At 67.0% G+C, this 56,315-nt stretch carries 58 protein-coding genes, 1 tRNA gene and 1 pseudogene; 22 read left to right on the forward strand and 38 right to left on the reverse strand.

All coding sequences use genetic code 11. The annotated features are described in order from the left end of the window. Positions 1 to 1,113, forward strand: a 1,113-nt coding sequence (locus N416_RS0108960; protein ID WP_024441769.1) for a cellulase family glycosylhydrolase, incomplete at its 5' end; no start/stop codon positions are given. An 8-nt stretch (positions 1,114 to 1,121) separates the two neighbouring features. On the opposite strand, the pseudogene N416_RS0108965 reads toward N416_RS0108960, so the two are convergent. Then, positions 1,122 to 2,069: pseudogene (locus tag N416_RS0108965) on the reverse strand (fumarylacetoacetate hydrolase family protein); the annotation flags it as partial. A 3-nt stretch (positions 2,070 to 2,072) separates the two neighbouring features. After that, complete coding sequence (locus N416_RS0108970) at positions 2,073 to 4,355, reverse strand: ATP-dependent DNA ligase (RefSeq protein ID WP_036457591.1); 2,283 nt, start codon at positions 4,353 to 4,355, stop codon at positions 2,073 to 2,075. Positions 4,356 to 4,417: 62 nt separating this feature from the next. Here N416_RS0108970 and N416_RS0108975 point away from each other — a divergent pair, with 62 nt between their 5' ends. The 5 genes from N416_RS0108975 to N416_RS0108995 all read left to right on the forward strand — a co-directional run bounded on the left by N416_RS0108975 (position 4,418) and on the right by N416_RS0108995 (position 9,694). After that, complete coding sequence (locus N416_RS0108975) at positions 4,418 to 5,299, forward strand: Ku protein (protein WP_024441772.1); 882 nt, start codon at positions 4,418 to 4,420, stop codon at positions 5,297 to 5,299. A gap of 101 nt (positions 5,300 to 5,400) precedes the next feature. Beyond that, the gene (locus tag N416_RS0108980; protein ID WP_024441773.1) at positions 5,401 to 6,192 is read left to right on the forward strand and encodes an SDR family oxidoreductase; all 792 of its coding nucleotides are present in this window, start codon (positions 5,401 to 5,403) and stop codon (positions 6,190 to 6,192) included. Between the two features lie 67 nt (positions 6,193 to 6,259). Further along, the gene (locus N416_RS0108985; RefSeq protein ID WP_024441774.1) at positions 6,260 to 7,336 is read left to right on the forward strand and encodes a diacylglycerol kinase; all 1,077 of its coding nucleotides are present in this window, start codon (positions 6,260 to 6,262) and stop codon (positions 7,334 to 7,336) included. An 88-nt stretch (positions 7,337 to 7,424) separates the two neighbouring features. After that, the gene (locus tag N416_RS0108990; protein ID WP_024441775.1) at positions 7,425 to 8,648 is read left to right on the forward strand and encodes an Nramp family divalent metal transporter; all 1,224 of its coding nucleotides are present in this window, start codon (positions 7,425 to 7,427) and stop codon (positions 8,646 to 8,648) included. Positions 8,649 to 8,761: 113 nt separating this feature from the next. Further along, positions 8,762 to 9,694, forward strand: coding sequence for a class I SAM-dependent methyltransferase (locus N416_RS0108995; protein ID WP_024441776.1), 933 nt, complete (start codon positions 8,762 to 8,764; stop codon positions 9,692 to 9,694). A gap of 14 nt (positions 9,695 to 9,708) precedes the next feature. Here N416_RS0108995 and N416_RS0109000 read toward each other — a convergent pair whose 3' ends face one another. The 3 genes from N416_RS0109000 to N416_RS0109010 form a co-directional block, all read right to left on the reverse strand. Continuing rightward, positions 9,709 to 10,626 (reverse strand): acyl-ACP desaturase, encoded by a 918-nt coding sequence (locus N416_RS0109000; RefSeq protein WP_024441777.1) that lies wholly within the window; start codon positions 10,624 to 10,626, stop codon positions 9,709 to 9,711. A 201-nt stretch (positions 10,627 to 10,827) separates the two neighbouring features. Beyond that, positions 10,828 to 11,262: an SRPBCC family protein gene (locus N416_RS0109005; protein ID WP_024441778.1), complete on the reverse strand. Its 435-nt coding sequence runs from the start codon at positions 11,260 to 11,262 to the stop codon at positions 10,828 to 10,830. A 114-nt stretch (positions 11,263 to 11,376) separates the two neighbouring features. Further along, positions 11,377 to 12,216, reverse strand: coding sequence for an SDR family oxidoreductase (locus N416_RS0109010; protein ID WP_024441779.1), 840 nt, complete (start codon positions 12,214 to 12,216; stop codon positions 11,377 to 11,379). Positions 12,217 to 12,276: 60 nt separating this feature from the next. On the opposite strand from N416_RS0109010, the gene N416_RS0109015 reads away from it, so the two are divergent. Beyond that, entirely contained in the window at positions 12,277 to 13,017 is a 741-nt protein-coding gene (locus N416_RS0109015; protein ID WP_024441780.1) for an SDR family NAD(P)-dependent oxidoreductase, read from the forward strand. 21 nt (positions 13,018 to 13,038) lie between these two features. Then, entirely contained in the window at positions 13,039 to 13,578 is a 540-nt protein-coding gene (locus N416_RS0109020; RefSeq protein ID WP_024441781.1) for a pyridoxamine 5'-phosphate oxidase family protein, read from the forward strand. Here N416_RS0109020 and N416_RS0109025 read toward each other — a convergent pair whose 3' ends face one another. The 7 genes from N416_RS0109025 to N416_RS21475 form a co-directional block, all read right to left on the reverse strand. Further along, on the reverse strand, positions 13,579 to 14,790 hold the full coding sequence (locus tag N416_RS0109025) for an acyl-CoA dehydrogenase family protein (RefSeq protein ID WP_024441782.1): 1,212 nt from the start codon (positions 14,788 to 14,790) through the stop codon (positions 13,579 to 13,581). Between the two features lie 107 nt (positions 14,791 to 14,897). Then, a complete protein-coding gene (crcB, locus tag N416_RS0109030) occupies positions 14,898 to 15,266 on the reverse strand; it encodes a fluoride efflux transporter CrcB (protein WP_024441783.1) in 369 nt (122 codons plus the stop codon). Beyond that, positions 15,263 to 15,613: a DUF190 domain-containing protein gene (locus tag N416_RS0109035; RefSeq protein ID WP_024441784.1), complete on the reverse strand. Its 351-nt coding sequence runs from the start codon at positions 15,611 to 15,613 to the stop codon at positions 15,263 to 15,265. The genes crcB (N416_RS0109030) and N416_RS0109035 overlap by 4 nt, the downstream gene beginning before the upstream one ends. Next, positions 15,610 to 16,011: a fluoride efflux transporter CrcB gene (gene crcB / locus N416_RS0109040; protein ID WP_196805120.1), complete on the reverse strand. Its 402-nt coding sequence runs from the start codon at positions 16,009 to 16,011 to the stop codon at positions 15,610 to 15,612. Before crcB (N416_RS0109040) ends, N416_RS0109035 begins: the two co-directional genes overlap by 4 nt. A gap of 13 nt (positions 16,012 to 16,024) precedes the next feature. Continuing rightward, positions 16,025 to 16,423 carry a nuclear transport factor 2 family protein gene (locus N416_RS0109045; RefSeq protein WP_024441786.1) on the reverse strand — a complete coding sequence of 133 codons (399 nt, stop codon included), beginning with the start codon at positions 16,421 to 16,423 and terminating at the stop codon, positions 16,025 to 16,027. A 101-nt stretch (positions 16,424 to 16,524) separates the two neighbouring features. Further along, on the reverse strand, positions 16,525 to 16,902 hold the full coding sequence (locus tag N416_RS0109050; protein ID WP_231384084.1) for a VOC family protein: 378 nt from the start codon (positions 16,900 to 16,902) through the stop codon (positions 16,525 to 16,527). A 114-nt stretch (positions 16,903 to 17,016) separates the two neighbouring features. Then, a complete protein-coding gene (locus N416_RS21475) occupies positions 17,017 to 17,532 on the reverse strand; it encodes a DUF5994 family protein (protein ID WP_036457592.1) in 516 nt (171 codons plus the stop codon). Positions 17,533 to 17,883: 351 nt separating this feature from the next. On the opposite strand from N416_RS21475, the gene N416_RS0109060 reads away from it, so the two are divergent. The 4 genes from N416_RS0109060 to N416_RS0109075 all read left to right on the forward strand — a co-directional run bounded on the left by N416_RS0109060 (position 17,884) and on the right by N416_RS0109075 (position 20,992). After that, complete coding sequence (locus N416_RS0109060) at positions 17,884 to 18,063, forward strand: DUF6131 family protein (protein ID WP_024441789.1); 180 nt, start codon at positions 17,884 to 17,886, stop codon at positions 18,061 to 18,063. Between the two features lie 71 nt (positions 18,064 to 18,134). Next, positions 18,135 to 19,460 carry a fatty acid desaturase gene (locus N416_RS0109065; protein ID WP_024441790.1) on the forward strand — a complete coding sequence of 442 codons (1,326 nt, stop codon included), beginning with the start codon at positions 18,135 to 18,137 and terminating at the stop codon, positions 19,458 to 19,460. Between the two features lie 2 nt (positions 19,461 to 19,462). Continuing rightward, complete coding sequence (locus N416_RS0109070) at positions 19,463 to 20,257, forward strand: GAF and ANTAR domain-containing protein (protein ID WP_024441791.1); 795 nt, start codon at positions 19,463 to 19,465, stop codon at positions 20,255 to 20,257. 147 nt (positions 20,258 to 20,404) lie between these two features. Beyond that, positions 20,405 to 20,992, forward strand: a complete 588-nt coding sequence (locus N416_RS0109075) for an ANTAR domain-containing protein (RefSeq protein WP_024441792.1) — start codon at positions 20,405 to 20,407, stop codon at positions 20,990 to 20,992. 17 nt (positions 20,993 to 21,009) lie between these two features. Here N416_RS0109075 and N416_RS0109080 read toward each other — a convergent pair whose 3' ends face one another. Continuing rightward, positions 21,010 to 25,326 (reverse strand): HAD-IC family P-type ATPase, encoded by a 4,317-nt coding sequence (locus N416_RS0109080; RefSeq protein ID WP_024441793.1) that lies wholly within the window; start codon positions 25,324 to 25,326, stop codon positions 21,010 to 21,012. Positions 25,327 to 25,516: 190 nt separating this feature from the next. On the opposite strand from N416_RS0109080, the gene N416_RS0109085 reads away from it, so the two are divergent. Further along, positions 25,517 to 25,894 (forward strand): helix-turn-helix transcriptional regulator, encoded by a 378-nt coding sequence (locus N416_RS0109085; RefSeq protein WP_036457595.1) that lies wholly within the window; start codon positions 25,517 to 25,519, stop codon positions 25,892 to 25,894. Between the two features lie 249 nt (positions 25,895 to 26,143). Here N416_RS0109085 and rpsR read toward each other — a convergent pair whose 3' ends face one another. Genes rpsR through rpmB form a run of 4 tightly spaced genes read right to left on the reverse strand, consistent with a single transcriptional unit; the run spans position 26,144 to position 27,117 of the window. Continuing rightward, on the reverse strand, positions 26,144 to 26,407 hold the full coding sequence (rpsR, locus tag N416_RS0109095) for a 30S ribosomal protein S18 (RefSeq protein ID WP_024441795.1): 264 nt from the start codon (positions 26,405 to 26,407) through the stop codon (positions 26,144 to 26,146). After that, positions 26,408 to 26,713: a 30S ribosomal protein S14 gene (gene rpsN / locus N416_RS0109100; RefSeq protein WP_024441796.1), complete on the reverse strand. Its 306-nt coding sequence runs from the start codon at positions 26,711 to 26,713 to the stop codon at positions 26,408 to 26,410. Between the two features lie 3 nt (positions 26,714 to 26,716). Then, on the reverse strand, positions 26,717 to 26,881 hold the full coding sequence (rpmG, locus tag N416_RS0109105; protein ID WP_024441797.1) for a 50S ribosomal protein L33: 165 nt from the start codon (positions 26,879 to 26,881) through the stop codon (positions 26,717 to 26,719). Then, positions 26,881 to 27,117 (reverse strand): 50S ribosomal protein L28, encoded by a 237-nt coding sequence (gene rpmB / locus N416_RS0109110; protein ID WP_024441798.1) that lies wholly within the window; start codon positions 27,115 to 27,117, stop codon positions 26,881 to 26,883. Before rpmB ends, rpmG begins: the two co-directional genes overlap by 1 nt. Before the next feature lie 104 nt (positions 27,118 to 27,221). Between rpmB and mrf the strand changes: the two genes are divergently transcribed. Then, positions 27,222 to 28,412 (forward strand): ribosome hibernation factor-recruiting GTPase MRF, encoded by a 1,191-nt coding sequence (gene mrf / locus N416_RS0109115; protein WP_024441799.1) that lies wholly within the window; start codon positions 27,222 to 27,224, stop codon positions 28,410 to 28,412. Further along, the gene (locus N416_RS0109120) at positions 28,409 to 28,669 is read left to right on the forward strand and encodes a type B 50S ribosomal protein L31 (protein ID WP_024441800.1); all 261 of its coding nucleotides are present in this window, start codon (positions 28,409 to 28,411) and stop codon (positions 28,667 to 28,669) included. The genes mrf and N416_RS0109120 overlap by 4 nt, the downstream gene beginning before the upstream one ends. Position 28,670: 1 nt before the next feature. On the opposite strand, the gene N416_RS0109125 is transcribed toward N416_RS0109120, so the two are convergent. Then, on the reverse strand, positions 28,671 to 29,057 hold the full coding sequence (locus tag N416_RS0109125) for a MauE/DoxX family redox-associated membrane protein (protein WP_024441801.1): 387 nt from the start codon (positions 29,055 to 29,057) through the stop codon (positions 28,671 to 28,673). After that, on the reverse strand, positions 29,054 to 30,289 hold the full coding sequence (locus N416_RS0109130; RefSeq protein WP_231384093.1) for a TetR/AcrR family transcriptional regulator: 1,236 nt from the start codon (positions 30,287 to 30,289) through the stop codon (positions 29,054 to 29,056). The genes N416_RS0109125 and N416_RS0109130 overlap by 4 nt, the downstream gene beginning before the upstream one ends. Positions 30,290 to 30,418: 129 nt before the next feature. Between N416_RS0109130 and N416_RS0109135 the strand changes: the two genes are divergently transcribed. Both N416_RS0109135 and fadD5 read left to right on the forward strand, forming a co-directional pair. Next, entirely contained in the window at positions 30,419 to 31,201 is a 783-nt protein-coding gene (locus tag N416_RS0109135) for an enoyl-CoA hydratase-related protein (protein WP_024441803.1), read from the forward strand. Continuing rightward, on the forward strand, positions 31,198 to 32,727 hold the full coding sequence (gene fadD5, locus N416_RS0109140) for a fatty-acid--CoA ligase FadD5 (RefSeq protein WP_024441804.1): 1,530 nt from the start codon (positions 31,198 to 31,200) through the stop codon (positions 32,725 to 32,727). Before N416_RS0109135 ends, fadD5 begins: the two co-directional genes overlap by 4 nt. Before the next feature lie 22 nt (positions 32,728 to 32,749). Here the strand turns inward: fadD5 and N416_RS0109145 are convergent, their stop codons facing one another. From N416_RS0109145 to N416_RS0109160, 4 genes are all read right to left on the reverse strand, one after another. After that, the gene (locus tag N416_RS0109145) at positions 32,750 to 33,712 is read right to left on the reverse strand and encodes an SDR family NAD(P)-dependent oxidoreductase (protein ID WP_024441805.1); all 963 of its coding nucleotides are present in this window, start codon (positions 33,710 to 33,712) and stop codon (positions 32,750 to 32,752) included. Between the two features lie 15 nt (positions 33,713 to 33,727). Beyond that, a complete protein-coding gene (locus N416_RS0109150) occupies positions 33,728 to 34,390 on the reverse strand; it encodes an anti-sigma factor (protein ID WP_036457593.1) in 663 nt (220 codons plus the stop codon). Positions 34,391 to 34,495: 105 nt separating this feature from the next. After that, positions 34,496 to 34,942 (reverse strand): SRPBCC family protein, encoded by a 447-nt coding sequence (locus N416_RS0109155; RefSeq protein WP_024441807.1) that lies wholly within the window; start codon positions 34,940 to 34,942, stop codon positions 34,496 to 34,498. Then, complete coding sequence (locus N416_RS0109160) at positions 34,939 to 36,459, reverse strand: SDR family oxidoreductase (protein ID WP_024441808.1); 1,521 nt, start codon at positions 36,457 to 36,459, stop codon at positions 34,939 to 34,941. Before N416_RS0109160 ends, N416_RS0109155 begins: the two co-directional genes overlap by 4 nt. A gap of 173 nt (positions 36,460 to 36,632) precedes the next feature. On the opposite strand from N416_RS0109160, the gene N416_RS0109165 reads away from it, so the two are divergent. Further along, positions 36,633 to 37,994 carry a TIGR01777 family oxidoreductase gene (locus tag N416_RS0109165; protein WP_024441809.1) on the forward strand — a complete coding sequence of 454 codons (1,362 nt, stop codon included), beginning with the start codon at positions 36,633 to 36,635 and terminating at the stop codon, positions 37,992 to 37,994. A gap of 3 nt (positions 37,995 to 37,997) precedes the next feature. Here the strand turns inward: N416_RS0109165 and N416_RS0109170 are convergent, their stop codons facing one another. The 10 genes from N416_RS0109170 to N416_RS0109215 all read right to left on the reverse strand — a co-directional run bounded on the left by N416_RS0109170 (position 37,998) and on the right by N416_RS0109215 (position 46,793). After that, positions 37,998 to 38,486: a TspO/MBR family protein gene (locus N416_RS0109170; protein ID WP_024441810.1), complete on the reverse strand. Its 489-nt coding sequence runs from the start codon at positions 38,484 to 38,486 to the stop codon at positions 37,998 to 38,000. Positions 38,487 to 38,500: 14 nt separating this feature from the next. Further along, positions 38,501 to 39,142, reverse strand: a complete 642-nt coding sequence (locus tag N416_RS0109175) for a heme-binding protein (protein ID WP_024441811.1) — start codon at positions 39,140 to 39,142, stop codon at positions 38,501 to 38,503. 95 nt (positions 39,143 to 39,237) lie between these two features. Continuing rightward, positions 39,238 to 40,596 (reverse strand): deoxyribodipyrimidine photo-lyase, encoded by a 1,359-nt coding sequence (locus tag N416_RS0109180; protein ID WP_024441812.1) that lies wholly within the window; start codon positions 40,594 to 40,596, stop codon positions 39,238 to 39,240. Positions 40,597 to 40,644: 48 nt separating this feature from the next. Continuing rightward, entirely contained in the window at positions 40,645 to 41,133 is a 489-nt protein-coding gene (locus N416_RS0109185) for a MarR family winged helix-turn-helix transcriptional regulator (protein WP_024441813.1), read from the reverse strand. A gap of 26 nt (positions 41,134 to 41,159) precedes the next feature. Beyond that, the gene (locus tag N416_RS0109190; RefSeq protein ID WP_024441814.1) at positions 41,160 to 42,839 is read right to left on the reverse strand and encodes a GMC oxidoreductase; all 1,680 of its coding nucleotides are present in this window, start codon (positions 42,837 to 42,839) and stop codon (positions 41,160 to 41,162) included. 55 nt (positions 42,840 to 42,894) lie between these two features. Next, positions 42,895 to 43,329 (reverse strand): hypothetical protein, encoded by a 435-nt coding sequence (locus tag N416_RS0109195; protein ID WP_231384095.1) that lies wholly within the window; start codon positions 43,327 to 43,329, stop codon positions 42,895 to 42,897. A gap of 26 nt (positions 43,330 to 43,355) precedes the next feature. After that, positions 43,356 to 44,108, reverse strand: coding sequence for an SDR family oxidoreductase (locus N416_RS0109200; RefSeq protein WP_024441816.1), 753 nt, complete (start codon positions 44,106 to 44,108; stop codon positions 43,356 to 43,358). Between the two features lie 27 nt (positions 44,109 to 44,135). Then, positions 44,136 to 45,182, reverse strand: a complete 1,047-nt coding sequence (locus N416_RS0109205) for a zinc-binding alcohol dehydrogenase family protein (protein WP_024441817.1) — start codon at positions 45,180 to 45,182, stop codon at positions 44,136 to 44,138. A gap of 34 nt (positions 45,183 to 45,216) precedes the next feature. Then, positions 45,217 to 45,906: a haloacid dehalogenase type II gene (locus tag N416_RS0109210; RefSeq protein ID WP_024441818.1), complete on the reverse strand. Its 690-nt coding sequence runs from the start codon at positions 45,904 to 45,906 to the stop codon at positions 45,217 to 45,219. Between the two features lie 14 nt (positions 45,907 to 45,920). Further along, positions 45,921 to 46,793, reverse strand: a complete 873-nt coding sequence (locus N416_RS0109215; protein ID WP_024441819.1) for an alpha/beta fold hydrolase — start codon at positions 46,791 to 46,793, stop codon at positions 45,921 to 45,923. 80 nt (positions 46,794 to 46,873) lie between these two features. On the opposite strand from N416_RS0109215, the gene N416_RS0109220 reads away from it, so the two are divergent. Together N416_RS0109220 and N416_RS0109225 are read left to right on the forward strand one after the other, a co-directional pair. Next, the gene (locus N416_RS0109220; protein WP_024441820.1) at positions 46,874 to 47,401 is read left to right on the forward strand and encodes a CGNR zinc finger domain-containing protein; all 528 of its coding nucleotides are present in this window, start codon (positions 46,874 to 46,876) and stop codon (positions 47,399 to 47,401) included. Positions 47,402 to 47,536: 135 nt separating this feature from the next. After that, positions 47,537 to 47,612 (forward strand) — tRNA-Arg (locus N416_RS0109225). 31 nt (positions 47,613 to 47,643) lie between these two features. On the opposite strand, the gene N416_RS0109230 is transcribed toward N416_RS0109225, so the two are convergent. Both N416_RS0109230 and N416_RS0109235 read right to left on the reverse strand, forming a co-directional pair. Continuing rightward, complete coding sequence (locus N416_RS0109230; protein ID WP_155943343.1) at positions 47,644 to 49,431, reverse strand: alkaline phosphatase family protein; 1,788 nt, start codon at positions 49,429 to 49,431, stop codon at positions 47,644 to 47,646. 97 nt (positions 49,432 to 49,528) lie between these two features. Beyond that, on the reverse strand, positions 49,529 to 51,493 hold the full coding sequence (locus tag N416_RS0109235) for a hypothetical protein (RefSeq protein ID WP_046300753.1): 1,965 nt from the start codon (positions 51,491 to 51,493) through the stop codon (positions 49,529 to 49,531). Between the two features lie 312 nt (positions 51,494 to 51,805). On the opposite strand from N416_RS0109235, the gene N416_RS0109240 reads away from it, so the two are divergent. Beyond that, positions 51,806 to 52,831 carry a DUF1214 domain-containing protein gene (locus N416_RS0109240; protein WP_024441823.1) on the forward strand — a complete coding sequence of 342 codons (1,026 nt, stop codon included), beginning with the start codon at positions 51,806 to 51,808 and terminating at the stop codon, positions 52,829 to 52,831. Positions 52,832 to 52,873: 42 nt separating this feature from the next. Then, positions 52,874 to 53,692 carry an LLM class F420-dependent oxidoreductase gene (locus tag N416_RS0109245; protein WP_024441824.1) on the forward strand — a complete coding sequence of 273 codons (819 nt, stop codon included), beginning with the start codon at positions 52,874 to 52,876 and terminating at the stop codon, positions 53,690 to 53,692. Here N416_RS0109245 and N416_RS0109250 read toward each other — a convergent pair. From N416_RS0109250 to N416_RS0109260, 3 genes are all read right to left on the reverse strand, one after another. Next, entirely contained in the window at positions 53,673 to 54,089 is a 417-nt protein-coding gene (locus tag N416_RS0109250) for a hypothetical protein (RefSeq protein WP_024441825.1), read from the reverse strand. The two genes, N416_RS0109245 and N416_RS0109250, sit on opposite strands and share 20 nt — an antisense overlap. A gap of 9 nt (positions 54,090 to 54,098) precedes the next feature. Next, positions 54,099 to 55,685 (reverse strand): ABC-F family ATP-binding cassette domain-containing protein, encoded by a 1,587-nt coding sequence (locus N416_RS0109255; RefSeq protein WP_024441826.1) that lies wholly within the window; start codon positions 55,683 to 55,685, stop codon positions 54,099 to 54,101. A gap of 172 nt (positions 55,686 to 55,857) precedes the next feature. Then, entirely contained in the window at positions 55,858 to 56,295 is a 438-nt protein-coding gene (locus tag N416_RS0109260; RefSeq protein WP_024441827.1) for an SRPBCC family protein, read from the reverse strand. Positions 56,296 to 56,315 lie beyond the last annotated feature (20 nt).

Genomic DNA, 56,315 nt, shown 5'->3' on the forward strand with positions numbered 1-56,315 from the left:
AACCACAACATCATGGTCGTCCTCGACATGCACCAAGACCTCTACAGCGAGGCGTTCGGCGGCGAGGGCGCCCCCGACTGGGCCAACATCACCGGCGGCCTTCCTCATATCGGCGTGGGCTTCCCGGGCACCTACCCGGTGAGCCCGGCACAGAACTACGCCTGGGACGCGTTCTGGGCCAACGAGAAGACGCCGGACGGCATCGGGTTGCAGAACCACTACGGCATCATGTGGCAGGCCGTCGCCAACTACTTCAAGGGCAACGAGAACGTCGCCGGCTACGAGATCATGAACGAGCCGTGGGCGGGCTCACAGGCCCTGGGCAGCATCTTGGGCAACCCGTACTTCGACGCCCAGCAGCTGACCCCGTTCTACGACCAGATAACTGCGGCCATCCGCTCGGTCGACCCGAACAAGACAGTGTTCTACGAGCCCAACACGCTGTTCGGCAGCCTGCCGGTGCCCACCCACATGGGCGCAGTCGAAGACGAGAACTCGGTGTTCTCCTTCCACCACTACTGCGTCACGACCTCCCTGATTCCTGGCTCCAGCTTCGGTTGCGACTGGAACGCCGACATCGTCTTCGGCTACGCCAACGACTACATGGAGCAGAACAACGTCCCGGGTTGGCTGAGCGAGTTCGGTGCCACCAACAACCTTGGGACCATCGATGCCAGCCTGGTGGCCTCCAACCAGAATCTGGTCGGTTGGGCGGCGTGGGCCTACACCGGCAAGGACATCACCAGCGCGTCGCCGGAAGACCAGGCGCTGATCTACGACACGAACCTGCCGCCGACCGGCGACAACGTCAACTGGGGCAAGCTCGACCTCCTGGCTCAGCCCTACCCCCAGGCGATCTCGGGCACCCCGACCGGCATCTCCTTCAACAATGGCGAGTTCAACTTCAGCTACACCACCGACCGCGCCGACGGCTCAGGCATGTTCGGCGCAGGTGCGGAAACCACCATCGCCGTGCCCGCCAACCACTTCCCCAACGGCTACATGGTGGAGGTCACCGGCGGAACCGTCACCTCGGCACCCAATGCCCCACTGCTGACCATCGGATCCGACGGCGACGCCTCCACCATCAGCGTCAAGGTGATCCGGATCTAGCTGATCTGGGGCCGCGGGCGCTCCGCCAGCGGTATCGGCGGAGCGCTGGCGCGCACCGTCTGGCGCACCTCCCCGAGGCCCTGTACCTGCAGGGTCACCACGTCGCCGTCACTCAGCCAACCCGGAAAGGGTTGCGGCAGCGCCGGATCGAGATGCTCAAGCAGGGTGCAGGTCGGAACGGTGCCGGATCCGAAGACGTCGCCCGGTTGCAATGGCACGCCGCGCGAGGCGTAACTGATGATCTCGCCGAAGCTCCAGTCCATGGCCCCGGTCGACCCGAGGCCCACGATCACGTCGTTGACGATCGCGGTGGTGTGCAGGCTGAGCCTGCCGTTGCGGCGGTAGGGCTCCAGCTCGTCGGGGGTGACCAGGTAGGGCCCCAGGGTGACCCCGCTGTCCTTGCCCTTGGCCTGCCCGATCGCCAGCACGCCCTCCTGAGCCTGCAGGTCTCGCGCCGACCAGTCGTTGAAGATCGTGTAGCCGATAATGGCTCGCTCGGCTTGATCCACTGACAGGTTCGCGCCGGAAGTGCCGATGATCGCGGCGACCTCCAGCTCGAAGTCCTGGCAGACGCTGCCAGGCGCCATGGGCGCATCGTCGTAGGGCCCCAGAACCGTTGCTGGGCACGCGAAATAGAACGCCGGAATGCGGTACCAGGTGTCATCGAGGTCGCGGCTCCGACCGGTCGCGGCCAGGCAGTTGCGCATGTGGTCCAAAAAGCACAGGCTGTCGCGGATCGACGGCGGGCGCGGGATCGGCGCCATCAGCGTCACCTGATCGGCCCGCACCGTCGCCGAGGGCGTCTTCAGCACCCGCTCGCCGGCATCCCGCAGACCATCCGGGCCGAGCCGGATCAGCTCCAGCAGCGTCACAGCGGTCGGCATCGCATGGATCACCTCGCCGTCCAGCACCCCCGTGCGCTCACCGTCTTCGCCTCGATAGGTCACCCAACGCATCGGTCAATCCTCACTCACCACCTCATCCGGCGCCTTGTCGGGCCGCAGACCGCGCCAGCTGGGCTGGCGCAGCCGGCCGTCGGAGGTGCGTTCGCTGTAGCGCACCTCGCCCACCACCGTCGGCTCCACGAAGGTGACACCTTTGGCATCCGAAGCGGAAAGTGCTGCGTCGAAGGGTGATTCACCGGCATCCCGCGGCACCAGCATCTTCTTCAGGGCGCCCAGCTGGCGCTCGGTGAAACCCGTGCCGACCCGGCCGACGAAACGCAGACGGCCGGCGTCGGGAACACCCATCAGCAGTGACCCGATCCCCCCGCCACGCGCTCCCTCACCAGCCCGCCAGCCGCCGATCACAATCTCCTGAGTCAGCCAGTGCTTGGACTTGACCCACGCCGACGATCTGCGCCCCGGCTGGTAGGTCGAGTCCCACTTCTTGGCGACCACGCCCTCCCAGCCGAGACTGAGCGACTGTTCCAGCGCCTTGGCCCCGTCGGGATACAGCAGGTCCTGGACCACCAGATCAGTTCCGTGCGCGAGGGTTTCCAGCAGACGCCGACGGTCCCGGTAGGCCGCCCGCAGCAGCGGCCGGCCGTCGAGATAGAGCAGGTCGAAAGCCCAGAACTGTAACCGGGCCGCGCGGGCATTGTTCTGCATCGCGGCGAAGCTGGGGACGCCGGCGTCGTCGAGCGCAACCAGCTCGCCGTCCAACACCAGGTGATGTTCGGCCAGGTCGGCGGCGGGAAACGGCAGCTGCGGATATTCGGCGGTGACGTCGCGGCCGCTGCGGGCACGCAGCCGCAGCCGACCGTGGTCGGCCTCCACCAGCAGCCGGTAGCCGTCCCATTTGCCTTCGAAGGCCCACTGGCTCGGAGCCAGCCGGGCCACCGAGCCATGGGTGGCCAGCATCGGCGTCAGTTCGGTGAAGGAAAACGCCTGCTGATCTTTCATGCGGTGTGCCAGCCACTGATCTCCCCCGGTGCGGATCAGTGCGTATCGCCCGGAGATCCGGCTGCCGGCGAGCACGACGATCACCTCCCCTTTGTCGGGCCCGTCTTCGAACTTCTCGGTCACATACGTACCCGAATCCCAGATGCTCACGGTGCCGGCGCCGTACTCCCCCTTGGGGATGGTGCCTTCGAAGCTGCCGTACTCCAGCGGATGGTCTTCGGTGCGCACCGCGAGATGGTTGACCGACGTCGTCTCCGGAAGGTTCTTGGGCACCGCCCAGCTCACCAACACCCCGTCGCGCTCAAGCCGGAAGTCGTAGTGCAGCCGGCGGGCGTGATGCTCCTGGATGACAAAACTGTTTCCCTCGCCCGGCGCCGGTGCCGCGGCCGGAACGGGTTCGGGCGTCCGGGCGGCGTCACGTTTGGCCCGGTACACGGCAAGGCGATCTTGGCCTTTCAGGGGGCCATCAAGGCCGGCCAACAGGTCGCCGTCACGGGCGACGCGGTCCAGCACTTCATCGAAGCGCAACTGCCGCAGGTCCGGGTCGTCCAGCTCGGCCCAGGTGCGTGGAGCGGCGACCGTCGGATGGTCACGGCCGCGCAGCGAATACGGTGCGATGGTGGTCTTGGCCGCGTTGTTCTGACTCCAGTCGAGAAAGACCTTGCCGGTCCGCAGCTTCTTGGCCATGGTCGCGGTCACCAGCTCGGGCATCGCGGTTTCAAGCTGTTGCGCAACGCGTTTGGCCACCGCGACGGCGCCGGAGCTGCTCACCGGACGCTCCAGTGCCGCATAGATGTGCAGTCCCTTACTACCGCTGGTGAGCGGAAAGGTCTCCAGGCCCAGATCGCAGATCAGGTCGCGGATGGCCCGCGCCACCTCGGCGAGCTGACTCATCGACACACCCTCGCCCGGATCGAGATCGAACACCAGCCGCGTCGCCAGTCCGGGCTTGAGCACCTTCCCGCCGTGGGTCCACTCGGCCTCGAAACGCCACTGCGGTACATGAACTTCCAGCGCGGCCTGCTGGGCGATCCAGGCCAGGCCGTCGAGGTCCTCGATGATCGGATAGGTGGTGACCCCGGAGCGATGTTGGATGTCGGCGCGGGCCAACCAGCCCGGCGCCGAGGAAGCCAGTTGCTTTTCGAAGAACGACCCCTGCTCGACACCGTTGGGCCAGCGCTTGCGCGTCGCCGGGCGTCCCGCGATGTGCGGCAGCATCACTTCGGCGATGCGGGTGTAGTAGTCGTAGACCTCGGCCTTGGTGGTGCCCGTGGCGGGATAAAGCACCTTGTCGGCGTTGGTCAGCTTCACCCGGGTCTGGATGGACTCAGCGACCATGCGACCAACCTACGTCGCGCCAAAGCAGGTTATCGGCACTCTCGCGTGGGCATACTGGCCTCATGCGTTCCATCTGGAAGGGTTCGATCGCATTCGGTCTGGTCAACGTGCCGGTGAAGGTCTACAGCGCCACCGAAGACCACGACATCAAGTTCCGGCAGGTGCACGCCAAGGATCACGGGCGAATCCGCTACCGGCGAGTGTGCGAGGAGTGCGGCGAAGTCGTGGAGTACGGCGACATCGCGCGGGCCTACGAGTCCGACGACGGCAGGATGGTGGTCATCACCGACGACGACATCGCGAACCTGCCCGAGGAGCGCGACCATGAGATCGCCGTTCTGGAGTTCGTTCCGTCCGCTGATCTGGACCCGATGCTGTATGACCGCAGCTACTTTCTGGAGCCCGCGTCGAAGTCGATCAAATCCTATGTGCTGCTGGCCAAGACGCTGGCAGACACCGACCGGGTGGCGATCGTGCACTTCACACTGCGCAACAAGACCCGGCTGGCCGCGCTACGGGTCAAGGATTTCTCCAAGCGCGACGTGATGGTGGTGCATACCCTGCTGTGGCCGGACGAGATCCGCGACCCCGACTTCCCCGCGCTGGACACCAAGGTCGAGATCAAGCCGGCCGAACTCAAGATGGCCGGTCAAGTAGTGGAATCGATGGCCGACGATTTCGACCCGGACCGTTACCACGACACCTATCAGGAGCAGTTGCACGAGCTGATCGCGGCCAAACTCGAAGGCGACGAGGCGTTCACCCCCGAGGAGCGTCCCGCCGAACTGGACGCCACCGAGGACGTCTCCGACCTACTGGCCAAGCTGGAGGCCAGCGTGAAGAAGCGATCGGGGTCCACGAAGTCACCCGCCAAGAAGGCACCCGCTAAGAAGGCACCGGCCAAGAAGGCACCGGCGAAGAAGAGCGCCTCCCGCACGTCGTGATCTGGCGCGGCCAACGCCGTCACACGTGCCCCAAACACTGAATTAGAACGTGTTTCAAAAAAGGGGTTCAGCTGGTGGTCGATCCTTGTTAGCGTGGCGAAGTGATCCTCGACAAATTCCGAATCGATAATCAAACCGCTGTAGTTACCGGAGCTGGGCGGGGCCTGGGCGCCGCCATTGCCGTCGCGTTCGCCGAGGCCGGTGCCGACGTGGTGATCGCCTCACGTACCGAATCTGAACTAGAGGCCGTCGCTGAACAGGTCAGAGCGGCGGGTCGTCGTGCCCACGTCGTCGTCGCCGATCTCGCCCATCCCGAGCAGACGGCGAAGCTGGCCGCCGAAGCGGTCGAGGCGTTCGGCAGGCTCGACATCGTGGTCAACAACGTCGGCGGAACGATGCCCAACACCTTGCTGACCACGTCGACCAAGGACCTCAAGGACGCGTTCACGTTCAACGTGGCGACGGCGCACGCACTGACCATCGCCGCGGTGCCACTGATGCTGGAGCACTCCGGTGGCGGCTCGTTCATCAACATCACCTCCACCATGGGGCGGGTGCCCGGGCGGGGCTTCGCCGCCTACGGCACGGCCAAGGCCGCCTTGGCCCACTACACCCGGCTGGCCGCGCTCGACCTGTGCCCCAAGATCCGGGTCAACGGTATCGCCCCGGGATCGATCATGACGTCGGCGCTGAACGTGGTGGCTTCCAACGACGAGCTGCGCACCCCGATGGAGAAGGCCACGCCGCTGCGTCGACTCGGTGACCCCGAGGAGATCGCGGCGGCCGCCCTGTATCTGGCCTCCCCGGCCGGCGCCTACCTGACCGGCAAGGTGCTCGAAGTCGATGGCGGCATCACATTCCCGAACCTTGACCTGCCCGTCCCGGACCTGTGAGGAACTGCTGACCTATGACTAACGCAACGACGATGCAGAGCGAAGCGATGAGGAGGAGTGGCGAACGATGACACTGCGTGTTGCCCAGATCGGCACCGGCAACGTCGGTGTCCACGCATTGAAAGCGCTGATCACCAACCGCGAGTTCGAACTGACCGGGGTGTGGGTGTCCTCGGACGCCAAGGCCGGCAAGGACGCCGCAGAGCTGGCCGGAGTAGACACGCCGACCGGCGTGACCGCGACGACTGACCTGCAGCAGGTGCTCGACACCAAGCCCGACTGCGTGGTCTACACCGCGCTGGCCGACAATCGGCTCGTCGAGGCGCTGGAGGACTTCAAGCGCATCCTGGCAGCCGGTATCAATGTGGTCGGCAGCAGCGCGGTGTTCCTGCAATATCCGTGGAACGTCATCCCCGCCGAGATGCTGACCCCGATCGAGGACGCCGCCAAGGCCGGCAACGCCAGCTTGTTCATCAATGGCATCGACCCGGGCTTTGCCAACGACCTGCTGCCGCTCGCGCTGGCCGGCACGTGCCAGAGCATTCAGCAGATCCGCTGCATGGAGATCGTCGACTACGCCACCTACGACAGCGCCGCCGTCATGTTCGACGTGATGGGCTTCGGTAAGTCGATGGACGAGACCCCGATGCTGCTGCAACCGGGTGTGCTCAGCTTGGCGTGGGGTTCGGTGGTGCGCCAGCTCGCAGCCGGCCTGGGCCTGGAACTCGACTCGGTGGAGCAGTCCCACATCCGGGTGCCCGCGCCCGAGGACTTCTCGATCTCTTCCGGTGACATCGCCGAGGGCACGGCCGCCGCGTTGCGGTTCGAGGTGCGCGGCATGGTGGACGGCAAGGCCGCGGTGGTTCTTGAGCACGTCACCCGGCTGCGCGAGGACCTGTGTCCGGAGTGGCCGCAGCCGGCCCAGCCGGGCGGGTCCTACCGCGTCGAGGTCACCGGTGAGCCGTCGTATGCGCTGGACCTGTGCCTGTCCAGCCCCAATGGCGACCACAACCACGCCGGCCTGGTGGCCACCGCGATGCGGGTGGTCAACGCCGTTCCGGCGGTGGTTGCGGCCGAGCCGGGCATTCGGACCACGCTGGACCTGCCGCTGATCACCGGGCGTGGTCTGTACCAGGCCGGCTGATCCACCGCGACGTCGTGACCACCCCCGGGCGGTGAGATTCCGGCTACCCTGACTTTCCTGTTCATGAATCCGGATCGAAAGGGTGCCGGTGGCCCAGGACGCCACGGCGGGGCTGAAGCCGGGCTGGGCGTTGCTCGGCCCGGCTTTCGTCGCCGCCATCGCCTACGTCGACCCGGGTAACGTCGCCGCCAACGTCAGCGCGGGAGCCAAATTCGGCTTCCTGCTGGTCTGGGTCATCGTCACGGCCAACGTCATGGCCGGGTTGGTGCAGTACCTGTCGGCCAAGCTCGGTTTGGTGACCGGGCGCTCACTGCCGGAGGTGATCGGCGCCCACAGCCGCAAACCGGCCCGGATCGCTTACTGGCTACAGGCGGAATTGGTCGCGATGGCAACCGATCTCGCCGAGGTGGTGGGCGGAGCGATTGCGCTGAACCTGATTTTCGGGTTGCCGCTGCTGCTCGGCGGCCTGATCACCGGCGCCGTGTCGATGGCCCTGCTGGCGGTGGGCGACCGGCGCGGTCCGCGGATCTTCGAGCAGGTGACCAGCGGACTGCTGCTCATCATCGCCATCGGATTCCTGGCCAGCCTGGTAGTCGCCCCGCCGCCACCGGCCGACGTCGTCGCCGGCCTGCTGCCCCGCTTCGACGGCACCGAAAGCGTGCTGCTGGCCACCGCGATCCTCGGCGCAACCGTCATGCCGCATGCGGTGTACCTGCACTCCGGGCTGGCCCGGGACCGGCATGGCCGGCCCGAGCCTGGTCCGGCACGACGGCGACTGCTGCGGGTGACCCGCTGGGATGTCGGCCTTGCGATGCTGGTAGCCGGGACGTTGAACCTGGCCATGCTGGTGGTGGCTGCCAATAGTCTGCGCGGCGTGGACCACGCCGATTCCATCGAAGGAGCGCACGCCGCGGTCGGCCACACCCTGGGCCCCACGGTCGCACTGCTGTTCGCTATCGGCCTCTTGGCCTCGGGATTGGCGTCGACGTCGGTGGGAGCCTATGCCGGCGCGATGATCATGCAGGGCCTGTTGCGGGTTTCGGTTCCGCTGCTCTGGCGCCGGCTGATCACGCTGGGCCCGGCGCTGGCCATCCTGGCTTGGGGGATCGAGCCCACGCGGGCACTGGTGATCTCGCAGGTGGTGTTGTCCTTCGGCATCCCGTTCGCGCTGGTACCGCTGATCCGGGTGACCGGCGACCGGTCAGTGATGGGTGCCGATGCCAACAGGCCGCTGACTGCGGCCCTCGGCTGGGTGATCACCGTGGTGATCGGGTCACTCAATATGGCGCTGATCTACCTGACGTTGCGCTGATCGACGGTTCGGCCGCGGGCGGGAACCATCGGCCGGTTCGTCGCGTTTATTAAGTGCACTAACTAGTCGCTGGGCTGAGCAAATCGCCCTGGCCATCACTTCAAGGAGCGCTCATGGCACGCACCGACAACGACACCTGGGACCTCGCCACCAGCGTGGGAGCGACCGCGACCATGGTCGCCGCCGCCCGCGCGATCGCCACCAAGGCCGACAATCCCCTGATCGACGACCGCTTCGCCGAGCCGCTGGTCCGAGCTGTCGGCGTCGACTTCTTGACCAAGTGGGCAGCCGGCGAGCTGGCGGGCACCGATCTCGACGACCACGAGTCCGGCTGGAAGCTCGGCCAGATGCCCGATGCGATGGCCGTCCGCACCCGCTTCTTCGACGCGTTCTTCGCCGACGCCACCCAGGCCGGGATCCGCCAGGCCGTGATCTTGGCATCGGGCCTGGATGCGCGGGCCTACCGACTGACATGGCCCGCCCGCATGACGATCTTCGAGATCGACCAGCCCGCGGTGCTGGCATTCAAGACCGCGACGCTGGCCGAGCTGGGCGCCGAGCCGACCGCCGATCGCCGCGGCGTGGCCGTCGATCTGCGCGATGACTGGCCTGCCGCCTTGAGCGAAGCGGGGTTCGACCGCACCCAGCCCACCGCGTGGATCGCTGAGGGACTGCTCGGCTATCTCCCGCCGGAGGCGCAGGACCGGTTGCTGGACAACATCACCGCACTGAGCGCCGACGGCAGCCGACTGGCCACCGAGGCCATTCCCAACATTTCGGCGGCCCAGCATGAGCAGGCCAGGGAAATGATGCGCAGTGCCACCGAGAAGTGGCGGGCGCACGGCTTCGACCTGGAGTTCTCCGAGCTCGGATACGACGGTGAGCGCAACGACGTGGCCGACTACCTGGACTCCTTGGACTGGACCTCGACCGGCCAGTCCATGACCGAGCTGTTGACGCAGCACGACCGTCCGACACCCGCGCGGGGCGCCGACTCGGTGTCGATGGCCGACACGACCTACTACACCTCGATCAAGCGGGGCTAGCAGGCCGAGCCGGATCAGGCGGAGACGGTCTGGCGCGCCTTGGCCTTCTCTTCGTAGTATTTGGCCCGCTCGTCGACCATCTTCATGAAGCCGATGACCTGCTCGCGGGCCTCGTCGCCGGCAGCGCCGAAGTCTTTGCGCTCGTGGATCTTCCAGAAGCGCAGCACCGGCTGGATGACGTCGTCGTGGTGGATGCGCAGGTCGTAGATGCCGGCCTTGGCGATCAGGATCGCGTTCTCCTGGAAACCGGGCATGTTCATCCCGGGCATCGCGAAGCCGAGCACCTCGTCGCGGATCGCGCACATCGCCTCGTCCGGGGCGATGTCCAGGGCCGCCTGCATCAGGTTGCGGTAGAACACCATGTGCAGGTTCTCGTCGAGAGCGACCCGGGCCAGCAACTGGTCGGCGAGGGGGCATCCGGAGGCCTTGCCGGTGTTGCGGTGCGACACTCGGGTGGCGAGTTCCTGGAACGAAACGTACGCCAGCACCTGCAGCGCTGACTTGCCGCCGGCGTCATAGCCCGCGACGGTGTGCTGCATCCGCATGTTCTCCAGGTTCACCGGGTCGATACCGCGGGTCACGATGAGGTAGTCGCGCAGCGCGATGCTGTGACGGCCTTCCTCGGCGGTCCACTGGCCGACCCAGGTGCCCCAGGCGCCGTCGCGGCTGAAGGTGGTGGCGATCTCGCGATGGTAGGACGGCAGATTGTCCTCGGTCAGCAAGTTGACCAGCAGTGCGGCCTTGGCGACCGGGTCCAGCGGTGAGTCTTCGGGAACCCAGTCCTCGCCGCCGAGGAACGCGAAGTCGCGCCCCCTGCTCCACGGCACGTAGTCGTGCGGCAGCCACGGCTTGGCGGCCTTGAGGTGCCGATTGAGGTTCTGCTCGACAATCGGCTCCAGCTCATGAAGCAAGGCCGTCTGGACATTTACCATCGCTTTTTAGTCCCCTCCCTGATCGACAGGCGGGCTGTCGCTTGGCCCCCCAGCCAACCTACGGTCCCGTAGGTTTGGTCCACGGTAAGCACCCACCCCGCCACGTGTCAACCGTTAACTTAGCTGCTTCGGCGCATTCCGCATCCCGAATCGACCGACCAAATCAGCGGCCCAGCTAACTGCGCGGGGTCTGTGAGCGTGCTAGTGGCGGCGATCCGCTTGCTCTTCCGACTGCCGCTTGAGCCCGTCTGCCTCCATGTCGACGTAGCGACGAATCCGGCCACCGGCGAGCAGGCCGGCCAGCCAGGACATCGGACCGGTCACAGCGAAGGTCAGCACGGCCCGCACCCCTGACCCGGTCGGCGTCAGCTCATGAAAGCCGGTGAAGCGGATACCGGCCGCCGACGCGGTCCAGGTGAAGGACCGCTCGGGGACCAGGTCGGTGACGGTCCAGACCATCGGCCGGCCGGCGGGTTGGCGGACTCGGGCGGTGCTGCCGACTCGCAGCGGACCGGAGTCCAGCCGGGTGATCTCACGCATCGACGCCGTCCAGTCCGGCCAATGCTCGACATCGATCAGGACGGCCCAGACGTCGCTGGGCTGGGCCGCGATGGGATCGGTGCGGGTGTAGTGCATCGGCGCTCCCTTCCCCTCAACGGCACGCTACCCAAGTTCGGCGGTGCGCGGAACCTCGGTGAAACTGCAGCCAGGGTCGTGATCGTGCACACGTCTACAGCCCTGCGCGCAATCTCAGCGCGGTTGCGCCGCCACCCGGGCGCGTTCCCGCATGGAGGCAACCACTCCCCCGTCGGCGAGGATGTCGGCGCCGGTGAGATAGGCGCACTTGTCTCCGGCGCAGAAGGCGAACAGCTCGGCCATCTCCTCGGCCGTACCCCATCGCGGGATCAGCGCGTCGGGCATCATCATGCCCACTCCGGCCTTCTCTTCGCGCCGGCCCATCTCGGTGTCGATGTTGCCCGGCGACACCGAGACGATGCGCAGCCCGCGACCGCCGAACCGCTCGGCCTGCGAGGCGCAGTACCACTTCACGAAAGCCTTACTGACGGTGTAGGAGAAGCCCGAACGCATCTGCTCGGGTGCGTTGTTGCAATACGCCGTCATCGCGGCCACGAAGGCGTCGCCGTCGCTGTACGCCAGCGGAAACTTCGCTGTGGGGTATGCCTTGTCCGGCAGCAATTGCGCGGCCATCGAAGCCACGTTGACGATCACCGCGCCCTCGGGCGCGACGTCGTAGAACACCTCGTTGACCACAACGGTGCCGAACGCGTTGATCCGCATGACGAATTCGGCGTCGCCCATGCTCGGGCTGACCCCCGCAGTGTGGATCACCGACGCCAGCGACCCGAGACCGGCAGCGGTGTCGAAAAGCCGGGTCACCGCACCACGGTCGGTGACATCGCAGTTGACGGCGGTCGCGGCGATGCCGAGCTGCTCAAGGGCGGCCTGCGCCGCGTCGAGCCGCTCGGGCCGGACATCGCACAGCACCAGGGTGTGGTCTCGGCCCAGGATCTTGGCCGTCGCCAGCCCCATACCGCCCGCGCCCCCGGTGATCACTGATACTGAAGCCATAACTGGACGGTAGACGGCTGCGCACCAGTGCCGGTCGACTGGGTGATGCGGAGAGTCGAAATGACCGATCTGTCAGGCAAAGTGGCGCTGGTGACCGGCGCGTCGTCGGGCCTGGGCGCGGCGACCGCGCAACTGTTCGCCCGGCGCGGTGCGACGGTGTTCGGGTTGGCGCGCGACGCCGAGCGACTGGCCACGGTGTTCGCCGACGTTCCCGGCGGGCAGTACGCCCCCACCGACATCAGCACCGCGGCGGCGTGCGCGGCGGCGGTCGAGCAATGCGTCGCCCAGTTCGGCCGGCTCGATGTTCTGGTCAACGTCGCCGGCGCCCATCAGATGCGCCACACGCTGTCCGTCACCGACGACGAGTGGGCCCACGATCTGGCGGTCAACCTCAACGGGCCGTTCTTCCTGTGCCGCGCGGCGCTGCCGCACCTGCTGGAGACCGCCGGCAATATCGTCAACGTCGCCTCGATCGCCGGGGTGGAGGGGCAGGCGTACTCGGCGGGCTACTGCGCGGCCAAGCACGGACTCGTCGGGCTCACCCGGGCATTGGCCGTGGAGTTCACCGCGGAGAAGCTACGAGTCAACGCGGTGTGCCCCGGCGGCATGCTGACCCCGCAGGTGACCAATTTCCAGCTTCCCGAGGGCGCCGACGTCAACCTGATCATGCGGGTGGCCTCGCCGCGCGGGATGAGCGCCCCGGGCGACGTCGCGGAGGTGATCGCCTTTTTGGCCAGTGACGCCGCCGCTGCCGTGCACGGAGCGGTGTACATGACCGACAACGGCAAGACGGCCGGGTAGCCGGCCACTAGCCTGCCCACCATGGATCCGACTTCCAGCCCCGCGGCGCAACGTCCCGTACTGCCGGAGGGTTACGGGTTACCGGATTCGGCGGCGGGCCTATTGAGCTGGTCCGACGTGGAAGGACGCCTGACCGCCGCACAGCACTACTGGTTGAGCACGGTGCGCCCGGACGGCACCCCGCACTCGGTGCCGCGATGGGGGGTATGGCTTGATGGCCGGTTCTACTACGACGGTGCACCCACCACGCGTCACGCGCGAAACGCGCAGCACAACCCGGCCTGCACCCTGACCCTCGAAAGCGGTACGCAGGTGGTCATCGTCGAGGGAATCTCGGTGGCCACCGCCGCCGACCCCGACGGCCTCGGAGCCCGGCTGGCGATCGCCTTTACGAAATATCACCCGCAGTACGCGCCCGGCGCCGACGCCTGGGCAGGGCCCGATGGGTGCGGGCTGCGCATGATCATTCCCCGCCGGGCGCTGGCCTGGTTCGCGTTCCCCACCGACTGCACCCGATTCGTGTTCTCCGAGGGCGCAGCCCAGGCGTCGGGCCCTAGCTGATCAGCGCAGCGCCAGACCCGTCAGTGCCCTGGCGATCACCAGCCGCTGAATCTCACTGGTGCCTTCGAAGATGGTGAAGATCTTGGCGTCGCGGTGCATCCGCTCGACCGGGTAGTCGCGGGTGTAGCCGTTACCGCCGAGAATCTGGATGGCCTCGTCGGTGACGTAGACCGCCGTCTCGCTGGCGAACAGCTTGGCCATCGAGCCCTCGGCGTTGTCGAAGGCCTTGTTGTTGCGGGCCATCCAGCCGGCACGCCAGACCATGAGCCGGGCGGCGTCGATGCGGCTCTTCATGTCGGCCAGCTTGAAGGAGACCGCCTGGAACTCGCCGATCTTGCGGCCGAACTGTTCGCGCTGGCAGGCGTATTCGAGGGCGTATTCGTAGGCGGCGCGGGCCACGCCCACAGCCATCGCGCCCACTGATGGACGGGTGCGCTCGAAGGTCTTCATGGCGGCCTGCCCGCCGGCCGACGCGCCGGACTTGACCCGGGCGACGCGAGCCTCGAACTTCTCCCGCCCCCCGAGGATCATGTCCTCGGGCAGCCGGACGTTGTCGAGCACGATCTCGGCGGTGTGCGACGCCCGGATGCCATGCTTCTTGAACTTCTGGCCCTGCGCCAGCCCGGTGGTGCCGGGCGGGATGATGAACGTGGCCTGCCCACGTGAGCCCAATTCGGGATACACCGAGGCGACCACGATGTGCACGTTGGCGATGCCGCCGTTGGTGGCCCAGGTCTTGGTGCCGTTGAGCACCCATTCGCGGGCCGCTTCGTCGTAGCGGGCGCGCGTCCGGATCGCGCCGACATCGGAACCGGCGTCGGGTTCCGAGGAGCAGAAGGCCGCGACCTTGGGGTCATCAGCGGTGCCGAACATCTCGGGCAGCCACAGACCCAGCTGCTCGGGGGTTCCGTTGCCCGCCAACGCCGCTGCGGCAAGTCCGGTCCCCAGGATCGACAGGGCGATCCCGGCGTCGCCCCAGAAGAGCTCCTCGAACACCGCCAGCATGCCGATTCCGCTGGGTTCGGCCGCCTGGGTGGCGAACAGCTCCGGCGAGTACAGGCCGATCTTGGCCGCCTCCTGGATGACCGGCCACGGCGTCTCTTCGCGCTCGTCCCATTCGGCGGCGGCGGGGCGCACGACCTCGGCGGCGAACTGGTGCACCCAGTCACGCACCTCGATCACGTCATCGCTGGGCTCTACCGAGAACGACATGGCAACTCCTGAAAAGGATTGGGCGGTCACTTGGGACACTGTCGGGCTCGATTGTGGCACCCGGAGCTGGGCGCGGTTGCGCTGCGTCGGCTTACCCCCAGGATCGATCAGGCCCACACCGCCTGTGCCACGACATGGCCGGCGTAGAACGCCCCCAGCCCGCAGGTCAGGGTGAGGACCAGATTGGCCAGCGCGTACAGCCGCGCACCGACTCCGGCCAACTGCAGCGTTTCGTAGGAGAAAGTCGAGTAGGTGGTCAGCGCCCCGCACAGACCGGTGCCGATCAACAGGTGCAGCCGCTGATCGCCGGCGCTCGCCGCCCCGGCGAGCACGCCCAGCAGCAGACTGCCCGCCACGTTGGCAGTCAGGGTGCCCCAGGGGAATGCGGTGTCGTGGCGGGCTTGGACGAAGCGATCGGTCAGATAGCGCAGCGGGGCTCCCACCGCTGCGCCGGCGATGACCAGGAGCCAGGTCACTGGCTGGCGGGGGTGCGCCCGATGTGCCGGACCACCTCGACTTCGTCCACCAGGATCAGTCCCTCGGTGACCAGCTCGTCGAGCTCGGGCAGAAATGCCCGGACGCGCTCAGGGGCATCGACGATGACCACCGAGACCGGCAGGTCCTCCGACATCGACAGCAGGCGGGTGGTGTGGATGGCCGAGGACGCTCCGAAGCCCTCGATACCGCGGAACACCGACGCGCCGGCCAGGCCGGCCCGCCGCGCGCGGTGCACGATCTCGCTGAACACCGGCTTGTGGTGCCAGGTGTCGCTCTCACCGAGAAATACCGTCAGGCGCAGGGCGCGTCCGGTGAGCTGGTTCATGCGATCCTCCTGATGAGCAGACGACGGGCGAGGGACGCGGCGGTCCAGGTCGCGATCAGCGCCGCGACCGGTGTGCTGAGCAGGTAGAGCAGCGCCCGGGCGAGCCGGCCGGCGGCGATCAGGGTGTCGACGTCGCCGGCGAAGGTGGAGAACGTGGTGTAGCCGCCGAGCACACCGGTGCCCAACAGGGGGCGCAACAGCCGATGCCCGACCCACACTTCGGTGATCGCCACCATGAGCACCCCCATCAGTGCACAGCCGGTGACGTTGGTGATCAAAGTGGCCCAAGGGAATCCGTCGGCCGGCGTGGGCAGGGCCAACGCGACGGCGTAGCGCGCGCAGGCGCCGATGGCGCCGCCGACCGCGACGGCCGCGACTACTGGCGCCTGATCACGCACCGCCGAGCCCCGTTCAACCGCCGTGCGCGGCGGCCTCACGGGTGATCTGGTCGAACTGCGCCGCCATGGCCTCGGCCAGCGCGGTGGCCGCCGACAGCGGCCGCACCATCACCACGAAGTCGTCGATCTTGCCGTCGTCGTCGGTATGCAGGAAGTCGCATCCAGTGATCCGCTTGCCGTCGACCGACGCCTCGAAGATCAGGGCGTGGTCGCGTCCCGACGCGTCGGTGATCTCGCGGACGTAGTGGAAGTCCTGGAAAACACGCATCACCGCGCGCAGGATCGCCGCGGTGATCGGCTTGCCCGGGTAGGGCTTGAACGCCACCGGGGAGGTGAACACGACATCGTCGGACAGCAGCTCCTCGATGGCCGCGGCATCGCGGGCCTCCACAGCTTGCCGGAATGGGTGCACCGGAACACCTCCACTGGTCAACATGTTGCAAAGCCCTACGGTAGACCCAGGGACTGTCCGATGCTGCGGGTTCCTTGCCGCGGGGGATCCACCGAGGCCTATCACCGGAATCGTCGGTCGATGACCTCACGCGGAAGCTGGTGCGGAGTCGGGTAGGTGACCAGGACCCGAATACCATCTGGATCGCCACCGTCGACGAAACTGATATCACCCAAGGTGTTCGAGTACACACTCGGATCGTGGACGCGCATGCGTTGTTCAATCTGCTTCAGCTCCGCCTCGCTGCCGACAGACCAGATGATCTGCTCGACACCGACGCCGGTGATGCCACCAGCCCTGGACGCCTCGTGCGTGCGCAGATAGATCTCGAAGCCGTCCGGCGTCAGGAGAAGTGCCGCATCCCTCTCACGAATGGCGACATCGCACTGGAACACCTCACAGTAGAACTTCACCGAGCGGTCCAGATGCGATACCCGCATCAAACACGAGGCAACCCTCGCCGTACTCATCGGTGTCCTCTCCGGGATCAGTTCATCCCGCTAAGAAATCGGCGGGATTGATCGGTTGCCGGGGGTCGGACGACGCCAGGGTCGTCATGTTCCCCCTTCCGATTCCCAGCGATCAAGAGCGGTGGCCGCCAGATTGCGTCGTTCCCGTTCGCGTGGGCTGGCCGTCAGCAGATCACTCACCGAGACAGCGCCTTTCGACTGCGCTGCGGACATCATGGCGTCATGTGCATCGCTCGGGCCGGTGCGCGTGGGAACCACCATCAACGTGAGACGGTCACCATCGAGCCCGAGAATTTCAATCGTGTCGATCGGCTGGATCCGGTATCCATCCAACCGGACCGGCCGCCCGTCGATGACGAGTTTCTTTGGCGCACTATCCCATTCGCTCAGGTTGTACAAGACCCGGCTTATGCGACCCAATCGAACGGACAACACAGCCAACAGGTCGGGAAGCTCCACGACCAGATCCTCGGTATGTGGCCACCATGCCCCGTCGACGTATCCGCTCGGGGACGCTTTGCGCTTCAACCGTAACCGGGGCGTGTGCAGCGGTGACGTGGAGTTGTCAGGGCTTCTACGTGTTGTCTGCTGTCGCGTCATGACGACGCTCCCATCTCAGCCCTAGCGGCCAAATTTCCCGGCGATGACAGGACTTGAAAACACCGCCTGCACGAAGGACCGCCGCTGCCAACAACCCTACGCCGGTTCGGCCCCAGCGCCCGAAAGCACTGCGCAGCACCTTGGCCAATGGGGGCCGCGGGCGTCCACCGGCCGGCCCGAAAAGGAGTAGTGTTGCGGGTGTTGAGCCCCTCAGCCGGTGCAGAAGCGAGTTCGGCTGTACGCCGCCGAATTCGATGAACTTTCATTCGGGCCGCACACTCCGACGTCTAAGCCGCACATTCCGACGTCTGTGCGACGCTCACAACCCCTAACCAGAAATCGGGAAGCACCATGATCACCCTCGGGATCATTCTCATTGTCCTTGGGCTCCTTTTGCCGGCTTTGGTCCCCACCTTTGCCTACGCCCATCTCTGCGTAGTCATTGGCGTCATCCTTCTGGTCGTCGGGCTGCTCTTGGCCCTGATGGGACGGCTGGGCCACGCGGTCGGCGGGCGCAGTCACTACTACTGATCCGCCCTATACCCACGAGGTATTCAGCGACTGTCCGCTCGACCGGCCGCAGGCCAACGAAAGGGAAACATGTGGCGATCGATGAGATTTCGGCCTTCGCTCACCTGACAGACGCCGACATCGACTCGTTGGCCGATGACCTGGACGCCATCCGGCTGCACATCGAAGGTTGCCTTGGCGAGCGCGATGCGCGCTACATCCGCCGTGCCATCGCCGCCCAACGCACCCTCGAAATGGTCGGCCGGCTTATGTTGGCCGCTGATTCGAGGCGGCTGGCCTGGTGGGCGGGAACGCTGACCGTCGCTGCTGCCAAGATCATCGAGAACATGGAAATCGGGCACAACGTCATGCACGGCCAGTGGAATTGGATGAATGACCCCGAGATCCACTCCTCGACGTGGGAGTGGGACATGGCCGGAGTGTCGAAGCACTGGCAGTTCGACCACAACCTTCGCCACCACAAGTACACGAACATCGTCGGTATGGACGACGACGTCGGCTACAGCACTTTGCGGGTCACTCGCGACCAGCCTTGGCATCCGAGCAACATCGGGAACCCGCTGTACAACGTCATCCTGGCGCTCGGGTTCGAGTGGGGAATCGGCTTGCAACCCATCGAATTCGGAAACATCACCAAGGGCGGCGCAGAGCGCAGGAACGCTATCGGCAAGGCGGGCCGGTTCGCGGTGAAGGCCGGCAAGCAGGTGTTCAAAGACTACGCGGCGTTCCCCGCACTCACCGCACTGTCACCGAGGGCTACCTACCTATCGACTGTGAAGGCCAATCTGTTGGCCAACGTGATCCGGAATGTCTGGGCAAACGCAGTGATCTTCTGCGGGCATTTTCCCGATGGCGCTGAGAAATTCAGCAAGTCCGACATGCTGGGCGAATCCCGGGGTCAGTGGTATCTGCGTCAGCTGCTGGGCAGCGCCAACTTCGACGCCGGTCCGGCGATGCGGTTTATGAGCGGCCACCTATGCCACCAAATCGAACATCACCTCTACCCCGACCTGCCGAGCAATCGGTTACACCAGATCTCGGCGCGGGTGCGCCAGATCTGCGAACACTACGACCTGCCCTACACCACGGGTTCGTTCCTGACTCAGTACGGCAAGACGTGGCGCACCATCGCCAAGCTGTCGCTGCCGGATCGCTACCTGCGCGATCTCGCCGACGACGCCCCCGAGACGCGCAGCGAGCGAATGTTCACCGTACTGGCCACCGACTTCGTCGACACCGACCCGGCGACCGGGCGCCACCGCGGGCTCAAGACAGCGATCGCGGCGGTGCACCGCCGTCGACGTGCCTCCGCGAGTAAGACGAGACATGGATTACTCCGACACGCGGCACTAGCATGTCAACGTGCGTTCCCCGCGATTCGGCAGATGACGGGGTAGTCGTGACCGACAAGCCCGCCCCTGGTAACCAGCTGGATTCGACTGCAGAAGGCGCCGACACGGACGTCGATGACCTGCGATCCGGTCTGGCCGATCTCGCTAATCTGGTAGCCGATTCGCTCGGACTTGAGGAGCTCCTGGCCCGAGTGGCCACCTACGCGGTGCAGGCCATTCCCGCCGCGGACGGCGCAGGGCTGACGTTGCTGCGTAGTGACCGCACGGACAACCGGGTCAAGGTTCTAGCCGCCAGCGCCCCCTTCGTACAGCAGATCGATGAGATCCAGTACGTCGAGGTCAACGAGGGGCCCTGCATCACCGCCGCGTTGGAGCGACGCACCGTGCGGTCCGGGTCCTTGGGCGGCGAGAAGCTCTGGCCGCGCTTCGGCCCGCGGGTGGGACGTCTCGGCGTGCACAGCGTGTTGTCGCTGCCGCTGCTGCTGCCCGGCCAGGTGGTCGGGGCCATCAACGTCTACGCACACCGCAAGGATGCCTTCACCGAACGCGCCGCCGAACTCGGCGAGCTGTTCGCCGTTCCCGCCGCCGTCGCGGTACACAACGCGCACGTACTGACCCAAGCCCGGGCGCTGACCACGCAGCTGCAGACAGCACTGTCCACCCGTCCGGTCATCGACCAGGCCATCGGTATCCTGCGTGCCCGTTCCGGAGGAACCGCCGAAGATGCGTTCGACCGGCTGCGCCGGATCAGCCAGGCCGAGAACGTCAAACTGGCGGTGGTCGCACGAAGCATCGTCGACGAAGCGGTGCGCCGCGCGCACGCCCGCCGCACCGCGCCATAACCCCGCGTAGCGTTAGGTATAGGCACTGTTAGACCCCGATCCCTGATCCGTGGTCAGATATTGCGCCCGGGCAGTCGCGACCTGCGGCACTCGGCTTAGGACGAGAAAGAGCGGCGTTCGGGGCGTCAATGGGGAGCACTACCCCTTGTGGACATCACCGCGGCGCTGGCTGCCGATCTGGCGGCCCTGACCGAAATCCTGGACGCCCCCGACTTCGACCTCACCGACACGCTGCGCCAGTTGGCGGGCAACACCAAACTCGCGGTGGGGTCGTATCTGGGTCTGACGGTGATGATCACTGCCTTCGGCCGTCAATCCACCTTCACCGTGCTCGAATCGGGGACCGAGCTCGGCGACATCGTCACCTCGATGCGCTTACCGATGCCTCCGGCGGTTTCCGACCCCATCGCGGGGCCGCTTGCGGTGCTGATCCTCTACGCCGGCAACCCCGGCGCTTTCGTCGACCTGGCCGCCGACCTTGCCTGGCTGACCGGCCTCGCCCTGAGCGAGTTCGTGCTGGATCAGCACCGTATACCGCCCCGGCCTGCACCCGGCGGGCTCGCAGCAGCCTCGCTGATCGATCAGGCGATCGGAGTGTTGATCGCCCGCGGCTACACCCTCGAACATGCCCACCGCGAGCTCGATGCCCGGGCCCAGCGACTGGGCGTGGGCCGCATCGGCAGCGCGAACGACATCCTCGACGAGTTGAACCAGCCGGTCTCCGAAGACGATTGAACCTCCGTAGGTGGCCGTCAGCCGGCCGAAGACCCCTCCAGCTGTGCCGAATGACGGTTGATGCCCCCGCCGGCTGCGGTGCGGCGCCGGCGACCGTCGGCAATCCCGCTCAGCGCTTGCACGGTGGCCAACGGCCCGGACCCGGTATCGGTACGGCTCGGCGTCGACTCGCCCCGGCCGCCCGGCAGCACGTGCGGGGCGGCGGCGATCGCCAGGACCGCGGCTCCGGAGGCGCCCAGGGCCTGCGACCAGCCCAGCGGCCCCACCGGAACACAACCCAGGAGCTGACTGATCCCGGGCAGGCTGATCATGGCCGCGAACGCCGCGAAGGAACCGGCTGCGGTGAGCACCACCAACGGAGCGCGGGAGTCGACCAGCGTTTGGGCGAGCTCGGTGGCGACCAGCGTGATCAACGCGACGGTGGCGGCGCGTTGCACGCGGCCGGGTACGGGAGAAAGGCTGGCCATCCCCCACGCGGCGCTGGCCGCGGCGCCGGTGATGGCCCCGCGGACGGCGACGGCACGCATCAACCTGCGCTCGTCGATGCCGTGCACCACCCGATGCGAGGCACCGGCGGGCGTGCTGACGGCGACCGCGGTAGCCGGCAGCGCGTCGGTCAGCATGTTCATCAGCAGCAGTTGGCGGTTGTTCAGCGGCGAGGTGCCCGACAGCGCGGCGCCGACCACGCCGAAGATCACCTCCCCGACGTTGCCGCCGAGCAGGCCGGTCACCGCCAATTGCACCCCGCGCCACAGTCGCTGGCCCTCGTCGATGGCATCGACCAGCGCGCCGATGCGGCCGTCGGTCAGCACAATGTCGGCGGTGAGGTGCGCCGAGTCGCTGCCACGTGCGACCACACCGAGGCCCACACTGGCGGCCCGGATCGCGGCGGCGTCGTTGGCGCCGTCGCCGACCATGGCGCAGACCCGTCCGCTGCGTTCGAGGGTCTGCACCACCTGCACCTTGTTCTCCGGGGACATCCGGGCGAAGATCACCCGCTGCGCCACCGCGTGTTCCTGATCCTTGCGAGACAGTGCATTCCACTGGGCTCCGGTGATGACCTGATCGGCGGTGACCGGCACTCCCAGCTCCGCGGCGATCGCCGTGGCGGTGACGGGGTGATCGCCGGTGATCAGCCGGATTCCGACCCCGCGCTGCGCCAGGTCGGCGAGCAGCTGCGGGGCTTCGGCGCGGGGGGTGTCGGAGATGCCGAGGAACCCGACCAGTGTCAGCCCGCCCTGGCATAGCCCGGCGAGGGCGTCCGGGTCGCCTGCCAGCGATTTCACCTGGGTGGCAGTGAGCCGACGCCGCGCCACCGCGATCACCCGCAGGCCGCCGGCCGCCAGCTCGCTCACCGGCGCGTCACTGTCGGGGCCCAGACCGGTGCAGGCGGCCAACACCACTTCGGGCGCACCCTTGATCATCAGGTCGGCGCCCATCACCGATGCCGAGAACGCTCGGCCGGAGCGGAACGGCAGGTGGGCGTCCGGGGTGGTCCACAGCGGCGCCCCGCCATAGGAAATTCCGGCGGCCGCTTCGGTGACGGCCTGGTCGGTAGCGTGCGTGTGGGGATCGCCCTCGGGCGCCGGCGCGGCGTTGGCCGCGCACCGCAACACGTCGTCATGGGCGTGGCCGGCCACCGGATGGACGCGGGTGACCCGCAGCCGGTTCTCACTCAGCGTTCCGGTCTTGTCGAAGCAGACCACCTCGACCCGGCCCAGCGCCTCCACGGAGCGGGGAATACGCACCAGCGCACCGGAATCGGTCAGCCGTTGGGCGGAGGCGTGTTGGGCCAGGGTCGCCATCAGCGGCATACCCTCGGGCACCGCCGCCACGGCAACGGCGATCGCGTTACCCAGGGCCAGGCGCAGTCCGCCGCCGCGCAGCATCCCGAGCAGTCCCACCATCAGCCCACCACCGGCGCTGGCCGGGAAGGCCCGGCTCATCAGCTGACTGAGTTGGTGTTGCAGGCCGACCACCGGCAGATCTCCGGCGGCCAGCTCTGCGGCCCGGCGGGCCTGGGTGTCGGCGCCGACGGCGGTGACGACGGCCACCGCGGTGCCGGCGACAACGGTCGTTCCGGCGTAGAGCATGCAGCGTCGGTCGGCGAGTTCGGCCCCGGGTGTCGCCGCGGTGTGCTTGTCCACCGACAGGGACTCGCCCGTGAGCGAGGATTCGTCGACCTCGAGATCGGTGGCCTCGATCAGCCGCGCATCGGCGGGCACCACCTCATTGCTGCGCACTTCGATCACGGTCCCGGGGATCAGCCGGTCAGCAACGATCTCGGCATAGGCGTGGGTGCCCGGCTCGAGGATGCGCGCCGGTGGTGTCTGTTGCGCCAGCAGCCGGTTCAGCCGATTCTCGGCCTGCAACTGTTGGGCCGCGGCCAGCATGCAGTTGCCGATCAACACCGTGCTGACCATGAGTGCGTCCACCGGCGAGCCCAGCATCGCGGTGGCCGCCGAGCTCAGTGCCAGCACCGGCATCAGCGGATCCGACAGCTCGGCGCGCACCGCCTTGACGAACTGCCAGGCCATGTGCGGCGGCGCCGCGTCGAGTTCGGCGGCGGCGCAGGCGACGTCGGGAACCGGCAGGATCGCGCGGACCTCATCGAGCGACATCGCATGCCACTCGTAGGCCGGTGCGGGCCGCGGCGCCGGCGTCCGCGCCACCTGGCGAGCCAGCAGGTATCCCGAGAGCAATCCGGAGGCCGCCCCGGCGGTGACCGGCCCCGGGCCGCGCCCACCCCGCACACCGGGAACCATCAGCAGGGCACCGATCGTCGACGCCCCGGTGGACAAGGCGATACCGCGCTGCGCAGCCGCGCGCGCGGCCGGTATCGCGTGCAGCACCCGCCAGGCGCCGGCCAGGTCGGCCAGCAGCAGATCCGCTTCCCACGGCGGTGCCGTCTCCGTGTCGTCGGGCAGGATCCCCAGGCCCACGTCGGCGCAGGCGAGTGCCTGCGCGCCGGTGGACGTCAGCACCGCGACGGTGCGGCCGTCTCGCTGACGTGCCGCCAGTGCGGTGGCCAGCGCCTCGTCGAGTTGAGCGTCGTCGGCGGCGATATCGACCGGTGCCAGTTCGTCGAAGGCGGGACGCAGTTCCCCCAGGGCCTCGACGTCGAGGGTGACCAGTTCCGCGCCGGACGCCCGCGCCTCGGCCAACAGCGCCGAGGCCAGCGGGTGCCGCGCGTTGGCGGAGCAGAGCAATCGCGGATCGATGAGAACGGCGTCGACGCGATCGAGGCGGCGCACGCCCTCCGGGCGCAACGGCAGCGCCGCGTGCTGCTCGACCAACGACCGGCTCAGGGTGGCCGCGAACGATTCCGTGGTGGTGCGCATGGCTTTCGGGCCGGAGACCACGGCTGCGGTGGCGGCTGTGGTGACGTTGCGGGTGAGCACTGCCACCAGGCCGGCACCGAACAACTGGACGTAGCCGGCCCGCCGGCCGTGCCGGTCGACCGCCCCCTCCGGTAGGGGCACCGGCCGCGACGGGACGTGGACCTGCGCCTGGTCGGCGTGCCGGGCCAGGTGCGGCTCGTGGCGGATCCAGGCCTGCGCCGCGGCCTGAGATTCGGCGGCCTTGACACCCTGCAACGCCAAGTCCACTGCCAGCGTGGCCGGCGACAGGGTGACGATCCGCGCTCCGGTGGAGATCAGCGACAGCACCGTGTCAGCCGGGCCCCGGCCGATTCGGTCGGCGAGCTGCTGGCGCAGCCACGGCTGGTAGTTCGCCAGCGCCGCGACGGCGTCGACGGTGATCGGTGCCTGCGGCAACCGCAGCGCACGCCCAGCGACCGCGATGGCCAGTCCGGCGGCATTCACGCCGACCATCACGCCCCGGGCCATCAGCAACAACCCGTCGCCGGGCAGGACGGTAGCCGGTGCGGCACCGCTCGGAGCTGTTGCGCCTTGAGACCGTCGGTAGCCGCCTTCGACCTCAGAGATCAGGCGGCACAGGTCATTGAGTGAAACCTGCTCGCCCTCTGCTGCAAGTTCCACCACGACCCGAGACAACGGGCGGTTCAGCCGCGCCGACACCACACTGGGTTCGGCGACAAGCGTGTCGAGCACCCGCTGCCCGAGTTCGGGGGATTCGCTCAAGCCACGGACCTCGATCCAGGCGCGGTTTTCCCCGCGCCAGCACCTGCGGGTCAGGGTCGCCCGGGTGGATTCGCCGGACAGCATCCGACTGGCTTCCCGAACTGGCAGCGCGGCGACCTGCAGCCCGGCCGTGGTGATGGCCCCAACCGCCTCGGTGGTGGCCGATGCGCTGCGGGCCGCCGCGCCGACGACGGCCGACGCCGCACGGATTCCCAGGGCGGCCGGGCGCAGCAGTGATGTCGGAATCAATTCGGCAGCAACCAATCCTGTGATCTGACGGCGAATCTGGGTGACACCCGCCGGGCGGCAAATGTGCCGCGTGAACTGCCCAATTCTGGCGATACTTTGGCGATTGCGCAACTATAGGAATGTGTCGTTCGGCGAATCCCGCCATGGGAGTTGGGACAAAATGAATGCCGCCATGGCTAAAGATGAAGAACGGCTGCCCGAAGAAATCAGTTCACCCAGCCGGCCCGACGAACCGACCACACCCCAACTCGCGTCCGCCGCGAGCACGTTCGCGCTACTCAGCAGCCCGGCACGCCTACATGTGATGTGGCTGGCCGCCCAGGACGCCTACGACGTGACAACCCTGGCGCGGCGAGCCGGCGTCAATGTCGCCACCATGAGCCAGCACCTGACCAAGCTGCGACTGGCCGGGCTGATCAACGCACGGCGTGACGGGCGCCACCACATCTACACCGTGGACGACCCGCACATCGTGACCCTGCTGCAGCAGATCTTCGCCCACATCGCCCCGGACGGCAGCCTGGCCCCCGACCCGCCGAAAGGGTCGTGAAACTCTCCGGAAGGTCAGCCCCGCAGGGACTTTGGTCCGTGATGGCCATCACGGACCAAAGTCCCGAGATCGAGTGATCGGCACCACTTTGCGATTTTTTCCAACCAACAACTGGATAACGTCTCGAGCCATGAAAGACCCAGTGCTTATCCTTCCGGTGCTCGCCGGAATCCTCGGGCTGCTCGTCTTCGGGTTCTTGGCCCTGGAGGTCGTGTTCCACATCGGCTGATCAGCGGCACCGTCAATCGATCACTCGGCGGTGACACCCGGATACGGCAGCAACGCCATTTCCCGGGCGTTCTTGATGGCGCAGGCGACCTGGCGTTGTTGACCAACGGTGAGTCCGGTGACGCTACGTGAACGGATCTTGCCGCGCGGGGAGATGAAGATGCGCAGCGTGGCGGTGTCTTTGTAGTCGACCGCCGTCACGCCCAGCTTGGCCAGCAGGTTCGGCTTGGCGGACCTGGCCGTGCTCCGCGGAACACGCCGCGACTCTTTGGGTTTGATCGCCATCTACCAGCTCGCCTTCCGGACGCCGGGCAGCTGGCGCTCATGCGCAAGCTGGCGCACCCGCACCCGAGACAGCCCGAACTTGCGCAGGTAGCCGCGGGGACGCCCGTCGGCACTGTCGCGGTTGCGCAGCCGCACCGGGCTGGCATCGCGCGGTTGGCGAGCCAGTGCGCGCTGGGCGGCCAATCGCTGCTGCGGGCTGCTCGACGTCGAACGAATGACTTCCTTGAGCTCAGTGCGCCGCTCGGCGTAGCGGGCCACCAGCGCTCGGCGCTGCTCGTTCTTCACGATCTTGGATTTCTTGGCCATGACTCAGCGCTCCTCCCGGAAGTCGACATGGCGACGGACCACGGGGTCGTACTTGCGCAACACCAGGCGGTCGGGGTCGTTGCGCCGGTTCTTGCGGGTGACGTAGGTGTAGCCGGTGCCCGCGGTGGAGCGCAGCTTGACGATGGGACGAATGTCGGTGCGCGCCATCAGATCCGCTGCCCCGCGCTTCGCAGCCGGGCCACCACGGCCTCGATGCCGTCCCGGTCGATGACCTTGATGCCCTTCGCGCTGACCCGCAGCGTGATCCGGCGGTCCTGCGACGGCAGATAGTAAGTCCTGACCTGGATATTCGGCGACCAGCGGCGCCGGGTGCGGCGATGCGAGTGCGACACCGCATTCCCGAATCCGGGCACCCGGCCAGTGACTTGGCAGCGTGCAGACAACGGAACCCTCTTTCGACCCTTATTGAAAATCATTGTCGACAAGCGACGCGCTGGAGGCTACCGTAGGAACGGCTTTAATGACAATGATTTTCAATAGGAGGGTGATGCGGACTCCGGTGATCCTGGTGGCCGGGCAGTACGGCACCGACGCAGCGATCAACGCCTTGCAGGTCAAGGCGGGCACGGTGACCGTGGCCTACAGCCTGGATGGTCACGTGGTGGTTCGGGAAACCACCAGTACGACAGCCGATGCCACGACGCTAGCCCTGGAGTTGGCGCACGGCTGCGTGTCCTGCACGCTGCGCAACGACCTGCTGGTCCTGTTGCGCCGACTGCACCGCCGGGCCGGCGTTGAGCGCATCGTCGTCCAGTTGCCCGACTGGTTGGAGCCGCAGCCCATCTGCTGGGCGATCCGCAACGTGCGGGTCCGCGTCGGACCGGGATACATCGACGGCCCGGCCGGCCGCGATGTGACGATCGCCGCGGTCGTCACCTGTCTCGATGCCACGGCGTGGCTGTCGCAAGCACTCGGCGACGACGAACTCGACGACGGGCGCACCATCGCCCAAGTGGTGGTCGGCCAGGCCGAATCCGCCGATGCACTGGTGATTTACCACCCGGACCCGACTGCGTTGGCGGTGCTGCGCCGGTTGGCTCCGCTGGCACGCATCACCGCCGGTACCGATCGTCTTGAACAGGCGCTGACCCACCTCGACGACGGCGCCCGCCGCGGTCGCGGCGATGATCCGCACGCCCCGTTGCTGGCCGGTCAACCGCCGCTACGGGCCGAGGGCCGGGTTGAGCTGATCGAATTCCACGCCCGCCGACCGTTTCACCCGCAGCGCCTGCACGCGGCCCTCGATGCCCTGCTCGACGGCGTGATCCGGGCGCGTGGGCGGCTGTGGTTGGCCAACCGGGGGCAGCGGGCGATCTGGCTGGAGTCGGCGGGCGGCGGATTGCACACCTCGGCGGTGGGCAAGTGGCTGGCCGCGATGACGGCCGAGGAGGCCGCCCGAGTGTCCGCCGAACGCCATGCGTTCGCCGATCTGATCTGGGACCACCGCTACGGCGATCGGCACACCTCGCTGGTGATCCTGGTCTGCGGCGCCCGCCCCGAGCAGATCCGCGAGGCCCTGTCAGGCGCACTGCTCACCGACGACGAGTTACGCCGCCCGAACCAGTGGGCCGGCTACCCCGACCCGTTCGGCGATCACCACCAGGAACCGTGCGACGAAACCCCAACGGCCACCGCAGACATTTCCCTGTACCGCACCCGAGACGGAGATCAGCGATGAAACCCGGCATCCACCCCGACTACCACCCCGTCGTCTTCCAGGACGCCACCACCGGGGAGACGATCCTGACCCGCTCCACCGTGACCAGCGACCGCACCATCGAGTGGCCCACCCCGACGGGCACTCGCAGCTACCCGCTGGTGATCGTGGAGATCAGCGCGGCGTCGCACCCGTTTTGGACCGGCAACAGCCGAATCGTCGACACCGCCGGGCAGGTCGAGAAATTCCGCCGCCGCTACGGACAACGCCAGAACTGATCTAACCGGCGCGCCACACCCGCAACGCCGCGACGATCATCGGAATCTGCAACGGCAGGCGCGCGATCGTCCCCGCCCTCATCCAGGGTTTGGCCCAGAACAACCGGACCGAGTAAATATTCGCCGGGAACACCGCAACGAACAGGGCGGCCGCGGCCAGCCCGGCCCTGCGACGGGTGCGCGGGAACAACAGCAGGGCACCGATGACCAGCTCGGCGACCCCCGACACATACGTGTACATGCGGGCGCTGCCCGGCAACTCCGGCGGAACGATCGTGTCGAAAGGCTGCGGGAAGACGAAATGTCCTGCCCCTGCGCCCAACAGCAGCCCGGCCAGCCCTCGCGCAGCCGTGACGGCACTTCGCTGTCCTGACGGTGCGGCGCTCATCGGTCGATCGTAGCCAGCGAGGCGGCCCGCAGCCACCGGCCGCCGGTGCCGAAAAGTACGGCCGCCATCAGGGCATGGATCCGGGAGCGCTGTTCGTCTCGATCGTCAAAGTTAACCAGGCGTCCTATATCGACGACGAGAGCAAGGGCCGCGTGGACCCGGAACACCGCTTCGGTGTCGCCTGCGCCGACCTGACTCACCAGGTGGGCCCATTCGTCGACGTTCTGCCGCTGCAGACCGCGCAGTTCAACCCGGTCGGGTTCGGGCAGGTTGGCGAACTCGGCGAAATAGATATTGATCAGCTCGGGCGCGGCGAACGCCAGCGCGGTATAACGCTCGGCGATGCGCAGGGCCGCCTGCCGCGGGCTGGTCGATTCGGCGAGGGAATCGGTGATGGCCATCAGCACTCGGGCGCTGGCCCGATGAAAGGCGACGGCCAGCAGGGCTGCCTTACTCGGGTAGTAGCGATAGGCGCTGGAGCCGTTGAGTCCGGCGGCGGTAGCGATCTCCTCGATGCTGACTTCGTAGAAGCCCCGCTGGCCGAACATGCGGATGGCCTCGGCGAGCAGCCGTTCACGTTTGGACGTGCTGGGCAGACCCCGCTCCGGGCGTGGCGGCGGCGGACCCGAAGGCGCGGGCGGCAGCTCGACGGTGAGCACCGACCAGCACAGCTCTGCGAGCAGGTCCGCAAGTGCGGCGGCCGGCAGCCGCGTTCGGTGCGCGGAGATGCTGCCGATGACGCTCAGGGCCGCAGCGGCCAGGATCGCGGTGTCGGCCTCGGGAAGTTCCGGGCGCAGCGCCGCCAGCGGTTCGGCGATCGTGGCGTTGAGCGCGTCGTAGCCGGCTCGGATGTCCTTGCGGTCCGGCGGTTGCAGGTAGCGCCGTTCCCACCGATAGAACGCGCCCTCGCGCCGCGTCCCGATCGTGGTCTCGATCAGCGCGGCGGTGATCGCGCGCAACCGCTCCGGCGCGGGCCGGCTCGGATCGTCGGCGGATCGTGCGGCGGTCACCAGCACCCCCGCCGTGTACTGGGCGGTCGCGACCAGTAGCGCGTACTTGTTGGCGAAGTGCCGATACAGCGCGGGGCCGGAGAGACCAACCTCGGCGGCGATCTCGTCGACGCCGACCGCGTGGTAGCCGCGATCACTGAACGCACGGGCCGCGGCGCGGACGATCTGCGCCTTGCGGTCCTTGGGGCGGCGCTGCACCGCAGTCGCTGATCCCGCGGCCATGGACGCAACCATTTTCACCCCCGTGTTGACTGTTGGACCCGACGCCCATACGTTAACCACAATTTACGTTTTCATCCACGGAGGAAGTGACGTGCTGCAATCCCGGTTCATCGAAAGGCGGGTCTGACCGTGTCCGAGAACGCCAGCTCCGCCAAGCTCACCGCGACCCGCGACGGTCGGGTGCTGCGGGTGACGATTACCAATCCCGCTCGGCTCAACGCGATCGACTACGACACCATGGCGGGCCTCGGTGACGTCATCGCCGGCGCGGCCGACGACCCAGGCGTGCGGGCCATCGTCATCACCGGCGAAGGCAAGGCCTTCTGCACCGGCGCCGACCTGTCGGCCACGGCCGGCGGCGTCAGCCCCGAGGAGGTGATGGACTGCGCCTCCCGGCTGGTTACCTCGGTCGCCGAGACCCCGGTGCCGGTGATCGCGCGGATCAACGGGCCGGCCGCCGGTGTCGGCGTGGGTCTGGCGCTGGCCGCGGATCTGATCTACGCCGCCGAGAGCGCCTACTTCCTGCTGTCGTTCACCAACATCGGCCTGATGCCCGACGGCGGCACCACCGCCCTGGTTGCGGCTGGCGCCGGGCGGGCCGTGGCCAACGAGATGGCCCTGCTCGGTGGGCGCCTGTCGGCCACCGCCGCCCGCGATGCCGGCCTGATCAACGCGGTGCTCGGCGAGGCGGAGTTGGACGCCCGGGTCAACGAGGCCGCCGAGAAACTGGCCCACGGACCGCGTCGCGCCATCGAATTGACCAAGCGCGCGCTCAACGCCACCAACCTCGCCGCACTGGATGCCGCACTGGCCCGCGAGAAAGCCGGCCAGGTGGAGTTGCTGGGCTCCCCCGACTTCTTCGAAGGCGCCGCCGCGATGCTGCAGAAGCGGAAGGCGGTGTTCGGCGAATGATCGCTCAGCCGCTGCGGTCTCGCCGCAACCATTGGATGAATCAGGTGGCGAACCACGCCGCGATGCGTCCCGACGCCGTCGCCTTCCGCTGTCGTGGCAACGACACCACCTGGCAACAGCTGCACGATCGCTCCGAGCGCCTGGCCGGGGCACTGTTCCGGCGCGGCATCTCCTTCGGCGACCGCGTGCTGATCGTGATGCTCAACCACACCGAATACATCGAGGCGACCTTGGCGATCAACGCCTTGGGGGCCATCGCCGTACCGGTCAACTTCCGCCTCACCGACCCTGAGATCAGCTACATCGTCTCCGACAGTGGCGCCAAGGCTGTCATCACCGATCAACTGCTTGCACCGCTGATCGAAGCCGTCCGCAAGAACACCCCCGGACTCGATGTGGCCGTGGTGCTCGGCGACGACTACGAATCGCTGATCGCCGAGCCCGGCGACCCGCACCCGGGCAACGATGTCCCCGAAGACACCCCGGCGCTGATCATGTACACCTCGGGAACCACCGGAAGTCCCAAGGGCGCCATCCTGTCCCACTCCAACCTGCTGGCCCAGTCGCTGACCTGTATCCAGGCGCTGCAGATCAGCCCGGACAGCGTGTACTTCTGCGCCGCACCGATGTTCCACATCGCCGGCCTGGGCAGCATCGCACCCAACCTGATGCTGGGCACCAAGACGGTGATTCACCCGCTCGGTGCGTTCAACGCCAAGGACACCCTCGACGCCTGGGAGAGCGAGCGCGCCACCTCGGTGTTCCTCGTGCCGGCGCAGTGGCAGGTCATCTGCGCGGATCCGACTGTGCCGCAACGAGACCTGGCGCTCGAAGTGATCAGCTGGGGGGCGGCTCCGGCGTCCGACACCGTACTGCGGGCCATGGCGGAGACGTTCCCGGACGCGCTCAATGTCGCGGTGTTCGGCCAGACCGAGATGTCACCCATCACCTGCGTGCTCCAGGGCAGCGACGCGATCCGCAAACTCGGCTCAGTCGGCAAGGTGATCCCGACCATCTCGGCACGGGTCGTCGACGAGAACATGAACGACGTGGCGCCCGGCGAGATCGGCGAGATCGTCTACCGCGGGCCGACAATGATGCAGGGCTACTGGAACAAGCCCGACGCGACCGCTGAGGCGTTCGCCGGCGACTGGTTCCACTCCGGTGATCTGGTCCGCGTCGACGACGAGGGTTTCGTCTACGTCGTCGACCGCAAGAAGGACATGATCATCTCCGGCGGCGAGAACATCTACTGCGCCGAGGTGGAGAACGTACTGTTCGAGCACCCACTCATCCAGGAGGCCGCCGTGATCGGGCGTGCCCACGACAAGTGGGGCGAGGTCCCGGTGGCCATCGTCGCGGTAGCGGCCGGCGAGGCGCCGCTGACGTTGGAGGACCTCGAGCCCTTCCTCAACGAGCGCCTGGCCCGCTACAAGCACCCGAAGGAGCTGGTGCTGGTGGACGCCCTACCCCGCAATGCCAGCGGCAAGGTGGTCAAGCCGCAACTGCGCAAGCAGTACGGCTAGCCGGGGCCGGCGCCCGGGCAGCTCAGCTGTCGCGCAGCCCGATGGCCTGCTCGAGGTAGGCCCAGAGGCGTGCGCGGTCAGCACTGCTGTCGTGGGTGAACGGCAGATAGTGCTCGGGGCGCTGTCTCCGGTCGTGCCAGAATCGGCCGGTCGGCGGAGCGGGCTGAGTTGCAGCCAGCCAGATCGCGGTGTCAGCCCCCTGCTCTGCCGTGCGCAGCAGCGGTTTGGTGAGTTTGCGGAAAGTCGGCAGCGACGTGACCACTCCCGGCGTGTCGGACCAACCCGGGTGCATGCAATACACCGAGATCCCGGCCGCCTTCCAGCGTTCGGCCAGCACCGGGGTCAGCGCCACCTGCATCCGCTTGGTGCGGGCGTAGGCGGTTGCGCCGCGGTAGGGACCGACCCGGTATTCGGGGTCGTTGACAGCCAGCGCCTGGGTATACATGCCACCCGACGACATCAGGATGACCCGCGGGTCGGCGGACGCGGCCAATGCGGGAACCAGCAGTTCGGTCATCAGCACCGGACCCAGAACATGGGTGGCCAGGGTGATCTCGTGTCCGTCGGCGGTCTCGGCCCGCGCCGCCGGCAGCAGACCGGCGTTATGGATCACCACGTCGAGGCTGGGCAGACGTGCGCCGAGGTCAGTGACGAACCGCCGCACCGCCGACAGGTCGGCCACATCACACACCTCCGCGCGCAGGTCGGCATCCGGGTGCTCGACGGCCAGCTCGGCTCGGGCGCCTTCGATGCGCTCGAGGTTTCGGCTGACCATCACCACCGTGGCACCCAGCGCCGCCAGTCCCCCGGCGATCGCCTTCCCGATGCCGCTGTTGGCCCCGGTCACCATCGCGGTCTTGCCGCGCAGGGCATGCGGCGCCGGATCACCGGACCACGCGTGCGCTCGAATCCGGTACCCGAGGCGGCTGTAGCCGGGAACCACGGCACGGTCCAGCACTGAATCGATTACCGACCCCAGATCCATCGGCCCAACCTCGTCTCAGCGCAGTGGTATCTCAACGATCATCTGCCCCGTGGGCTCGCGCGACCCCGGATCGGGCTCCACCGTGAACCCGAGCGCCGTCGAATCCCCGAGGGCAGGAATCTCCGCAGTGGTCGACGGTGACACAGCGGCGGCGTCCATCGTGCCGGCCAGCGTCGCACCGCGGGGGCTGAGCAGCCACATCTGGTACACCGTGCCGGGTTCTGGCGGGGGCACGTTGTTCATCACCAGGACTCGGGCACTGCGTTCCCGGGAGAAGAGCACCGTGGCAGTACCGGTGGCCAGCGGGGTCGACACACTCGCCACGTCAGGCGCCGCGAGCACCCGGTCCGAGACCGACTGTGGGGCAGTGGGTCTGAGCTGGCTTCCGACCCCGAACGCCGCCAGCCCCACCACCAGCGCGGCCGCCGCGGCAATAGCCGCGGTACGCCATCGAGAACGGGAGGCGGACAGCTTCGCGGCTCGGCCCAGAACCGATTCACGCAAGGCCGGCGAAGGTTGCGCCGCAGTGGTCTCCGCGATGGCTGCCATCACCTCCTGCACCGCCGACACCTCGGCGCCGAAGGCCTGCGCGATAGGCGTCGGGGCTTCGGTGGCCCCTCGCTCGATCTCGCGCCGTTCGGTGTCGGAGACGGCGTCGAGCGCATACGGCGTCGCCAGGGCGACATAGCAGTCATTCGGAGCCGCACCGCCTGCGGTCGGGTTCGTGCGGCACCTAAATTTCGACAGTCCCCGACCGGCGTGGGCCGCCGATCGCCGGCACGCTCAGATCCCCCGATCGCCGAGGCGCCGCAACTCCCCTTGAAGTCCGCGTACGCCGTCGTCGAGCAACCGGGTAACGGCTGGACGCAGCAGTGGCTCGATCCACTTCAGCCAGCCCTGAAAGGCGAATCTCACCCGATAGGTGATCAGGCAGCCGGACGGCTGCGCGGCGACCGTGATGGTGTCGCAGAAGATCACGGAGTCGTTCTCTCCACGCAGGTCGATCGAGCGACCCGGTCGCAGCGCCGTGACGACGTAGCCGATGGAGCTCACCCGTCCGGCGAACCGGGATGTGTTCCGGTAGCGGGTTCCCACCCCGCCATCGCCTGAGACCCGCACCGTCCGTATGGTTCCCGGGTCCCACCGCTGCGTGGTGGTGAAGTCGGCCAGATAGGCAAACACCGCATCTGGTGCCACGTCACTGCGCACCTCACGCTGCATGGTGATCATGCGCCATCCCTCCCCGCGCGCGGAATTCGTGGTACGCGGCCCGCGGCAACGGCGATATTGTTGGCCATGCCGGTGAATATGATGCCGTGAAACGGCAGAAGTGAATACCAGTAGAGCTGTCCGGCAAGGCCTTTGGGGAAGAAGATCGCGCGCTGGTGCAACTTCGTGGTGTGCTCACCGCACGCCTCGAGGCGCCATTCGAGCCAGGCGCCGCCGGGGGTCCGCATCTCGGCGCGGAGCCGCAGCAGGTGCGGACGCTCTATCTTTTCGACTCGCCAGAAGTCGAGCGCGTCACCGGTGTGCAGCACGTGTCGGTTGCGGCGGCCCCGAGCCAGCCCGACTCCCCCGGTGAGTCGGTCCAGCCAGCCCCGGATCGTCCAGGCGAGCGGGAAGGAGTACCAGCCGTTCTCGCCACCCACACCTTCGACGACCTGCCACAACTGCTCGACAGTGGCGTTGCATTCGACGCTGCGGTCGTCGGTGTAGACCACTTCCCCAGCCCAACTGGGATCCGAAGGCAAACTGTCAGCGGGGGCGCCGGTCGCAGATGCATCGGCCCAGGTCGTTTCCACGTCACCGCTGTCGATGCGGCGCAGTGCGAGCGCGACGGCGTCCCGGTAGCGGGTCTTGCCGCCGGAGGGCGGCGCGATCACCGCATCGATGTCGCGCTCGGACGCGATCGCGTCGGTGCTCAAGGACTCGATCAGGGCACGGCCGATCCGGGGCGGGACAGGAGTCACCAGTCCGATCCACAGTCCGGCCAGTTTCGGTGTGAGGACCGGGAGGACAAGAATTCTGCGTCGGGTCAGTCCGGCGACGTGGGCATAGATCTGCATCATCTCGCCGTAGCGCAAGACGTCGGGCCCACCGATGTCATAGGAGCGACTGCGCGGCAATGGCATGGTCGCGGCGGCCAGCAGGTAGTAGAGGACATCGCGGATCGCGATGGGCTGGATGCGGTTGTTGACCCAGCGCGGTGTGGTCATCACCGGCAGCCGATTGGTCAGGTGCCGAATCATCTCGAAGGACGCCGAGCCGGAACCGATCACCACCCCGGCCTGCAGTACCAGGGTCGGCACCCCGCAGTTGAGCAGGATCTCGCCGACCTGGCTGCGGGACCGCAGATGCGTGGACAACCGGTCCGATTCCGCATGCAGGCCGCCGAGGTAGACGATGCGCCCCACCCCGGCTCGTTGGGCCGCGGCAGCGAGATTCTGCGCGCACTGCCGCTCCGACTCGATGAATTCTCCCGGGTTGCCCATCGAGTGCACCAGGTAGTAGACGACGTCGATGTCGCGGCAGGCTTCGTCCAGGCAGTCCGGTTCGGTGAGGTCGCCGCGAACCACATCGACGGCCGCGGCCCACGGGACATCGCTGATCTTGTTGGGGTTACGGGCCAACACCCGCACCCGGTGGCCGGCTTCGACCAGGCGGGGGGCCAGCCTGCCTCCGATGGAGCCGGTGGCCCCGGTCACCAATACGTTCAATGGCTGATCTCCGCGATCCGGCTCCGTCACGCGGCCCACCCGAACCACTGATCCGCCGAGCGTGGTGTGCGCGATCGAGTCTGCCGGCCTTTTCGGGTGACGCCTCATAGTGGTGATTCGGAACCGCGGACGCCGTGGTCGGGTTCGGCGGGAGGCTCGCCGACAGCGATTGCGTAACCGGCTTCTGCCAGTAGCGTCGAGGCATGAGTGTGGACTTCTCCAGCACAGTTGCCGCGCCGCGTGCGGATGTCTTCGCATGGCATGAGAGGCCGGGTGCCTTCACCCGGCTGAGTCCGCCGTGGCAGCCGATGCATCTGGTCAGCGAGGCGGATTCACTGCGCGACGGGACGGCCGTACTGGCTCTTCCCGGCGGACTTCGGTGGGTCGCCGAGCACCAGCCCGACGGCTACGATCCGCCCGCGCGATTCGTCGATGAGCTCGGCGGACACGGCCTGGCATCGCTGCCCACCCGGGCCACCCTCAGCTGGACTCATACCCACGAGTTCGAGGATCTGGGCGACGGGCGGACACGGGTTATCGACCACGTCGACACCCCCATCCCCGGGGCGTTGCTGCGGCCGATGTTCGTCTACCGGCATCGCCAGCTCGCCGACGACCTGGCAGCGCATCGCCGTGCCGCGCAGGCGGGCCTGACGCCCCTCACCGTGGCGATCAGCGGCTCGACGGGACTGGTGGGTTCGGCTTTGGCGGCGTTCTTGAGCACCGGCGGTCACCGGGTGATTCGCCTGGTTCGCCATGCTGCCGGCAATCCCGATGAGCGGCAGTGGAATCCTGACCAGCCCGACCGTGATCTGTTGAGCGGAGTCGACGCCGTGATTCACCTGGCCGGCGCTTCCATCGCCGGACGGTTCACCGCCGAGCACCGCCGCCAGATCCGTGACAGCAGAATCGAGCCCACGCGGCGACTCGCCGAGTTGGTCGCCGGCACCACCGCGGGACCGCGCGTACTGATCTGTGCATCGGCCGTCGGCTATTACGGTTACGACCGCGGCGATGACGTGCTGACCGAGGACACCGAACGCGGCGAGGGGTTTCTCGCCGATGTGGTGGCCGACTGGGAGGACGCCCTCACGCCGGCAGAGCAGGCCGGGGCCCGCGTGGTGCGCGTTCGCACGGGCATCGTGCAATCGCCACGCGGTGGGACGTTGCGTTTGATGCGCCCCTTGTTCGCAGCTGGACTCGGCGGCCGGCTCGGCAACGGCCGGCAATGGCTGCCGTGGATCGGCATCGACGACCTGATCGACATCTATCACCGCGCCCTGTGGGACACCGGACTTAGCGGCCCGGTGAACGCGGTCGCACCCAATCCCGCGCGCAACATCGACTACACCAAGGCTCTGGGTCGCGTGCTGCACCGGCCGACCGCCCTGCCGGTACCCGGCCTGGGCCCGCGATTACTATTAGGCGCGCAAGGCGCTCGCGAACTCGCCTGCGCCAGTCAGCGGGCGCTGCCCGCACGCCTCAACGATGCCCATCACCAATTCCGCATGCCCGAACTCGAACCCCTGCTGCGGCACCTGTTGGGACGTACCGGCCCGCAGTGACTCTCACCGGCGGCGATTGAGTACCGCGATGTGTCCGGACAACACCGTGGCAAAGGTGACCCACAGCGGATACAGCACCAGAGGGACGGCCCGCACCCCCCGAACGGCGACGGCGCGGCGCGCCAGATCGGCACTGCTGGCCGCGAGCGCGGCGCTGACCGCAGTTGCCGGTCCGAGACGGCGGCGGTTGAAGAACAGCCACGACCAGCCCGCGTTGAGGACGAGGTTAAGCACCAGCGCCGCCACGTAGGAGCGGCGCTGCGCGACCTTTCCACGGTCGTTGAGTTCGTCGATGGTGGCCGCCGAGACCGCGGCGATGTCGGCGTAAAGCGCCGGCCACACTATCGGAAAGGCTTGTCGTGGTGGCTGATACGCGGGCTTCGCGAGCTCTGCATACCAGTCCGATTGCACTGCGGGGGCGGTAGCGATGCTTCCCGTGACAGAGGCCGCGGTGACTGCGGCGCCGGTGCCCAGCAGGGTGGAGATGCGCACGTGGCTCCTTCGGCTCAGTGATTCTTGGTGACAGGTACCGCAATCTCGTTGCGACGAAACATCGGAAGTGTCCATGGCGGGTCGTAGAACCACGCCTGAGGTACGCCGGCCGGCTCACACTGCATGTCTTTCAAGGCATTGAGCAGCGTGGCGGTGTGCGCTTCAACCGCACGCCGAGAACGATCGCCGGAGAAGGCATGCACCGCCACGGTTTCCGCGGGCACGCGCACCAATTGCACCGCAGCGTTGTCCGGCTCCGGCAACGATTCCAGTCCGACGCCGGTCGGCATGAAGAAGCGGATCACCCATTGGCCCGGCGCGCTGGATTGCTGGGCGACGGGCGCGGTCATCGAGATCTGCTCCCCCGCCGGAGCAGCGCGGTCCTGCGCGACGGGAGCAGTCATCGCAATCTTGGTACGCGAGTGATTGCCGCCGAAGATGTAGCCGGCCAGGCGTCGAAATCCGGTGCTGCGTGCCGCCTCCTCATCACCGGTGACGACGGTTTCCGCCGCGACACGCTCCGCGTAGCGGCGAATCTCCACATCGCGGGTTCGTTGCTCCACCGTGAAAGGAGGTTCCTCGGTTCCGTTGCGGACACCGACCACCGACCCGACGGCCTGCAGCGCGGCGCCTGCCGCCGAGAGGATTCCACTCATGTTCGCCCTCCGCCCCTGCCGTTTCTCGCCCGGCCCCGTGCTGCCGGTCGACCATCGACTGTAGCTCGATAGCGCCCACCTATTCAATAAATGAATCATTCATTTATTGAATTACTAAGGCCTTGGTAGCGACGCAGCGCCTCGGCCCGCTCGCGACCATGGTCCACCATGGGTCGGGGGTACCCCGGGGGCGGTGACGCCCGGACCAGATGGGCGTCGGCTAGTTCTGCCAGCTCTGGAACCCAACGGCGCACGTAGTCACCGTCGGGGTCGAATTTGCGGCCCTGCAACGTCGGATTGAACACCCGAAAGTAGGGGGCCGCGTCGGTGCCGCACCCCGCACACCACTGCCAACCGTGTTGGTTGTTGGCCATGTCGCCGTCAACCAGCTGATCCAGAAACCAGCGGGCGCCCCACTGCCAGGGCAGATGCAGGTCCTTGACCAGGAACGATGCCGCGATCATGCGCACCCGGTTGTGCATGAAGCCGGTCGCGCGCAGTTCCCGCATACCTGCATCGACGATGGGAAAGCCGGTTTTCCCAGCCGTCCAACGCTCGAACCGACGGCGCGCCTCGGCATCGGTATCGACCTGGATGGAGTCGAACTCATGATTCCAGTTGGCCCAGGAACTACGCGGCCAGAAGTGCAGCACCGAGGCGTAGAAATCCCGGAACGCAAGCTGGCGAAGGTACGCGGAGGCCCCGGGCCTGTCGAGTTCGAGATCGGCAGCCATGGTCCGGGGGTGGATGTTGCCGAATTTCAGGTAGACCGACATCCGGCTTCCCCCGTCCCGGTCGGGCCGGTCGCGGTCCTGCTCGTAGCGCTCCAGCCCGCTGCTGACGAACGCCTGCCAGTGTTCTGACGCTGCGGCCTCCCCGGCAGGAAACTCGAATCGACCACCGAAGTCAGGAATGTCCACGCGGTGAGCGGACTCGCCCGGCAGGTCGAGAGGGTCGATCAGGTGCGTCGGGTCAGGTCGGGACTTCGCCGGACGCCGCCATCCGTGCTCACGCCACCGCCGAAAGAACGGAGTGAAAACCCGGTAGGGAGTCCCGTCGTCTTTGACGACTCGTCCGGGCGAGGCCAAGTAGGGCGAGCCGGTGGCCACCAGCGGTATGTCACCGAGCGCAGCGCGCACCCGCGCGTCACGCCGGCGCCCGAACGGGGCGAAATCGGTTGACACATGCACCGCCGACGCACCGATCTCGGCGGCGATCCGCGGGATCCGTTCATCGGGAGGCCCGCGCGTGATCAGCAGCCGGCCGTCCAGGTCATCGCGCAGGCTGCCCAGAGACTGGCCCAGGAACTGCAGGCGGCGTTGCCCAGCCGAGGCCTCCAGCTGCGGGTCCAGCACGAAGCAGGCCAGCACCTCGGGGTCCTCGGCCAGCGCGGCCGACAGTGCCGGCAGGTCGCCGACCCGCAGATCGCGGCGGTACCACAGCAGGACCGGCATCGGACTAACCGGCCCGCAGGTCCACGGTGCGGGCCTGCCGGCACGGGCTCACGGGGTCCCCAGTTCGGAATAGAACTGTCGCATCGCTGCGGTCACGGCAGCGACAACCCGATGCGCAGTCTGCAGTTCGGCGTCGGAGAACTCGGACAGCGCGCGGTGCATGTGACCTTGCAGCGGCGTGAAAAACGCTCTGGCGGTGGCCAAGCCGAGTTCGGAGTACCGCAGCGTGACCTTACGTCGATCCGAGGCGTGAGCTTCGCGCCGCACATGACCGGACTCGATGAGACGATCGACCAGATAGGTGATGGCCGCACCCGAAAGTCCCATGCGTTGCCGCAGCTCACTGTGACTGATTGGGGACCCGGCTGTCTCAGCAACCATGATGTGCAGCAGGGCGCGGAAATCGGTCTGACGAACGTTGTTGGTACCGGCGAACCGCTGGCCGATCTGTTCGGATTGGGCGGCGAGCTGCCGCATATCGGCAGATATCAGCGACTCCAGCGCGGTTCGGGCACCAGCATCATCATCCGGTTTCATGACGGTTGACAACACTATCGCTGCGATCAGGCTGGGAACAGCGGCAGCCGTAACGCGCCGGGTGCACTCTCGGGCACGGCCGGCCGCACAGGCCGAACCGGTGCGATGCGTCGGTACGGCTGACCCAGCGGCACGCGGGGGTCCGGCTCGCCGTTGTTGGGCCACAGAGCCATCGCCCGTTCGGCCTGCGCGGTGATGGTGAACGAGGGGTTCACACCCAGATTGGCGGTGATCGCCGACCCGTCGGCAACGTGCAGACCGGGGTGCCCAAAGACCCGCTGATAGGGATCGATGACGCCGGTCTGCGCCGAGTCACCGATGGGGCAGCCGCCGATGAAGTGCGCCGTCAACGGGATGTTAAGCGCGTCCAGGTAGGTACCGCCGGCCATCCCGCCGACCTTGTCGGCCATCCGGCGCGCCACGTCGTGGGCGATCGGGATCCAGTCCGGATTAGGTTCGCCCACACCCTGTTTCGCCGTCATCCGGGTGCCGAAGAGGCCTCTTTTGCGGTAGGTGGTCAGCGAGTTGTCCAGCGACTGCATCACCAGCACGATGATCGAGTGCGCCGAGGCGTTGCGCGGGAACATACTGTGCAGCATCATCGCCGGATGGCGTGCGATGGTCAGCATGAGTCGCGCGAAACGCCACGGCCCCCCGTCGATCAGATGGGTGCCCATCATCGACAGCAGGTTCGAGCCCTTGCCGTAGCGACACACCTCGATATGGGTGTTGGCCTCCGGGTGGATTGAGGAGGTGATCGCCACGCCTTGGGCGAAGTCGTCACGATCGGGCGCGAACACCACCGGCACCTCTTCGGAATTGGTGCGGGTCAGCTCGCCCAGGCGGTCCGAGAGGTGCGGCAGTGATCCGGTGTCGCGCAGCTTGTGCAGCAGCCGCTGGGTGCCCAGCGAGGCCGCGGCGAACACCACCTGACCCGTGATGAAGTCCCGCTTGCGCTTGCGCACCCACCGGCCGGTGCGCACCGTGCTGACCACATAACCCCCGGCACCGTCGGGCCGCACATCGGTGACCATCGTCATCGGATGAATCTGGGCGCCGGCACGCTCGGCCAGGTACAGGTAGTTGGTCTCGGTGGTGTTCTTCGCGTTGTGCGGGCACCCGGTGAAGCACTGCGCGCAACCGATGCAGCCGGAGCGCTCGGGGCCGGCCCCGCCGAAGAACGGATCCGGAACCGTCGTGCCGGGCTCGTCGCCGAAAAAGACTCCGACGTTGGTAGGGTGGTAGGTGTCTTCGACACCCAGATCTCGGGCCACCGCCAGCAAGACCTCGTCGGCGGGGGTGGTGTGCGGGGTGGGTGTCACTCCCAGCATCCGTCGAGCCTGGTCGTAGTACGGCGCGAGCTCATCTCTCCAGTCGGTGATGTGCGCCCACTGCGGATCATCGAAGAACCGTTCCAACGGCTCGTAAAGGGTGTTGCCGTAGATCAACGAGCCGCCGCCGACCCCGACGGCGCTGGCGATGAACGTCTTGCCCAGCACCGTCAGCCGCTGCGGACCGAAGCAGCCCAGTTTCGGCGCCCACATGGCCTTGCGGACGTGCCAGTTGTTGGGCGGGAAATCGGCGGGTTGCCAGCGGCGCCCCATGTCCAGTACGCCGACCCGGTAGCCCTTCTCCGTCAGGCGCAGAGCGGACACGCTGCCCCCGAACCCGGAGCCGATCACCACGACGTCGTAGTCATTTGTCATGCAGGTCCTCGGAGCTGTCGCCCGGAGCGGGCGGGGCACATCACGACACCGGAATCTATCCCGCTGTGGACGTGCGTGTGGGTATAAGCAGCGCAAGCGATACCACCAGGAGCAGGCTCAGGCCGACCGCGTTCAGCACCGCGTCCCGCGGCCCGTACATGTGCAGCATGCCGAGGTGATAAATCAGGTGCAGCAGGTTGAACGTCGACCAGCTGACCCCCGTGATGACGACGACGGCGCGGTTGCGCAGGTAGTACACGGCCAGCGCGCTGAGCACGCCCAACCCCGAAAACATGCCGCCGACGTCCTTGACGAGGTGCTCGTTATAAGGGCCCAGTACCGGCAGCCAGGTCATGCCCATTCCGGGAAACGTCGTGTACCAGTGCAGCGGGGCAAAATACGCCCACAGCCCGAGGCTGAGCCCGAAGATGGTCAACACGATCAGACAGAGGCGATGCGCGGTGAGGTTCATACCCCATTGACGACGCACCGGGCGATTGTGTGACGACATGCGGCTCACCGAACAGCCGGAACGTGGGCGTCCAGCCACTCGGCGAAGGTCTGCTGGCCTCGCGGGCCCGGGTGCGCGGGCAGCAGCGCGCCGCCGGCCATGGCCTTTCCGACCGCGCCGGGCAGCCGCAGGGGGATCACCGGTCGGCGCTGCCTGAGGCGGCGCAGCAACTGCCGAGCCATGTCGACCATCGACTCCACCTGGGGGCCCGCGAGTTCGGGCGCCATCTGCTGGGGCTCACCGACGGCCAGGGTGCACAGATGCGCGGCGACTTCGCTGACGGCTATCGGCTGGCAGCGCATGGCCGGTATCACCGCGATCGGGCCGGGCACCTGCCCCAGGATCTGGTCGGCGAACTCGTGAAACTGGGTGGCACGCAGGATCGTCCACGGGACGGCACCGGCCCGGATCACTTCCTCCTGGTGCAGCTTGCCCTGGTAGTAGCCACTGGGCACCCGGTCCACGCCGACGATCGACAACGCGACGTGGTGGCGGACTCCGTTGCGCTGCGCGGCGGCCAGCAGATTCTCGGTCGCGGTTCCGAAGGACGCCCGCGCCTTCTTGGCGTTCATGGTCGCGAAGTCGACGACATCGATGATGGCCTCGACACCGTCGAGCGCGGCATCGATTCCGGCGTTTTCCAGGAGGTCGACCCCGTGTGCGCGGGCGAGGATCACCGGGTGGTGCCCCTGGCTGTCGAGATGCTCGACGACCTTGCGTCCGGTCTTGCCGGTACCGCCGGCAACCGCGATCTTCATGGGTGCACCCTTCCACGTGGCTGGACGTCAGTCGACCAAGACCACCATTTTGCCCTGAGCCTCCCCTGCTTCCATGACGCGATGCGCTTCGCGGATCTGATCGAAGCGGAAGACCCGCGAGGGCGCGGCTTTCAGGCGACCATCGCGCACTTTGTCGGCGATGTCCTGAAGCGGCACATCCGATAACGCAAAGCCGGGAGTGCCGAACACAAAGCTTCCGAAGAAGCTGAGGTTGACACCGCTGGCCATCTGCAGCAACGGGTTGAAGTCAGCGATCGGATCCAGCCCGCCGAGCCAGCCGGCCAAGCACGCCGTACCGCCCCGGCGCAGCATGTTCAAGGAGTCGAGGATCGTACTGTTGCCCACGAGGTCGAGAATGGCGTCGATGCGCTTGGCCTCGGTTATGTGTGCACTCAGATCGGGGATCTCGAGTTCGGCGCGTTCGACGCCGAGGGAAGACAGCATGCCGAACCGGTCACGGTTGCGCGTGGTGGCGATCACCCGAGCACCGGCCTCCACCGCCAGTTTTGCGGCCGCCTGGCCGAAAGACGATGTCGCCCCACGGATCACGACGGTCTGACCGGCGGTCAGATTGAGGTTGCGAAACAGACAGGTCCATGCGGTGGCATAGGTTTCCGGCAGCGCGGCCAGCTGATCCCACGGAAGATCCGCCTCTATCAGGGCGACGTTCTCAGCGCGCACCCGAGTGAACTGGGCGTAGCTGCCGTTGATGGTCCGGCCCAGCCCGCCCATCAACGCCGCGACTTTGGCACCAACCCGGAACTCACCTCCCGGGCAGGCATCGACGATGCCCACGCATTCGATACCACTGACTTCGGCGGCCTCGGCCCACTCGCCGCGGCGCATGTGCATCTCGGCGTGGTTGATGCCGAATCCCTTGACCCTGATCACCACCTCGCCATGTTTCGGCAGTGGCTTGGGGATGTCGGTGTAGGTCAAGACATCCAGATCGCCGAAGCCGTCGAGAACGATGGCCCGCATGGTGGGGCCGACCGCGGCTTCTCGCACCACCGCGGGTTCGGTTGGAATGGCTGGTGTCGGTGTGGTGGACATACGTCTCGTCTCCTATGAAGATCGTTGGTGCGTGCTATTTTTCGAAGATCTGCGCCAGTTTCCCCGCGAGATCGACGAGGTCGGCTGCGATGAAGTCAGGCTGGTGAAGCCCGTCCGCTCGCAGCGGCGCGTTGCCGGGGCGCGCGATCAACGCGCCGCTGAATCCGGCGGATTGCGCGCCGATGGTGTCCCACGCATGGGCGGCGACCATCATGCAAGCCGAGGGCCGAACTCCCAGTTCGCGAGCCGTGTGCTGATACAGCGCGGTTGCGGGCTTGAAGATCCGTAGCTCGTCCACGCTGAACTGCCGCTCGAAATAGCCGCCCAGGCCTGCACTTTCCAATGCCGTTGGGCGGCCGGGCTGTCTCGGCGAGTTGGTCAGCGCCACCAACCGGTAGCCGTCGTCGCGCAGGCGTGCCAGTCCGGACGCCGCATCGGAATGTGCCGGCATGGTGGCCATCGCGTCGGTGAGGGCCGCCACGTCGCCGTCGGCCAACTCCACACCGGATATCTCGGCGAGCATCCGCGCCGCGGCCTGCCCCAGAGCGAAGAAGTCGGTATAGCAGTCGACCAGTGTGACGGCCATCGAATACATGACCAGCTGGCCAAACCACTCCCGAAGCGCTCCGGGACGCCCGAACAGCCTGGCGAAGTACGGCTCCAGTGCCTCGATGTCGACAAGGGTCTCGTTGACGTCGAAGACCAGGACCGCAGGTCGGGCCATGCCGGCCAGGACGGCTACTTCCCGCCGACCCGGACCAAGAAGCCCTTGATCAGGGCGGCAACCTCGTCGGCAGCGGTCTCCAGCAGGAAGTGGCCGCCGTCGAGCAGATGGATCTCCGGGTCGCTGGCGTCGCGGCCGAATGCTCGGGCACCCTCAGGGCCGAAGATCGGGTCCCCTTGACCCCAGACCGCCAGCACCGGAACTCCACTGGTGCGCAGGTACTCGTGCAGAGCGGGATACATCGGCGGATTTGTGGCGTAGTCCCGGAACAGTTTGAGTTGGATTTCGTCATTACCCGGGCGAGCCAGTAGCGCGGCATCCAATGTCCAGGTGTCCGGGCTGACCAAGGACTCATCCGGGGCGCCGGTCAGATACTGCCATCTGATCGACTCGGCATCCAGCGCCGTCCGGATGGCCGCCTCGGTCTCGGGCGTCTGCTCACGCTGGTAGTCCCAGACGGTTTTCCAGAAGCCTTCGACAAAGCCCTCGTCATAACCGTTGCCGTTCTGCGTGACTATCGCGGTGATGGAGTCGGGGCGGTTCAGCGCCAGCCGCCAGCCGATCGGGGCCCCGTAGTCCTGGACATAGATCGCGTAGCGGTCCAACCCCAACTGGTCCAGCAGCGCCTGCGTGAGGTCCGCGAGATTGTCGAAGGTGTAGTCGAACTCGCTCGCCAGCGGCATGTCCGAGTAGCCGAAGCCGAGGTAGTCCGGGGCGATCACGTGGTAGTCGTCCGCCAGGCGGGTGATGAGGTCTCGAAACATGTAAGAGCTGGTCGGAAAACCGTGCAGCAGCACGACGGCGGGCGCATCGCTGCGTCCGGCTTCGCGGTAGAACAACCGGTGCCCGTCGACGGTGGCGTGGTGGAAGCTGGCCGTAGGAACCATATCTAACTCCTTAAATCATTTTTGATAGTTAGGAGTCAAGCACCCGTACTGTAACCTGTCAATAGATTTTTGGAGGTTATATGGATATCGTGGTGGCCGGACGCAGCGACGAGGCGCTGCTCTTGGACCTGCTCAACTCCACCCCCGTCATCGACGGCGTGGCACGCGATGAACTCGCGGACCCGGTGACGGCACCGGCGTGGTTGAGTTCCCGCGACCTCGGCCCGGCAAACGGACAACTCCTTCAAGAGCTCCGCGACGTCCGGGATGCATTGCAAGACATCGTGCGTGGAGACCGGACACCGCAGGACTTGCAGCCGTTCCTCGGTGGAGTCGGACTCTCGGCGACAGTCAGCGACCACGGCATCACCTGGACCCTGGACACCGGTGAGACGTCGACGGCCGCGGCGCGCGCCATCCTCGCCTGGGACGGTTTGCGAATCTCCAGCCCGGGGCGACTACGTCCCTGCGCCAATGCCGACTGCCAGCTGTTCCTGATTGATCGCAGCAAGCCCAACACGGCCCGGTGGTGCTCGATGGCCATCTGCGGCAACCGGATGAAGGCACGCCGCCACTACCAGCGAAGCAAGGCCACGACCAGCGACTGAAGCGCCCGACGCGCCCACTCGCGCACGGGGGACGCGTTCGCGTCGCCGCGAGCCCAAATGCCGCGGCGGCGGGATCGCGGACTACCATGGGACGGCCCCGCGGGTTCTCTACACCGACCGCTTTCCAGGTCCCCCGCCCCCGTAGCTCAGGGGATAGAGCACGGCTCTCCTAAAGCCGGTGTCGCAGGTTCGAATCCTGCCGGGGGCACCAGTTTTTGGGGTGTACGACTTCGGGACGGCCGCTACTTCCAGAAGGCGTTCATGGCCTGGGCGTAGGTGTCGTTGGCCGTGAGCGGGGCCAGGCCCAAGGCGTCTTCGATGGTGGCCATCAGGCTGTACTGGTTGTAATAGGCGTCGGTGGTGAAGTTGCCTGACTGCATCCCCCCGTACGTCACGGCGCCCGCACTCGGGATGACGATCATCGGAGCGTTATTGCCTTGGTTACCGAAGCCCAGTGAGAGGTTGTTGTTGTCCTCGTCCGTGGTGATGATGATGACGTCCCGCTCGTCCGGGTCGGTCCACGTCTTCGAGCTCTCGATGGTGGAGACCTCCTGCTGGACGAACTGGTCGGCGGCCGAGACGTTGTACTGATGGTCGCCGAGCTGTGTGGCGATGAACTGGAGAACGCCGCTGAGTGAGTCGACCGGGCCTTCCCCGTTGTTGTCCTCGTTGGCAGCGATCCAGGTGAATCCGGGGAACTTGCTCGGGTCAGCGAGGTCGGTGGACAACTGCGTCAGCGGAAGCAGGTGCTCCTGCAGGTAATCGGGGGTGTTGCCGTAGACGTAACTGAATTGGGTGAAGGGCAGTTCATCGGCGGAGTAGTCCCCCGATGACACGATGGCGCCCGCCGACGGCATGCTCTGCGCGTAGCCGGCCCAGCTGATGCCCGCCAGGTCCATCTCCTGCATGAGGCTCGGGGCGTTGATCGAGTTCGGGGCAGAGTTGTAGTCGATGCCGAAGTCCGAGCCGCCCAGGATCCGGAAGTAGTTCGGGTCGCTGGGGTGGCCCAACGCGTAGTAATTGTCCGCGTAGCCGTAGGTGTTGATCAGGCTGTTCATGTACGGCGCGTTGGGGCTACCGACGATGTCGGCGGCACCCTTGTTCTCCACGTAGATCACGAACACGTGATCGAGTTGGCCGACGTCTGACGTCGGTGTGGTGAGCGGCGCCGCGGTGAGGCTGGGATCGCCGACCGTGAACGACTCGTTGTCGGCGTAGGCGCCGTTGTAGTCGCCGAGGTACTGGTTTTCGTCGGTGAAGGTCGTGGTCACCTTTGCGGAGACCGCGCCGTCCGGGACTGTCCCCGTGATCTCGCGTTCCTCAAATCCGGTGAAACCCCAGCGATCCCAGACCGTGACGGGGTTGAGCGAGCCGGTGCCCACCACATTCCCGTCGGCGTCGAGGAAGCTGACCTGCACTGAGGCATAGGACGGGTTCCACGTTTGGCCACCCAGATCGGCACTGAGCGCATACGGCGTTCCGGCCGCGCCGGTGACGTCGACGGTTTGGCTGATGGTGGAGGTGCCCACCGGTCCGCCGCCGGCGAAGTTGTCGCCGCCGCCCGGCGGCGCGGTCTGCGGAAAGCCGAACAACCCCGACACCGTCGGCAACGGAAAAGCCACCGGGGACGGATATCCGACCGGGGTGCCGTAGGCGATCACGGTCGGCGTGCCGGTCTCGGTCCAGCCCGGAATGGGCACCCCGCTATAGCCGGACCCGGACGGATCGGCTGTTTCGAAGCCCGGGTTGACCAGCAGGTTCTGACTCATCAGTTGCGTGTCGGCGTGGAGCGGGGCAATCGGATCGAGACTGTTGAGCCAGCTGACGAGTTCGGTGTCCAGCTGTGGACCCAGGACCGTGGTGACCGAGTCCTGCTCCAGGAAACTTGTCATCGCATTGAGGACTTGGTCGATGAAGACGTCGAACTCATCGGCATGGGCTTCGGGCGCGGACGCCAACTGCCCCAGTCCCAGCGCCACAACCACGCTGGCCGCGCCCGTCATCCCCATCCTCAGACGCCGAAGAGCCATGGTTCCGACAATCCTCAGGCACCGCTAGGCCGTCAAGAAGCCCCAGCTAATACATTTCAGAGCCACAGGAAGTCGACAGAATCGCGCGACCGTGGGGTTAGCCGAACAGATCGGCCAGGCTGAAGCTCGGAGTGTCGGCGATCAGGTCGGACATGTTCGCCCACTGCTGGGCTGCCTGGGCACTGAGTTCGGTCGGCCAGTCGTCGTTGGCGGTCAGGATCACCGTCGCCAGGTTGTCCCGGGCATTGAGCAGTCCGGCCAAGATGCTGGTGTTGGGGTCGAACAGCAATCCGTCGATAGCGGGGATGAACAACTGGGGCATCACCACCGAGAGGGCGGTCTGCGCCAGCCCTAGTGCGATGGGCAGGTTGATGTTGCTGGCCAGCAGCGGCAGGGCGTTCCAGACCGCGGACAGGCTTTCCATCGGGTTTTCCAGGACACTGCGCACCACGGCGTCCCAATCCGGGCTGAGCGCCTCGGTGAAGCGCAGCTCCATCGGCGTGACGGGCTGGCTGGCGAAGACGGCCTCGAAGTTCTCATTGCCCATCAGGCCTTGCAGCCCGTTCATCAGGAGGTTCTGCAGCACCCAGTCGGGCTGGGCGGTCATCCGGGACATATCCAGCGCATAGCCGTAGGACAACACTCGCTGCGTCATGTCGGCGGCGAACTCCTCGGGGCTCACCGTCGGGGTGCCGTCGGGGAGGTAGTCGTTGAGCTCGCTGATCGGCACGACTTGAGCCGTCACTCCCAGTCCCAAGACGCTGTCGGGATCGGCGACGTGTTCGAAGCGCGCGAAGATCTCGCCTCGCGACAGGCCCCCGGTGTCCAGCCAGTTCGCCACGCCCGGATTGGTGGCGCTGACAACGTAATAGGTGTAGCCATCGGGGTCGTGGTAGGTCGTGGTGTGGTTCAGCGTGGATTGCGCCATGACGTAGGGCAGCGCACCGCCGTAGACGTTCATCAGTTGAATGCCGCTGTAAGCCGACTCCACGTTCGGCACCTTGATGACCAGAGCCTCATCGGAATCCAGGTCGAAGTTGCCGCCGGTGACCACCGCACTGGCCAGGCCGGCACCGTAGCTCGTCTGGGGGCCCAGGTCATGCATGGTGTTGGCGGGAATGTTCATGCCTACCGAGGCGCCGCCTTCGATTGCCCGCGTGTTGAACGGGCCGACGACCTGAGCGAAGGCACTGAAAAGGGTGGTGAGGATCGAGTCGACCGATCCGAGGCCACCGGAATCTGCCAGCGTGGTCGACACCGGGTCGTCACTGGGGAAGAACCCGCCCTCGGGGATAGCGAAGAACGGCGGGCAGTCGGCCACACATTGCACGGTGACGCTGCCCGGACCCTTCGCCCAGTCGCCGAGGATGTCCCGGATCAACAGCGACGCGGCGCCGCCGACGGTGGCGTCGGTGGTGTCCATGAAGTTCAGCGCTCCGGCCGGCGCCTCCGGTCCGATGTAGACGGTGAAGGTGCCGTCGGGATTGAGCACCAAGCCGTCGCCCAGTTCCAGGTCTTCGATCGCCTGCGCCGTGCCGCCGGTGATGGCCTGCGTGCTGATCGCGAAATGCTCCGTACCACCGCCGAGGGTGCCGTGCAGGACGTAGGTCGCACCGGGCGCCAGACCGGCGGTCACCCGGTAATAGATGTCGGGGGTGAAGAAGTCGAAATACTGCCGTGGCTCGGTGGCGTTGCCCGCGATCGCCTCTGGCGACTGAAAGAAAACGCCGTTGAACAGTTGGGTGACTCGTGAGAGGCCGGCGCTGAGCAACTGGTAGTTGGTGTTCTGCAGCATCAACATCACGTTGTCTTCGCTGCCGGGCGTCGCGTACGGCAAGGTCATGTTGAGCTCGACCAGCCGCTGCATCTCCGCGATCAGCGCATCGATCGCGGGCTGGAACCCGTACGTCGCTGTCAACGCCACCGCGGGCGGCGCGCTCGCCGCGGCCGTCACCGGCGAGCCCATCACCAGCGACAACGCGCTGCCCACCGCGGCCGCGGCGACGCCGTACCGCTGGATGCGGCTCGGCCGGCCCACTGCTCCGCTTGCGATCACGCCCACGACCACTCCCCGATCTTGTTCATGATTCTCTGGTTTAAATCACGGCGAATTTTTATTTTCCGACGATACGTCGAGGGCTTGGCGGGTGCAATAGTCGCCGCGCCCCGCCGCAACCCGTGTCGATAAACCCCTTGCCTGCATCAACCGGGACCGCCCGGTAGGTTGCGCTGCATGTCCAAGCGATGGCTTTCTGCGTGCGGAACGGTGACAGCAGCACTGGTCCTGAGCGGATGCGGGCTGACCGTGACGAAGACCGGCACCGACCCGGTCGCGAACGTGGCCCCCCGCAGCACCCCCAACGGCATGGTGTTGGTGTCGCCGGACAACTTCGTGCGGGCGGTCACCGACCAGGAATTCACCAACATCGTCAACGAGAACGGCTTCGGCCGTTTCTTCCACATGCGCGACGTCACCCCGGTCGACCGGCAGCTGGTGGTGCGGTCCAATCGGGACACCCTGTATTCGGCGGCGGTGTTCGACCTGCAAGCCAGTCCGGTCACCCTGACGCTGCCCGATCCCGGTCAGCGGTACATGTCGGCGCAGGTGATCAACCAGGACGAATACGTCACGGACATGTTCTACGGCGGCGGCGAGCACACGCTGGATCAGCAGCATGTCGGCACCCGCTATGTGGCCGTCGCCATTCGCATCCTGGCCGACCCCAACGATCCCGCCGACCTCGCCGCAGCCCACCGCCTGCAGGACGCGATCACCGCGCACCAAGACGACACCGGCAGCTTCGACGTGCCCCGGTGGGATCCGGTCAGCCAGAAGAAGGTCAGCGACGCGCTGTTGGAGCTGGCCCAAACGATCCCCGACACCCGGGGCATGTTCGGCAGCGAGGCCGAAACCGACCCGGTGCGGCATCTGATCGGGGCGGCCGCGGCGTGGGGCGGCAACTCCGAGAAGGAGGCGTTGTACCTCAATGTCACCCCGGCCCGCAACGACGGCAACACGGTATACCGCCTCACCGTCAAAGACGTTCCGGTGAAGGCGTTCTGGTCGGTCACCGTCTACAACAAGAACGGCTACTTCACGGAGAACCCGCAGCAGGCGTACTCGGTCAACAACATCACCGCGGACAAAGCGGCGGACGGATCGGTGACCGTGCAGTTCGGGGGATGTTCCGACGACAACAAAGCCAATTGCCTGCCCACCACGCCGGGCTGGAACTACCTGGTCCGGCTCTACCAGCCGGACAAGGAGATCTTGTCGGGCAAGTGGGTCTTCCCGGCGGCGCAACCCGAAGAGTCATCGAGCAGCGAGACCCGTTCTCCGGCACCGGCACCCGGTCCCGCGGCAACGCCCCCGCCGGCGCCGTCGCGGCCGGCACGCTGACCACAGGGCCGGCACCCGGCAAGCCGGTTGAGGAGGTAGCTGGTGGACAAGCAGTTTCGCTTCGGAGTGGGCCTGAACCCGATTCGGTCGGCGACCGAACTCACCGAGACCGCACGGCGGCTGGAAGGCTTTGGATTCGACGTCCTGCACGTTCCCGATCATCTTGGCGCCCCAGCCCCGTTCCCGGTTCTGGTCGCCGCTGCCGCGGCCACCTCGAGGATCCGGGTGGGCACCTACGTGCTCAACGCCTGCTTCTACAAACCGGCACTGTTGGCCCGCGACATCGCCGACACCGACGTGCTGTCGGGCGGGCGGCTCGAGGTGGGCCTGGGAGCGGGATACGTGCGCGCGGAGTTCGAGGCCGCCGAGCTGCCCTTTCCCAGCGCCGGCCGCCGCGTCGAATACCTCGAGCACGTGACGAAGTACCTGGCGACACACCAGCCGCGCGTGCCCATCCTGATCGCCGGCAGTGGTGACCGGCTACTGACCGCGGCAGCTCGCCACGCCGACATCATCGGATTGACCGGGTCGCGGGTGGACGGCGCCGACGATTCCCTGGCCGAGCGGGTCGACTTCGTCCGCGCAGCCGCCGGCAACCGCTTTGATGCCCTCGAACTGAACCTGGCCATCACGGCGATGCCGACCGACGGCTCCGGGATACCCGATCTGTCACTGACCCGCCGGTTCGCGCCGACACTGTCGGATGAGGAACTGCTGGCCTCGCCCGCGGTGCTGTCCGGGTCCGTTGACGAGATGGCCGACACGCTGCGCGAACGCCGCCACCGGTACGGGATCAGTTACTTCACCGTCCAGCAGCAACACGCCGATGCGTTCTCCGAGGTCATCGCCGCACTGCGGTGATTAGCGCCCACACCGAACAGCACAACGCACCCACGACGGCGACGGCGCCGATATAGAGCCCGTAGCCGGCGTTGATGGGTGCCGCGACGTTCAGCCGGTAGTACCAGATGCCCAGTGCGGTGATCAGCGCGGAGTCGAGCACTGCGACGACCGCGGCCAGCCGGGTGAACAGCGCCCGGGCCACCATCGCGCCGGCCACCAGCAGCACGGAGGCGAGCAGCACGATCAGCTGGCCGACCCCAAAGCGGGGCGGCAGCGCGATGGCACCGGCGCTGCCGCCGATCGCACTGGCATGCCCGCCACCCTCGGCCGAGGTGGTCAGCCACGGCAGCCAGGCACTGCCCGACAGCAGGGCCGCGCACAGCGCAATCAGCCAACCGGGACGGTAGCGAGTCATGTTGTGACACTAGCTCGCATCGACCAGCACTCCGCTGCGCGGCATCGACAACGTTCTGCTCAGGCCGAGCCGTCCCAGGAACTCGTCGTCGTGACTCACCACGATGAAGGCTCCGCGATAGCCGCTCAGCGCGTCGACGAGCTGACCGACGCTGTCCCGGTCGAGGTTGTTGGTCGGCTCGTCGAGCAACAACAACTGCGGCGGTGGATCGGCGAGCAGTAGTTGTGCCAGCGCGACGCGGAATCGCTCACCACCGGACAGGGTGCCGACCGGCCGGGCCACCCGGTCCTCGGTCAGCAGGAATCGGGCCAGTTGGGCGCGCACCGCCTGCGGCTGCCCGCCGGAGACCGCCGACACCGCGTCGAACGCGGACACGGTGTCGGCCAGGTGGTCCAGGCGTTGCGGCAGGTATCCGACCCGGTCGGTCAGCAGTCGCCCGGCATCACCGCTCAGCAGTGCTTCCAGCAGCGTCGTCTTGCCCACCCCGTTCGGGCCGTCCAGGGCGATGCGCTCCGGTCCCTGCACCAAGACCGGTCCGTCGGCTCCGGGCAGCTCGGCCAGCCGGCGGCTGTTGGGCACCTCCGGATCCGGCAGATCCACGCGAATGTGTTCCTCGCGACGAACCCGGGCGGAGGCGGCCTCCAAGTCGGCTTGGGCATCACGAACCCGACCGTCCAGATGCCCGCGCAGCTTGCCCGCCGAGACCTGGGCATTGGCGGCGTTCTGGTTCATCACGATCTTGGCGGCACGCTTGTTCTGGTGGGCGACCTGGGCCGCCCGGTTGCGTCGAGCGAGTTTGGTCTCGGCTTCCACCCGCTGGCGCTTCTCCACCTTGACCACCTGCCCAGCGGTGCGGGCCGCCGCCCGGGCGGCGGCCTGCTCGGCGTGCAGGTGCGCCCGCCAGGCGCTGTAGGGGCCGCCGAACGTGGTGAGTCGTCCGTCGTAAAGCTCAGCGGTGCAGTCCATCTGCTCCAGCAGCGCGGTGTCGTGGCTGGCCACAATGAGCGAGCCGGGCCATGTGTCGACCAGCCGCGCCAACCCGGTGCGCGCGGCGCGGTCCAGGTTGTTGGTCGGCTCATCGAGCAGGGTGATCGGGGCGGCCGCCAGCCGCAGCCCGGTCAACGCCACCAGCATGGCCTCCCCGCCGGACAGTTCGGCGACTCGGCGATCGAGGTCGCCCGATCCAAATCCGATGTCGCGCAGTGCCGCATCGGCGCGGGATTCGATGTCCCAGTCGTCACCGACCACTTCGAAATGGGCCTCGGCGGCGTCTCCGCCTTCGATCGCCCGCAGCGCGGCGAGGCGGTCGGAGACACCGAGCAGCTCGGCGATCGAGGCGTCGGTATCGAGGGTGAGCAGCTGCGGCAGGTAGGCCACCTGCCCGACCGTGGTGATGTGCCCGGTGGTCGGCCGCAGTTCGCCGACGATGAGCCGAAGCAGGGTGGATTTGCCGGTGCCGTTGGCGCCCACCAGGCCGGTACGGCCGATACCGAACGAGCCGGTGACGCCGGCCAGCGCGGCACTGCCGTCGGGCCAGGTGAAGCCGACATCGGTCAGGGTGACGCCAGCGCGGGCGTCATAAAAAGGGAGGGACATGCGGTCTCCGGGAAGGTCAGCGGGAGCGCTGACAACCGGGACCGGACTACGGCAACTCGGCGGTGATCAGCGCGCGGACGGCGGCGTGAGACCGACGATGCCTGTCATTCCATGACCTCCTGTGCAGGGACGCCCGCCACAGTAGCGGCGGGATGGCGCGGCGTGCAACCGATTAACTCGGCGCGAAAACCGTGACGAACTTGCGCAGCGACTCGTTGATGTCGCTCTTTAGTGCGGCGGCCACCAGCATGCCGATCGGGCCGAACAGGGCCGGACCGCCCAGGTGCACGTCGAAACTGACCTTGGAGCCATCGCCCTGCGGGGCGACCTTGGCCAGTAACTTGATCTTGACCCCGCCCTTACCGTCGCCGTTGAGCGTCATCCCGGCGGGTGGCTTGTAGTTCACGATCGTCCAGCTGATCTTGTTGAGCATGCCCTTGACCTCGACGATCGACTCCAAGGTGGTGCCCTTGTCGAGGGTTTCGGGCAGCACACTGCGCCATACCCGGTGAATGGTCAGCCACTCTTTGTAGCGGGACAGATCCGAGGCGTACGCCCAGGCCTCTTCGGGAGGCAGCGGAACGTCGATGGATCCGGAGAGCTTGGCCATGTCGTGCTTTCCCCTAGTGT

It is taken from the genome of Mycobacterium sp. UM_WGJ, assembly GCF_000455125.1.
Taxonomy (GTDB): Bacteria; Actinomycetota; Actinomycetes; order Mycobacteriales; family Mycobacteriaceae; genus Mycobacterium.

Coding starts and splice junctions, on each gene's coding strand:
- N416_RS0109255 (WP_024441826.1), bottom strand. CDS start 55,685: ATGTCCCTCCCTTTTTATGACGCCCGCGCTGGCGTCACCCTGACCGAT.
- N416_RS0109020 (WP_024441781.1), top strand. CDS start 13,039: ATGGATCCGACTTCCAGCCCCGCGGCGCAACGTCCCGTACTGCCGGAG.
- N416_RS0109120 (WP_024441800.1), top strand. CDS start 28,409: ATGAAACCCGGCATCCACCCCGACTACCACCCCGTCGTCTTCCAGGAC.
- N416_RS0109145 (WP_024441805.1), bottom strand. CDS start 33,712: ATGGATCTGGGGTCGGTAATCGATTCAGTGCTGGACCGTGCCGTGGTT.
- N416_RS0109025 (WP_024441782.1), bottom strand. CDS start 14,790: ATGTCGTTCTCGGTAGAGCCCAGCGATGACGTGATCGAGGTGCGTGAC.
- N416_RS0109010 (WP_024441779.1), bottom strand. CDS start 12,216: ATGGCTTCAGTATCAGTGATCACCGGGGGCGCGGGCGGTATGGGGCTG.
- N416_RS21475 (WP_036457592.1), bottom strand. CDS start 17,532: ATGACGCGACAGCAGACAACACGTAGAAGCCCTGACAACTCCACGTCA.
- mrf (WP_024441799.1), top strand. CDS start 27,222: ATGCGGACTCCGGTGATCCTGGTGGCCGGGCAGTACGGCACCGACGCA.
- N416_RS0109125 (WP_024441801.1), bottom strand. CDS start 29,057: ATGAGCGCCGCACCGTCAGGACAGCGAAGTGCCGTCACGGCTGCGCGA.
- N416_RS0109035 (WP_024441784.1), bottom strand. CDS start 15,613: ATGAACCAGCTCACCGGACGCGCCCTGCGCCTGACGGTATTTCTCGGT.
- N416_RS0109050 (WP_231384084.1), bottom strand. CDS start 16,902: ATGCGGGTATCGCATCTGGACCGCTCGGTGAAGTTCTACTGTGAGGTG.
- N416_RS0109190 (WP_024441814.1), bottom strand. CDS start 42,839: ATGACAAATGACTACGACGTCGTGGTGATCGGCTCCGGGTTCGGGGGC.
- N416_RS0109260 (WP_024441827.1), bottom strand. CDS start 56,295: ATGGCCAAGCTCTCCGGATCCATCGACGTTCCGCTGCCTCCCGAAGAG.
- N416_RS0109185 (WP_024441813.1), bottom strand. CDS start 41,133: ATGAAACCGGATGATGATGCTGGTGCCCGAACCGCGCTGGAGTCGCTG.
- N416_RS0109200 (WP_024441816.1), bottom strand. CDS start 44,108: ATGAAGATCGCGGTTGCCGGCGGTACCGGCAAGACCGGACGCAAGGTC.
- N416_RS0108985 (WP_024441774.1), top strand. CDS start 6,260: ATGACACTGCGTGTTGCCCAGATCGGCACCGGCAACGTCGGTGTCCAC.
- N416_RS0109130 (WP_231384093.1), bottom strand. CDS start 30,289: ATGGCCGCGGGATCAGCGACTGCGGTGCAGCGCCGCCCCAAGGACCGC.
- N416_RS0109060 (WP_024441789.1), top strand. CDS start 17,884: ATGATCACCCTCGGGATCATTCTCATTGTCCTTGGGCTCCTTTTGCCG.
- N416_RS0109175 (WP_024441811.1), bottom strand. CDS start 39,142: ATGAGTGGAATCCTCTCGGCGGCAGGCGCCGCGCTGCAGGCCGTCGGG.
- N416_RS0109215 (WP_024441819.1), bottom strand. CDS start 46,793: ATGGTTCCTACGGCCAGCTTCCACCACGCCACCGTCGACGGGCACCGG.
- N416_RS0109015 (WP_024441780.1), top strand. CDS start 12,277: ATGACCGATCTGTCAGGCAAAGTGGCGCTGGTGACCGGCGCGTCGTCG.
- N416_RS0109180 (WP_024441812.1), bottom strand. CDS start 40,596: ATGCCGGTCCTGCTGTGGTACCGCCGCGATCTGCGGGTCGGCGACCTG.
- N416_RS0109250 (WP_024441825.1), bottom strand. CDS start 54,089: ATGACTCGCTACCGTCCCGGTTGGCTGATTGCGCTGTGCGCGGCCCTG.
- N416_RS0108975 (WP_024441772.1), top strand. CDS start 4,418: ATGCGTTCCATCTGGAAGGGTTCGATCGCATTCGGTCTGGTCAACGTG.
- N416_RS0109210 (WP_024441818.1), bottom strand. CDS start 45,906: ATGGCCCGACCTGCGGTCCTGGTCTTCGACGTCAACGAGACCCTTGTC.
- N416_RS0108970 (WP_036457591.1), bottom strand. CDS start 4,355: ATGGTCGCTGAGTCCATCCAGACCCGGGTGAAGCTGACCAACGCCGAC.
- N416_RS0109220 (WP_024441820.1), top strand. CDS start 46,874: ATGGATATCGTGGTGGCCGGACGCAGCGACGAGGCGCTGCTCTTGGAC.
- rpmG (WP_024441797.1), bottom strand. CDS start 26,881: ATGGCGCGCACCGACATTCGTCCCATCGTCAAGCTGCGCTCCACCGCG.
- N416_RS0109205 (WP_024441817.1), bottom strand. CDS start 45,182: ATGTCCACCACACCGACACCAGCCATTCCAACCGAACCCGCGGTGGTG.
- fadD5 (WP_024441804.1), top strand. CDS start 31,198: ATGATCGCTCAGCCGCTGCGGTCTCGCCGCAACCATTGGATGAATCAG.
- rpsR (WP_024441795.1), bottom strand. CDS start 26,407: ATGGCGATCAAACCCAAAGAGTCGCGGCGTGTTCCGCGGAGCACGGCC.
- N416_RS0109165 (WP_024441809.1), top strand. CDS start 36,633: ATGAGTGTGGACTTCTCCAGCACAGTTGCCGCGCCGCGTGCGGATGTC.
- N416_RS0109230 (WP_155943343.1), bottom strand. CDS start 49,431: ATGGCTCTTCGGCGTCTGAGGATGGGGATGACGGGCGCGGCCAGCGTG.
- N416_RS0109005 (WP_024441778.1), bottom strand. CDS start 11,262: ATGCACTACACCCGCACCGATCCCATCGCGGCCCAGCCCAGCGACGTC.
- rpsN (WP_024441796.1), bottom strand. CDS start 26,713: ATGGCCAAGAAATCCAAGATCGTGAAGAACGAGCAGCGCCGAGCGCTG.
- N416_RS0108995 (WP_024441776.1), top strand. CDS start 8,762: ATGGCACGCACCGACAACGACACCTGGGACCTCGCCACCAGCGTGGGA.
- N416_RS0109085 (WP_036457595.1), top strand. CDS start 25,517: ATGGCTAAAGATGAAGAACGGCTGCCCGAAGAAATCAGTTCACCCAGC.
- N416_RS0109000 (WP_024441777.1), bottom strand. CDS start 10,626: ATGGTAAATGTCCAGACGGCCTTGCTTCATGAGCTGGAGCCGATTGTC.
- N416_RS0109155 (WP_024441807.1), bottom strand. CDS start 34,942: ATGATCACCATGCAGCGTGAGGTGCGCAGTGACGTGGCACCAGATGCG.